Genomic DNA, 48,940 nt, shown 5'->3' on the forward strand with positions numbered 1-48,940 from the left:
TCCTATGGAAAAACATGAAATTTATTTGCAGGCAGCATAAAATCTGCCAGTAGTTTTAATCTACTGGCAGGAAAAATTTATATTTTTTTCATTGTCTACTTGACGGGGAGCAGTTCATTCCTGACGGCACAGCCCCATTTTGGACAAAATATCGTAACGGAAACGGTATTTGGAGGAATCGCTCAGTTGCTGCACAGATGCGCAGGCCGTCCACTCCCGGCAGATTCACATCCAGCAGTACCAGCTGCGGCGCTGCCTGACAGATGCACTCCGCCATGGCCTGCGCACTGCCGAACTCCTCCACACAAAATACCTCGTAGCCCTCTCCGGAGAGAAATCTCTGCAGTTCCTGCCGGATCATCCCATCATCTTCCACAATTATAATTTTCGTCATGATTCTCCCTTTCCTATCGTTGGTACGTCAGCTTATCCTTCCGGTACTCCCGGGGCGTACAGCCGTAAAACCGTTTAAACATCTTGGAAAAATGGCTGGGGCTGTCAAAACCACAGGATACCGCTGCCTCTGAGACACTTTTGGAAGGCTCATTTAACAGCAGCTCCGCTCCCTGCATGACTTTGTATTTGAGCAGATACTGCATCGGAGAAGTCTGCAAAGTTCTCTTGAAGCAGCGCAGACACTCCCTTTCGCCCAGAGCCGCCGCTCCGGCAATATTATGGAGGCTGATATTTTCCTGATAATGATGATGAATATAATCAAGCATTTCCTGAACCCGCAGGCTGTCCTGATTCATACCTCTTCGTCCGCCGGCTTTCCGCTCCGGTTTCTCCTCCATTAATTTTTCATAGAGAAACAGACAGATCTTTGATACATTTTCCCGGACAACAAATTCAAACCCCGGCGTCTCATTGGCCAGCGCCATGAAAGCTTTGTGGAAACACCGGACTTCCTCCGGACAGCTCTCCACCGGTATAGAGCATCCGGCAAAATCCGGACTGTCAATGAGCGGGGAAATATATTTGACAGCAAAAACAGAATCTGTCTCTCCTGCCACCAGCTTCGGATGAAACACCAGAGACTGCAGCTCACATTCCGGATCGGCGGAAATATAATGAAGGACATTGGCGTTGACCACAAAACAATCGCCCTTTTTCAGTCGGCAGCTCCTGCCCGGAAGCAGCAGAAGCAGCGCTCCTCTCCTGATATATATGATCTCCATCTCCTCATGCCAGTGCCAGGGAAACTCCCGTCTTGTCTGCTCCCCGTACCAGTCCCAATATCCGGCACAGGGAAATTCAAAGCTCCCATGGGGTTTCAATTCTTTTCGGCTGGGATTAATATTTACAGAACATTTATCCAGTCCCATTTTTCCACTCCTTATCACATTCCGTCATCACGACGGCACCCTTTATCATATTTCTGCCAGTCATGATGCTTCTTCTGACAGATATTTCCTGATATCCGTCAAAAATACTTAAATACACTCTGGTCGATTTTGTTATATTATATGTCCGGAATCGCCTTGTTTCAATCTTTATATGACGATATTCTTATCATAAGTTTTCACGATACCGCCGGAGACAAAAAGGAACATTCTCTTATCTTCCCGGCATTTTTATCAGGTTATCCACAGGAGGTCATCATGATTGATTTACATATGCACAGTTACTACAGCAATGATGGGGAATTCTCCCCTTCGGAACTGGTGAAAAAATGCGCCGACCAGGACATCACTATCATGTCCATCACCGACCACAACACGGTCCACGCCACCGATGAAGCGCTGAAAGCTGCCCGGACAGCCGGCATCGCTTATCTTCCCGGCATCGAAATTGACTGCACCTACGAGAATACCAACTTTCATATGCTGGGCTACGGCATCCGATGGCAGGCCCGTATTTTTGATGAAATCGAAAAAAGTGTCCGCCGGCAGGGGCAGACCACTTCTTTTTATATGCTGAAAAAGACCCGGGAACTTTGCTTTGATGTGACAGAAAACGATATGGAAAAAATAGCTGCGGACAGCTACTGGCCGGAAACCTGGACCGGGGAAATGTTTGCGGAATTCCTTCTGTCCCAGCCTCAGTATGCGGATCACCCCTTGCTGCAGCCTTACCGGGCAGGCGGCGCCCGCAGTGATAATCCATATGTGAATTTTTACTGGGACTATTATTCCCAGGGGAAACCCTGCTACGCAGAAATGTATTATCCGGCCATGGAACAGATCATTGAAATCATCCACGAAAACGGCGGTCTGGCGGTACTGGCGCATCCGCACATCAATCTGAAAGGCAGATGGGATCTTCTGGGAGACATCATCAATCTGGGAATTGACGGTATCGAAGCTTACAGCAGTTATCACTCCCAGGCCCAGATCAACGAGACCCTGACCGCCGCCAGACAGCACGGATTATTTGTCACCTGCGGCAGCGATTTCCACGGTAAGACAAAACCTTCCATCGGATTGAGGCAGCACGGCTGCACCCTGCCGGGGGAACAGATGGAGAAACAGTTGAAAAGACTTCTGGAAAAAGTACTATGAATTATTTTACAGAAATCATGCACACATAACTGTTTAAAAAATAATTTGACAAATAAAGTCTCCGGTTCTATGATGGTTACATCCTAAAAAATCATAAAAATATGAATATTCAAAAGCAGCCCGCTTCATCTGTGTCCGCTGCCAAAGGAGAAAATATGGAATACAGGAGATTTGACAATACAATCATCGCACGTATCGATAAGGGAGAAAAAATCTTAGAACAGGTAAAAGCCATCGCTCTTCAGGAGAACATCAAACTGGCCAGCGTACAGGCCCTCGGAGCCGTCAATCATTTCACCGCCGGCGTCTTCAAGACCGACGAGAAAAAATACTACTCTAACACCTTTGACGGTGCCTTCGAGATTGTGTCCCTGACCGGAACCATCAACACCATGAACGATGAATTCTACTGCCATCTGCACATGAGCGCCGGCGACGATAAAGGCCACGTATTTGGCGGTCATCTGAACGAGGCCACCGTCAGCGCCACCTGCGAGATGGTCATCCAGATCATCGACGGCAAAGTGGACCGGTATTTTGACGAGGAGATCGGATTGAATCTGTTTCGGTTTTAACATCATATGAACAATCCGGGGCACAAGCGGCGTCCTTCTTTTACGCCGCTTGTGCCCCGCTTTCGTTTTACTCATCCGCCTGCTTATTCCACAACTGCCCCAAAATATCCTTCAGCACCAGAAATGCGTCAAGTGCGTTATATCCATATTCCTTTTCCATATCAAAGAGTATCTTCTGCAATTGCTCCTCATAGCCTGCCACATCCACTTCATCCTGATACCGGGCGAGAATCGGATATTTCTCCGCCCACATCTTCGTCCAGTCCACTTTATTGACGGTCTCTTCCGTGGTTTTGTTGATCACTTCCTGTATCTCCTGCACATCAGCGTCAAACTCGATCAGCTCGTCCAAAGTCAAACCGTACAGCACCGCCAGCTTCTTTGCCTGCCGGATATCCGGCAGCGTCTCGTCCGTCTCCCACTTGAAGATGGTCTGACGGCTGACTCCCAGCTTTTCAGCCACTGCTTCCTGAGACAATCCCTTCTTTTTCCTGGCCTGAAACAAATTTTTCCCTAAATTCATCCTGATTCCTCCCTGTGTATATCCTGTCTGTTTACTGCCTGTTTTTATCTGCTTTCTGGAAATTTTCTTGCTGTATTTTAATATGGTATACTATATTTTAATACTGTACACTACATTTTCCGGTAGATATATTTATTATAATTCTTTTGAGAGAAAAATGCTGCAAAGGAAAGAAGGAAATTTTGCACGGAATAGTGACAGCTGCTTCGGAACATTCGGACAGACTGGACAGTGGGCGCCGATGGGCGGAAAAACTTCCGGCCTGTTCCGGCAGTTGGCAAAAAAGATGATTGAGTCGGCAGGGAAATAGTTGTATAGTAGAAAACACAGCATGAGGGAGGTGTTAAAATGCTATGTTTATGTCATAGACTAATCGATTTAAGCAATCGACTCTGTACAAAATCTAATAAGGCGACATTTGTACAGAGTTAATTTTCGCCTAACATTGGATTTTGTACAATTCTATTCTGAAAAATCAAGAATCAGATTGGAGAAAATTCAATGGAAAATTTTAAAAGATACATAGTTTTATGGGTAACTCAAAGCATTTCGCAGCTGGGAAGTTCCTTGACTGCATTTTCTCTCATTTTATGGACATACGAGCAAACAGGTTCAGTTCTTTCTGTTTCAATTATGTCATTTTGTGAGTATGTGCCATATATTTTAATAAGTATATTTGTCGGTGTGTTTGTTGACAGTCACCGTAAAAAAGCTGTCATGCTTGCTGCAGATAGCATTGCAGCACTGGCTTCAGTGCTTATCCTGGTGTTTTCAATGGCAGAGACCCTTTCGGAAGGGCACATTTATATTTTTAATACTGTCGTGGGAACAACTACGGCATTTCAACAGCCGGCATCTTCTGTGGCAATAACCAAAATTGTACCAAAGGATAAACTGACTAATGTAAGCGGAATGAACTCTTTTTCCAACAATTTGGTCGTTGTATTTAGTCCGATGCTGGCAGCTGTGCTTTTCTCTGCAGGTGGTCTGCCGCTGATCTTGCTGTTTGATTTGCTGAGTTTTATTGCAGCCTTTAGTGTTCTTCTATTTTTGATCCATATACCAGAACAGATCATAAGGGAGAAGTTCACATCTCCATTCGCAGGAATAATGACCGGATTTCAATTTTTGAAAAATGAAACGGGGATTTTATATATCATGCTTACCATGGCAGTGATAAACTTTTTTTCCCGGCTGACCTATGAAAATATATTATCTCCTATGATCTTATCAAGAAGTCCAGGAAATAATGTTGTATTAGGGATTGTAAATGCCTGCATGGGCGTTGGCGGCATCATTGGCGGCCTGCTTGTTTTTGTAAAAAAAGAAAGCAAGAAAAAAGCGAATGTTATTTATATTTCTGCCGCACTATCCTTTTTGCTCGGTGATTTGACAATGGCAATTGGAAGAAATGTATTTTTCTGGTCTTTTGCCGCTTTTGCCGCAAGCTTGCCAATTCCGTTTATTATGGCAGAACAGAACATAATTCTTTACAAAAAGATCCCTGAAGAAATCCAGGGAAGAGTGTTTGCCGTAAGGAATGCGATCCAATACTGTACCATTCCTTTTGGCATCCTTTTGGGCGGATACTTGGCCGATTATGTATTTGAGCCTTTTATGCGCTCTGATACAGGTATTGTATCATATTTAGAAATCCTTGTGGGAAGCGGTGCTGGCAGCGGTATGGCTGTTATGTTTATGTGTACGGGAGTCTGTGGCTTTGCCATGAGTATTTTGTCTCTTCGCAACAAAAAAATTCAGGAATTAAATGACTGTTGATATTTAAGTATAGACTAAGCATATCTGCTATATTATTTAATTTACATTATCATTTACACTGCAAAGGCATTTTGTTACAATGATCGGATAGTTTTGGCTCTCGTTTTATAACCAACGGGAGCCATATCTCTTATATGCCCTTCGCCATATTATTCACTGAAATAGTTCCCCTCATCTTGCAAGTATCTCTTTAATGGTTTCCTGCAGTTCCTTACTAAAGGATTTTCTTCCACTTCATCCGTACTTTCCCGCAACAAAATCTAACACGGCCTTTTCATCATTAAATCTTTTAAATTTGTCACCGTAGACAGAGAGGGATGATATGATTTGTGTGCGTTTTTGATTAAATTCTGCCACCCACAGAAGGTTTGCATACAGAAATCGAAGCGTCGGCCTGGAATTATAACTTTCTCTTCCAGTTCTCTGTCTTAACCATCTGCGAAATACACGAAACAATCTGGTAAATGTATTGATATCCAACAAAATAATGTAATCACAACAGGCAAAGCTTTCCTGTAAAATATCCCGGGGTGAGCCTTCCACAATCCAATGCTCCTGCGCCAATATCTGCCGGAACATTTGGTCCCTGTCTTCCGGATTTCTCCTTTTATCTCCGTCCGGCGTCCGCTCCCAGACAATATTATCTTTTTCATAAAATGGTACCCGATATTGTGCTGACAGTTTCCTGGCTAAAGTAGTTTTTCCACTGGCAACAGACCCAATGATATCTAATTTCATAAGCGATATTCCTTTTGCTACATTTGCCGACGGCTTACCCTCCATCTTTCGGAGGGCAGAAAAACACCCTCCAGACAAAAGAAAGGAGGGTGATGACAATGGTTACATATTCTGATTTGATTCAGTTTTGTATACTGATTGTTACCCTGATTGGTCTTTGCTACAAGATCTTCAAGGATAAGTGAGACAGCCGCCATTACTCGCACTAATGATGGCTGTCTATAACTAACAGTCACTTTTACTTAGAAGGGTAAGCCGCTATTTCGGTTTCCTTCTTTTATCAATATACCACACCTATTTATTCACTTCAAGAGCTTTATTGGAATGTATCGTCATATATTCATTCCGTGATTTTATGGTATCTCCACAATATCTTTCTCATATCTTTTTCAACTCTGCCATTGCCCCATAGTGCAGCACATCAAATTCTTCCGGAGCTATTTCTGCCAGCAGCCTCTTATGTTCCTTCTCCCACATGGCTATTTCTTTATCTGTGAGAGACGCACCAATGCCCCGGCAGGCTTTCATGCGCCCGTGCCAACTCTCACGGGTAAAATGTACCTTTATCGGATATTCGTCATGATAAATCAGTTGAAATTTTTTATTGTAACAGTCTGGTATGTCAATAGCATGGATGGTCTCTCCCGCACCGCTCCAATCTGGATTGTATTTTAAAACCAGTTTCTCACTGGATTCTGCTATGACGTCCTCGTATGGGAGCCATGCCATATACAACAGAAGCAGTCTTCCGTTGTCTTTTAGCATACGGGCAAGTTCCGGCATAATCCGATGAAGTTCTTCCCCAGTCAAAGGCTTTTCCGGCATCTATATTTTTATTGATGATATCCATGTCTCTTCACCCCGACTCTTCATTTCCTCGCTGCAAATTCCGCCGCTTCTTCCACCCATTCCATCAGTTCCTCATCTATTTCTGACATGTCAGATATGAGCAGATGGTGCGTCCATCGATTCGGATATGGCTCCGTGGCAATATCCACCCTGGGCGATTCCAGCTTATGGTTGAGACTGAGAGTTACAACTATAAAATTCTCCGGACAGTCTTTCTTTTTCCGTACTCTGGCAAAGGAAACGCAGGCAAACATATGCTTATTATAAAAAGATATCTGCGTTTTCTGCACTTTAATACGGACGTCACTGACAATAGTTCTCACCTTATCCTCAAATGTCTCATAAAGCGGCAAAGCATCGGGATGCTTATCAAAAAAATACAATACTTCTTCGCTCATTGTCTTTCCTCCCCAATATATTTATATATTACTATACCTCTCCTGTTGAGACAATGTATCTGGGTCTTCCTTACAGAAGCTCAAAATGATTCCTGCTGAATTTTAAGATTCCTTCGTCCCGCATCCGGCACAGCTCCCCGGACATGGCGCTTCTGTCCACCGAGAGATAATCGGCCATCTGCTGCCGGTTGAAAGGAACATCAAAAACCGGGCTTCCAGCTTTCATGGACCGCTCCGACAAATAGGACAGCAATTTCTCCCTGGTGGTCCGCTGGGACATATGTGTAATCTTTCTGGTAAGCATCAGATTCTTCTGCGCCATTATGGAAATCAGGTTCTGTATCAGACGGCTGTGAAAATCGCAGGCCGAAGGACAGGTGGTCAGCACCCGGTTAATGTCCAGAAAAAGCACGGTGCTTGGGCGTACCGCCACCGCGTTGTTCTGCATTTCTTCACCGTCAAGACAGGCATATACTTCCCCAAAAATTTCACCTTCCACGATTTCGCTCAAAATACTCAGATTGCCCCAGTAATCTTCTTTTTGAATATGGACAGCGCCCTCCAGCAGCATCGCCACGCTGGTAATCCGGCTGCCTCTCTGAAAAATGCAGTCTCCTTTCTCATAACTCCTTATAAATGAGGAGAGGCAGTCCATCATAGCTGCAATTTCTTCCTCCGTGATACCAGCAAACAATTTTGTCTTCGCCAACATTGAAATATATTGTTCCATCGTTTTTCCTTTCAGCTACACACTTTTAAGAAACAATTCGGTCATGCACCTGACAAAGCGAGAAAAGCGTACAACGTTCCTTTTCATAAACATTTTTACTCTGACAGACATAACAGATTATTGTTGTTCAGTATAGCAAATTTCTTTTAGAATTACTATCATTAAATTGGGATTTGTAAATCTCTTTGCAGTCTGCGTGTATAGAGATTTACAAAGAATCCTGGCTACCCTGGCGAAACAACAGATTGTGGCAGTTTTTGGCTGTGGTCCATCGATGATAACAAAAATACCTGATTCAAACCGATACAAGAGCTACCTGTGCGGCCTGCTCGGCAGGTGCATTCATGCCAGACGGACATGACCGTAAATTTTGGTATCCGCTGATTTCTCTGTATAACCATAACCTGCTGATTTGTCAATGTAGCACAGGATTTTTGTAAAGGTGGAACAGAGGATTTTCAACAGGCAAATGGCGTTTTGGACACGTACGGCTTTCGACCGCGAGCTGTGAAGGAGGACTGGGAAAGATATCTCACAAGGATATCCCTGGTCAGTCCGACTGAGGGCCGAGACGGGCGAATCCGTATGTGCCCTTACGCCATTGTCTGTCTGAGCAGATAGCTGTTACCATCTTTACAAATCCCCATTTATCCGTTGCAAAAACAACAGACTATTCCCCATCTATATAGTATACTGCGGTTGTCAGGAACAACTACAAACAGGGACTGTTATTTTCCCTTCCATTTATAACATGAAATCACTATAATCACTAAAGATATGACTTTACGAGGAGGCCAACGAAATGATACGAAGAATTATTCAGATTGATGAAGAGAAATGTAATGGCTGCGGGGCTTGTGCCACTGCCTGTCATGAAGGCGCCATCGGCATGGTGGACGGAAAAGCGAAGCTTCTCCGGGATGATTACTGTGATGGTCTGGGAGACTGCCTGCCGGCCTGTCCCATGGATGCCATTCATTTTGTAGAGCGGGAGGCGGCTGCCTATGATGCGGAAGCCGTAAAGGCGGCACAGGAAGCTGCCGCCCGAAAAGCCGCCGCTGCGACTGAAGCACCGCTTCCTTGCGGATGCCCGGGCAGTCAGGCAAAACGTCTGCACCGCTCTCCAATGGAGGCCAGCGAGGCTGGCAGCCAGGCTGGTGCATTTGAGGGAGCGGGCGGACTCTGCGCAGAAAGGCCGGCAGCGACCAGCCAGTTGTCTCAGTGGCCGGTGCAGATCAAACTTGTGCCGGTAAATGCTCCGTATTTTGATGGAGCCAATCTGCTTATCGCCGCCGACTGTACCGCTTACGCCTACGGGGATTTCCACAATCGTTTCATCCGAAACCGGATCACGCTGGTAGGCTGCCCGAAACTGGATGAGGGGGATTATACAGAAAAACTTACCGCCATCATCCGGGAAAATAATATCAAAAGTGTCACCATCGTCCGCATGGAAGTGCCATGCTGCGGCGGTCTGGAGCGCGCTGCCGTACAGGCACTGAAAGACAGCGGTAAGTTTATTCCGTGGCAGGTGGCGGTCATTTCTACGGATGGCAGAATTATCAGTGAGTGATCCACAGGCACATCTCCCACTATTATTCATCAAATACTCCCGCCGTTTACGCTGCCGTCCTGCAATCCATAAAAATGCATCCTGTTATTTACAAAATAGCCCTGCAGTTTATGATGCGGACGTACGGTTTACAATTTTGTAGTAAGTCCGTGAAGTCAGGGCGTACACGGCGGAATAAATAACTGCAAATACAAGGTAACATACAAGCATCACTCTGTTTAAGAGCGGCCGGTTGTCAATGACCGAATAATTCAGAAGAATATAGATGATATTCGATGTGAATACAAAATGCACACCGGCCACCAGCAGGGGCAGCGAAAATACTGTGAGCATCTGGGAACGGATGCTCTTTTTGATTTCTGTCTTGGTCATACCTATTTTCTGCATGATGGTAAAACGTGCCTGATCTTCATAACCTTCCGATATCTGCTTATAATACATGATCAACGCCGTCACAAATATAAATAATACATTCATGATAATCGCCAGAAACAGGAGACCACCCGCCAGGCCATAGAACCGTTCCCCCCGCTCCGCTTTCAGGTAGCAGACGGTATCTGAGGAATCATCCGATTGTCCCGGCAGTTTCTCAACCGCAGTGTTTATTTTCTCGTAAATGTCCTGTTTTTCCTGATCTGTGCCGTCAATATTGACACCGTACTCCCAGTGGTACGCCATATAATTTGCTTCTTCATACCGAGCGGCGCCCTCTTTTCCTCCCATGAAGGAATACAGATCCGGAACAGCCAGGTATATTTCATCGCAATCATAAACATCCAGCGCAATACCGTCCAGCCGCACGCCTGCCATTATCGGAATCTTGCGGGTCTGCTCTTTTATCTTCACTTCTTTTCCATCATATAACCACATGTGATCAGAATCATATTTGACATCTTTTGACGCCAGAAGAGTTTCATTCTGCGCCAGCGTATAAGAAGTACCGCACAGGCGGTTATAATCATCCAGAGACAGCACATGGATATAGACAATTTTCTGACTGCCCTGCTCCCAGCCGGTAAAATATCCCGGCGTGTACCAGGTATCCCTCATATCCAGGCGCAGATCCAGACAGCCATTTTCCATCACCGCCATGAAATTAGCTGAATAGTCCTCCGAAATTTCTGTTCCTTTCTTGTTTTTATAGCGTTCTGCTGCATTTTCCAGATCCGCGCGAAGCTCCTTCGTATACGATCCTGCTGTCATTTCCTCCGGTACATTTTCTGCCGGAATCTCCACGGAAACGCCGGCATCATATGGATAATGATCGTTGACCGTGCCGATGGAACCGCTGTAAAAAGCCACCGCAAAAGATAAAATAGCAAGAATCAGCGTCACCAGAATACAAATGGCCGCCAGGCTGGCACCGTTCCGTTTCATACGGAAGGACATCGTCGATACCGTAACAAAATGTGATGTCTTATAATAATACTTCTTATTATTCTGCAAGATCCGGCACAGAAAAATCGAAGCGCAGATGAACAGTAAAAATGTTCCGGCGATGAGGAGTACGCCCGCCGCCGCCACCTCGCCTGCCCCGATGGGATTTCTCATCTTTATGGCAATGCCATAGGCTGCCGCCAGAAACAAAAAACTGATAATCACCGGAATCTTCCGGCTTTGCGGCGGCTGTTCTCCCATGGAACCACCGCGAAGAAGCTCGATAGGATTATTTTTCTTAATCTGATAAAGGGAATTGATCAGGATAAGAAAATAAATGACCACAAAAAGCACCGCTGCTGTCAGCGCAGATTTTCCATCGATATAAATGCGGTAATTGACCTGTTTATCCATGATATTGACCAGACCGAGCTCCGCCACTTTGGAGAAGGCCACGCCCAGGAACAGGCCGCCGGCCAGGACAATCACGTAGGAAATCACCGTCTCCCAGAACAAAATGTGAAACAGATTTCCCTTGTTCATACCGAGTATATTATAAAGTCCCAGCTCCTTTTTCCTGCTCTTGATGAGTCCCGCGCTGGTATAAAATAAAAACGGAACAGAAAATACGCCGATTCCCCAGCCGCCCACATCAAACAGCACCGGCAGAACCTCCCTGCCTGGCAGACTGCCCACCACTTCGGAAGCACCGAGGAAACGGAAAATGTAAAACACCATGACCATGGCCATGCCGGCCACAAAGTACGGATAATATAACTGCCTGTTTTTCCGGATTCCCGTCCAGGCCAGCCGGAAATAAATGCTTCTGCCCGGCCGCTGGTCTTTGTCCCGGCTTTTTTCAGATTTTTTTAAATCCCTGCGGCTTTCTTCCTGTCCTTTTTTCATCGCACCTCACCTCCGGTCATGAGAATGGTAAGGGTGTCGGAAATTTTTTGATACAGCTGCTCATCACTGTCCTCACCCCGGTAAATCTGATGGAATACTTCTCCGTCTTTGATGAACAGCACCCGATTGGCTTTGCTGGCAGCTGCCGTGGAATGAGTCACCATCAGAATCGTCTGCCCCGAATGATTTACTGCTGAAAACAACCGCAGAAGTTCATCCGAAGAGCGGGAATCCAGGGCGCCGGTAGGCTCATCGGCCAGTATCAGTTTCGGTTCAGTGATCAGCGCCCGCGCCACCGCCGCCCGCTGCTTCTGTCCACCGGACACCTCATAAGGATACTTTTTCAGCAGATCCTTGATGCCCAGCATTTTTGCGATAGGATTTAAACGCCTGATCATCTGCTTGTACGGTACATTTGCCAGCACCAGAGGAAGATAGATGTTATCCTCCAGATTGAAGGTGTCCAGCAGATTAAAATCCTGGAACACAAATCCCAGATTGTCCCGCCGAAACTGCGCCAGCCTGCTCTCGGAAATCTGCGTGATATCCTTGCCGTTTAACAAAACCGAACCACTGGTAGGTTTATCAAGGGCCGCCAGAATGTTCAGAAGTGTCGTCTTTCCGGAGCCGGATTCGCCCATGATCGCCACAAACTCTCCCTGTTCCACGGAAAAATTCACATTTTTAAGGGCAGTCACCTGATTGGATCCAAACCGTGTGGTATACACTTTTTTCAATGCTTTTACTTCCAGAATACTCATAAATGATACCTCCTTCTGACAGCATCATACCAAAAAAGGGAAAATGCATTCCATGGAATCGGCTTACATTTTCCCCTGCACTTCTAACATTTTTGTAAGATTTGAAATTGCACATCCACCGGACTTTACGACGACAGACTACGTGCATTGGCGCTTCGAAATCACACTTTATTGCCGTCAATCTCCGCCACACCTGTCTTTATTCAAATCAATCCGCACCGTCGTCCCCTCGTCCACCACAGAGCTTATGGTAATCCGATGCCCCAGCCGCCGGCAGATTTCCCGGCAGAGATAAAGTCCGATACCGCTGGCCCGCTTATCCCCGCGGCCGTTGCCGCCGGTAAATCCTTTCTCAAAAATACGCGGAATATCCTCCGGCGCAATGCCGATGCCCGTATCGGCAATACACAGCGTTTCCAGACTTTCCATATAAATTCGGACAGAACCCTTCTTTGTATATTTAAGGGCATTGGACAGAATCTGTTCCACCACAAAGGAAAGCCACTTCTCATCGGAAAGGACTCTGTCATTCACAGGCTCGTAATCAAGCCGCAGCTTCTTTATGATAAAATCTCCCCGGAACTTACGGATATTCTCCCGGATAATTTTATCCAGACTGACCTCACGAAAAACATAATCCGTACTCTCCGAACCCATTTTCAGGTAGGTGAGCACCATCCCCACATATTGTTCAATATGCAGCAGCTCCGATCGGAGCTGTCTGGCCAGCGCAGAATCTTCTGCACCAAGCTGCAGACGCATGGATGCAATCGGCGTTTTAATCTGATGCACCCACAAAGTAAAATACTGAAAAGCGTCATTTCTGGCCTGCGCTGCCTCATCCTGCATCCGCTGCCTTTCCCGGCAGAGGTTTACAATGATACGCTGATAATCCTTATCCTTTAAGCCCCGGTTCTCCATGCAAAGTTCCCGCAGACTTTCCTCACTAATATACTGCATTTCTTCCAGACGCCTGTGCTGCCGGTACGCTTTCCAGACGCCTGTGCCGGCAAACAACAAGCCCAGCAGCCCGCAAAGCGCCGCCGGATACAGCACTGCAGGAAGCGGCAGATGATACAGATAAAAAACGCCGGCAAAAATGCCGGCAGACAGGATTTCCAGCAGAATGATATATTTATGATCCCAGAGGTATTGTGCTGTGAATCGCATTTTAGGTCCTCCCTTTAAATAATATTGACACTTACCATAAAAATGATATTATATAAATACAAAGAAATCTTCTTTCGGAGTGAAGAAGATACTATTACTAATTTAAAGCAAGAGGAACTCAGGACGGGTTCCTCTTTACTTTTTCCCTCTATTTCCCATCGTCCTTTTCTTCCTGAATATAATACCCTACTCCAAACTTTGTTCCGATAAAATTCTCCAGTCCACTGGCCTCCAGCTTCTTCCGAAGCCGGTTCACATTGACGGACAGCGTATTGTCATCCACATAGCAGTCTGACTCCCACAGAGCGTCCATGAGCCGTTCCCGGCTGACAATGGCTCCTTTGTTTTCCATGAGAAGAGACAGAATCCGGTGTTCATTTTTGGTCAGTTCAATGACCGCGTCACCGTATTGCAGCGTATTATTTTCCAGATTGAGGAAGGCACCGCGACATTCCAGTACCGGCATATGCCCGGCAAAGTCATAGGCCCGGCGCAGCAGCGCCTGGATTTTGGCGATCAGTACATCGTAATCAAAAGGTTTTGCGATAAAGTCATCCCCTCCCATGTTCATGGCCATAATCTGATTCATATTATCAGACGCTGAAGAGAGAAAAAGGATGGGCACGTTGGATATTCTGCGAATCTCACGGCACCAGTGGTATCCGTCAAAAGCCGGCAGACCGATGTCCATGATAACCAAATGCGGCTGACACTCCACAAATTCCGTGAGGATATTGCGGTAATTTTCCACACCGAACACTTCCAGTTCCCATTTTGTGCAGCGGTCTTTCACTGCATCCAGAATTCCCTTGTCATCTTCTATCATAAAAATGCGATACATTATTTCCTCCATCTATATGTCACTTTTCATCCATAAGCTATATTTCATATTTTGTTCGTAAGCCATATCCCATATTTTGTTCATAAACAGCAGCATATTGTTTCCTGCCAGATTATAATAATTCATTTGAAAAAGTATGGCAAGAAATGTATCGAAAACTTATATTTCTGTTGTTATAACAACCGAATCTTTTTATCCCTCATACTATAATCTGAATCGAAACACAAGAAAACCCTTTCATACTAACAATACGACAGGAGAAATATATTATGTCAAATCAAATGTTTTGTTTTCAATGTGAACAGACCGCCGGGTGCACCGGCTGTACCGGAGGCGCCGGCGTGTGCGGCAAAAATGCTGCCGCAGCCAATCTGCAGGATGAGCTTACCGGCGCACTGATCGGACTGGCCCGCGCGGCAGGCCGCGCCGTACCTTCTTCCGATACTCACCGGGTTATGCTGGAAGGTCTCTTTACCACCATTACCAATGTAAACTTTAATGAGGAGACACTGCGGCAGCAGATAGAAAATGTCCACCGGGCGAAACAGCTTCTGCTGGCACAAAGGAATGACAACAGCACCGCAGGAGAATCCGGCAATGCGATTTCCGGCAATACATCTTCCTCCTTCGCTGCGGACATTTCTGATAGCAACGAGGAAGTCTCCGATTATGATATGCAGAATCTCTGGAATGCCGATGAAGATATCCGCTCTTTGAAATCTCTCATTCTGTTCGGGCTTCGCGGTATGGCCGCATACGCGTATCATGCGATGGTTCTCGGATATACCGACGAGGTAGTCAACGCATTTTTCTATGAGGGACTGGCCGCAGTGGGCGAGAATCATACCATGGAACAACTCCTTCCTCTGGTCCTGAAAGTCGGAGAAGTCAATCTGAAATGTATGGCTCTTCTCGACCAGGCTAATACCGAAACCTATGGCGATCCTGTACCGACCACCGTGCCGCTCACAGTGGAAAAAGGACCGTTCATCGTCATCACCGGCCACGATTTAAAGGACCTGGAACTTCTTTTAAAACAGACAGAAGGAAAGGGCATCCATGTCTACACCCACGGCGAAATGCTTCCCGCCCACGCTTATCCGAAACTGAAAGCTTACCCACATTTAAAAGGAAACTTCGGCACCGCCTGGCATAATCAGCAGAAAGAATTTGCCAATATCCCGGCTCCGGTTCTATTTACCACCAACTGCCTGATGCCGCCAAAGGCCAGCTACGCCGACCGTGTATTTACAACCGAAGTCGTCTCCTATCCAGGCGTCACCCATATCGGAGAAGATAAAGATTTCACGCCTGTCATTGAGAAAGCGCTGGAACTGGGCGGTTACGCGGAAGACACGACATTTACCGGCATCAACGGCGGCAGCGTCGTCACCACCGGTTTCGGCCATAATGCCGTGTTATCTGTGGCCGATAAGGTGATTGACGCCGTAAAAGACGGCGCCCTTCGTCACATTTTCCTGGTGGGCGGATGCGACGGCATGAGAAAAGGCCGCAGCTACTACACAGATTTTGTCAGACAGACTCCTTCGGACACAGCCGTTCTCACCCTGGCCTGCGGCAAATATCGCTTCAACGATCTTGACCTGGGTACCATCGGCGGACTGCCACGGATCATGGATATGGGACAGTGCAACGACGCTTACAGTGCCATCAAGGTGGCCGCCGCCCTGGCTGAGGCTTTCGGATGCGGTATCAATGATCTCCCGCTGACGCTGGTACTCTCCTGGTATGAACAAAAGGCCGTCTGTATCCTGCTGACCCTCCTGCACTTGGGACTGAAAAACATTTACCTTGGACCTACCTTACCGGCTTTTCTGTCTCCGAATGTGCTGAATTTCCTCGTGGAAAATTACAATATCCATCCAACGACCACACCGGAAGCGGACATGGCGCAGATTCTCGGCAAATAAGACCATCAAGATTTCTCTTTGACCTCAAATTTGAAAAGAATAAACAAAACAAAGTTTCTCTCCTATAAAAAACAGTACAACTCCCGATCAAAAGAGAGTACAATAAAAATATCAAAATGTAACCGTTACATCAAAACAATAAAAATTCAAGAGAGAAACGCCATGCACAGCGATACATTTAACGATGCATTTATCCCGGCAGCTTCCTCCCTCCGGGAGGAAGTTCTTGCCTTTGCCGCCAGAGAATATCATACAAAACCGGAATATCCCTGGGCTAAAAGTCCCGGCTATGCCGTCCTGCGCCATACAGACAACCGCAAATGGTACGGTGTCATCATGGAGGTACCCCGGAAGCGACTGGGGATCGACACTGACAACGCAGATCTGCCGACATCTCCGGATGTGGACATTTTAAATGTAAAATGCGATCCGGTACTCTCCGGCTCCCTGCGAATGCAGCCGGGCATTCTGCCGGCCTACCATATGAATAAAGAAAACTGGATATCCATTTTGCTGGACGGCACCGTGGACGTGGAACAGATATTTACATTTCTTGACATGAGCTTTGAGCTGACTGCCAGAAAGACCAGAACAAAGACTTCCGCCGTCCATAATACCAACTGGATCATCCCCGCCAATCCAAAATATTATGACATTGAAACAGCCCTCGCCGAAAATCCGGACGAGCCCTTTTTCTGGAAGCAGAGCAATAACATTTTTATGGGCGATATCGTTTACATCTATCTCACCGCTCCGGTGTCTTCTCTGCTGTTTAAATGCCGCGCTCTGGAGGTGGACATTCCCCGGCAGTCGGAGAACAAAAACATACGAATGAAGCGGGCCATGAAACTTAAGCTTCTGGAAACCTACCCACACGGCGCCATAGGCCGGGATAAATTAAAAGAGCACGGCATCTATGCGGTCCGGGGACCGCGCAGTATGCCGCAGACATTGATAACAGAGATAGAGCACATGGCAGACGGGACGACAAGAACATAATGGCGTCCCGTCCGTCTATTTTTCTCCGATATTAATCACTCTTTGTGCCCATCCCCTGTAAAAACTCTCCTCATGAGAAACCAGAAGTACTGTGCCCGGGAAGTCTGCTAACGCCTCTTTCAATGCATTTTTAGCCTGTTCATCCAGATGATTGGTTGGTTCATCCAAAATGAGAAAATTACAAGGCCGCAGGGTAAGAAGGCACAATTTTACTTTCGCCTGCTCTCCTCCGCTCAGAGTTCCGACAGACTGCAGCGCGTGTTTTTTAGAGATTCCGCACCGTGCCAGACTTCGGCGTACCTCTTTGGATGATAGCCGTGGATAAGTATCCGATATAATTTTCACCGGTGTTTGTTCTCTGTCTGTCCACAGAAGATCCTGTGCAAAATATCCGATGACAGCCTGAGATGAAAACATAACTTCCCCCTGCATGGATAAAAGTTCTCCCACCAGCGTTTTTAACAGTGTAGATTTTCCGATACCGTTAAAACCGGTAATGACGATCTTCTGTCCGCCACGCACAGAAAAGTTCAGCCCGGCCAAGAGCGGATACTGGTATCCCACAGCCAGATGTTTCACTATGAGATGATCCGTATCTGTCAACGGCAGCGCCGGAAAACGAAAAGAAGCCTGAAGTTCTGCCTGCTCTGGCGCTTCCATTTTATCCATTCGTTCTAACTGCTTTCTTCGTCCCCTGGCCATCTTTGACTTTCTTCCGGCAATGTTTTTTCTGATGAATTCTTCGGTCTCCCTGATTTTCTTCTGCTGTGCCGCATACTGGCGAATATACTCTTCTCTCAACAGTGTTTTCTTTTTAAAAAATTCCGAATAGGTTCCATGATATTTCATGATCGTCCCATTATCAATATCGCAGATACAGTCAGAGATTCTCTCCAAAAACTCATAATCATGGGACACCACCAAAAATGCATTTTCCAGCTCCGAAAGATAGTCTGCCAACCAGGTGACATGTTCTTTATCAAGAAAATTAGTCGGCTCATCCAACAACAGTACATCCGGCTTCTGAAGCAGTAACTTCGCCAGAATAACCTTCGCCCTCTGACCTCCGCTCATCTTTGCTATCGGACGTTCCATTCCGATGGCCTTCAGACCCAGCCCTTCCGCTACCCGTTCCATGGCAGTATCTATCCCGTAAAAATCTTTGGTCTCCAATCGCTGCTGACATTCCGCCGCCAGCCGCATCCATTTTTCGCTGTCATTAGAGGATTCCGAAGCCTTCTCATAGTATTTCATCATTTTCTCTTCTGTCTGATACAAGTTTTCAAAAGCCGACCGCAAAAACTCTTTCACAGTAAGCGTCCCCTTAATCTCCGCATATTGATCCAGATAACCAATGGTGATATCCGGCTGCCACCACACCCGACCTTCATCCGGCAAAATCTGTCCGGTACATATTTTTATAAGAGTACTTTTCCCCGTGCCATTTGGCCCTACGACCCCCACATGCTCCCCTTTATTTAAGGTCAGCGCCGTATTTCTATACAATACATTTTCTCCAAAAGAATGGGTAAGTCCCTTTATTTCCAATAAACTCATTTTTCTCAAATCCTTTCCAGATTATTTTTATAAACAATATTCCTGCTTCGCGCGAGCTCGCGTCCCGCAAAACATTTTTCCTTTCATAGAAACACAGTTTTCCATGAAAAAAAGACAGAAAGCCAAATACACAAAATGTATCAGCCTTCTGTCTCCATACATCTATTCCTCAGAGCAGCATTTCTACCCTCCTGGAATCATCCCATGGGATACGATACACTAAAAAACATACCCCTCTATACAACAAAAGGCCGCAGACAAAACATTGTCCACAGCCTTAAAAATTCATTCCAGGATTCTACAACCACAAAATCACTTCTTCGGAAAACAGCGCACTCTATTATGCGCTCTCAAGGAAGTACACGGGCACACTACTCCCCTTAGTTTTCCGATGAAATCCTGCCGCGCTCTCTATACGCCATACTCTGTACAATGTTTCATCGGATGGAATTGTACAGAGTTAAGTTTCTCTTTAATCTGATCTGTATAATAAATACCCATGGCGGGTTCTCCTTTTCCCAGTAAATCTTTCCAAACTACCCCGGCTTCAACAAATTCCTGCCGCAAAATATATACGCGGATAAGAGCTTGTATGACAACCACACCGGAATGCTGCTGTTATATTTTCAAATAATACAGGAAGAAAGAGAATATGTCAATGTAGAGAAAACTTTTAATTTTATTATTTCCCGCAGTACACCTTGATCGCCTCCGCAGCAAACTGCGCGGTACCTTCCCCGCCAGCCTTATCTATGTTTGCCTTAAATTCGCCGTCGCCTGCGTACATTTCTCCGAGGCTGGAAAGGATCTCATCGGAGCATTGATAAAAATATTCCGAAATGTATTCCTTCAGTTTCTTTACCTGCTCCTGAACCTCCTGTTCCTCCGGACTATGCCCTTTCATCTCGCCAAACTCCGCAAAGAGCTGCATAAAATTCTGCGTGATTTCCTGTTCAGAATCTTTGGTCCGTTTCTCTGCTTTTGCCTCAAATTCCTTGTATTCAGGCGTTCCTCCCCACATTTCCCTGGCCTGTCTGGCATATTCGTCAATCTGTTTCGTGTCAAATACTGAAAAATCCATTGTACTCACTCCTGTAAATTTTATTCCACGGGCAAAGGCGATCAGTTTTTCCAGACGCTCTTTTTTCATGGTCAACAGCGTAATCTGCTGTTCCAAAGCCTTATTTTTATCAAAATCAGGCCTGGAAATGATCTCTTTAATCTCTTTTAAAGGAAATTCCAATTCCCGGAACAATAAAATCTGCTGCAATGTCTCAAGGGCCGCATCGTCATACAGCCGATAACCAGATTCTGTATATCCCGTCGGATGCAGCAATCCAATCTTATCGTAATATTGCAGGGTGCGTATACTCACTCCAGCCAGCCGGCTGGCCTCTTTTATTGTCATCATTTTTCTTGCCTCCTTCCGTGTGATCATAGCATAAACTATGACGCAGCGTAGGAGTCAATCCTTTTTTACTTTTTTGTTCTGATTTTCATTTTTCTGTACTGCGCTTTATTTTTCTATATTGTTTTTCATTTTTCGTATTATTTCACTATCAACGAAAGAATCGTCACCACCGCCCAGGCCAGAAACAGGAAGCTATTAAGCTTCGCCAGGATATCCAGCACCCTGTTGTGCATTTTTTCTCCCGCAAACAACATCTTGCAATTCAGAAGAGAGAATGTAAGAATCAGCAGTGAGTAGCTAGAAATGTTATTTTGATTTCCGATATAAAGCGCCCGTCCGTACCCGATCCAGAAAAGCGACAGGACAATCAATGTTATCATCTGAAATATTTTTTCACTTTTCTGCATGTTAATAGCTTCCATATTTTTATCCGTTCTTTTATCCATCATGGCTATTACTCCTCTCAGATTATCTTTTTAATAATGTTTCCCGCTGCGGTAACATTTACATTCTCCATTGTCATTGCTCCGCTCCCCGAAACAACGCCACAAATCCAGCTTCCTTCGGGCTGTCTGCCACCATGTCCGCTCCGCTTCTAAGAACCTTATACGCGATGGCAAGATCCGCGCCTGGTAATGTCAGATTCACCAATGCGGTCAGCAGCGATACCGTGCCCGGACAGGCAACCAGATAGATAAAACTTCCGCCGCCCAGCACAATGAAGGGAAGCAGAGTTCCTGTCAGGTACGCCCGTACCGGCAGCACCGCTCTGCATGTACACATGGGCATTCCATGGCGGAATATCAGGGATACCTGTCCTCTGCCAAGCCGCCCGCCCAACTTCCACCCAAGGCCATGAAGAGCCTCGTGAACCGGCAGGCTTACCGCTGCCGCCGCCAGAAGAACGATACCGGTGTGATCCAGCAGTACCGCCCGTTCCAGCAGAAAAGTGCGGTACATGCCCCCGGCCAGAAACAAAAAAGGAAGGGCAAACAGGATTCCCTGCAGATAGGTCTGCCTGCTGTTCATGGTATATGTTCGGGCCTGCCATCCGTTTTCCTCTAAATATCCTGTTTCCTGTAAATTCTTCATCTGTTTATCAGTTATCACAATCCTTCCGATTGCCATAAGCCATCCCTTTCCTTTCGCTTTATAACTTTTTCAGCTCTTCCAGCACAATGTCCAGATTAGCCCGGTGCCAGTTCTCTACTTTAAGGAATCCGGCAGCTGTCGCGCTGGTGTTTAAACCACTTATACCGGCGGCCAGGGTTCCAGAGGAACGGAACTCGCTCAGTTCTTTCTGCTGCGCCGACAGGGCGATCAGCCCATCATCAGTATCCAGCTCAATGCGGTAATTCAGCATATCTTCCCGAACTTCTACTTTGTGAATGGACTCATAAGGAATCTCCAGCGCCACTTCCTTTTTCAGCGACAGTGTCATTTTGCTAAACGGCACCAGAACCAGCGAATCCTCACACATCTGCAGAACAAAAAATTCATTGGAGAAAAAGCGGGTGATTTTCTCACTGAGGTTAGCCGGGGCGTAGGTCACGATAATCGCACGTCCCTCCATTGGGTTATATCCTGCTTCTTTTAAAATAGTATTGATTTTCTTTTCCGTTGCCATCTTTTTATGTCCCCCTTTGTTTTGTTGACCCGAGTATAACAGAACAAAGGAGGCTATGACCGATTCTTTCGCCAACGGTTTTTTTCGCTTCGCCAATGGCTGCCGCGCCTCGCCAACGGCTTTTCCTCTTCGCCAACGACTGTCCCGGCGACCATTTTTTCCGGCCGCAAAAAAAGCCGCCGCGAAAATAACTTTCGCAGGCAGCTCGCTCAATTCTTTTTCTGATATGCACTTTTCGCCTTTCGGGACAGCAGGCAGGTCTCGCCGTTGTCAAGTTCCACCAGCTGCTCTTTCAGATGCACCGCCCGGATGCGGGAGCGGTTGACCAGAAAGCTTCGGTGGCAGCGCCAGAATTTCTCTCCCAGCTCTTCAGCGAAATGGTCAAGACTGCTGTTAAATTCCAGCAGTTCTTCGTCCAGATGTAACTGGAGAATATGCCGTCGGCCCACAGCTTCAAAATAAAGGATACTGTCCACAGGAATATGCCGCACTGTGTCGAGAATCTTTATGGTACAGTAATTTCCCTGCCCGGGCCGCTGGGCTTCCATCCTCTCCCGGATGCTTTCGAGACATTTCTGCACCCGCAGTGTCATGGCCTCTGTATCGCCTTTTACAATATAGTCCAAAGCCTCCAGACGCAGGCGAAAGGTCTCAAAGGCCAGGTCTCCGTGAGCAGTGATGAACACGATAAATCCCCGCGGGTCATACTGCCGCAGTTTCTGCGCCAGCTCCAGACCGCTGATTCTGCCCGGGAAATCAATATCCAAGAAATAAATGGCAGGCACAGCGTTTTCCTTCTGCCTCTCCAGAAGAATCTCCGGATCCTCCACCGCATGAACCGGCCCCATATCATTATCAAGAATCATGATCTGCTGCGACACAATATGCGTAAGCTTCTCCCGAACCGGCTCTTCATCATCACAAATGTATACAGGTATCATTGTTTTCTCCTTACATTTCTCCAAAGCAGCCTTTACATTTTGCCGGCTGCTCAATCATCGTCTTTTCCTTCTGACTTTTCCCTTCCGTTCGCCGCAGACAAAGCCTCCCTGCTACACGGCCGGAATATGCAGCTCCTGCACAAACATATCGTCTTTCAGATACGTCCGCGTGGCACACCCTTTATATCGGCTTACAATCTTACGGTAACTGGAAAGGCCGGTGCCGTGGCCCTTGCCCTTCGTGGTATATCCTTTTCGGGTCAGTGCCGACAGATTTGGCGCCGCGTCATAATTATTGGCGATAGCAAGATACAGCTCCTTCTCTTCCTGAAGCAGCACAATCCGCACCAGACCATCCTGACCAGCGGCCGCTTCCACAGCGTTATCCAGCAGAATCCCCACGCACCGCAGCAGATCATTCACATCCATACTCTGCTCCTCATGCACGGGATGGAGTACCTCCAGCACCGCCCGTACATTTTCCTGCCGCATCTTTGCCAGCTTCGTGGTCAGAAGACTTCGCAGCGGATACAAACCAACGTTGTTGAGGCCGTCCATCTGCGCAATCTCACTGCCCAGCTTCTCGTCAAAATAACTGCTGGTCTTCTTCATAAACTCCTGGATTCCCGCCAGGTCCCCTTCCTGTGCCTGAAGGGTCAGCCCGGAAAACAGATTGGTGACATCGTGACGAAACGCCCGGATCTCCTGCTGCAGTTCTTCCAGCAGAGCCATGTGAGCCTGCTGCTGCAAAATGGTCTCTTCCTGCGCTTTGATCCTGTCCTGTCCCGCCACATACATGGCGGTAAATTGTATCAGAAACAGCCCTGCCACGATCAGCGCAAAGAAAAACATGGCGTAACCCGCATCCGGCGCCGCATCGGGTGAAATCAGACCGATCACCGGAAGCGTACACATGAGGGCGTAGCTCACCAACAACGTCAGAACCGCCCTCGCCCGGCTGCGAAACATCGCCGAAAAATAACGGTAAAACTCTGACTTGCGCAGTATCAGCGCCGCCAGGCACGCCAGCCCGAACAAAACCGTGTACGGAACATAAAAATGTATAAAAACAAGAAAATGCTGTCGGTCAAAGAGCGGGCTGTACGTCTGTACCGCATCGGTGATCACTGAACCGGCTGTCAGAATAATAAATGTACTGAGAACCGACGCCGTCAGCGTGTGAAGAAAGGGCAGACGGTACGTCCTGCACAGCAGCCCTCCCAGTATGACAGCGGTGACAGTATAACAAACCAGATCATAGATAGAATAAGAAATGATCTCCGGATTAATGCCCATGACATATAAAATCAGCTGCACTCCCAGCACAAGTCCCTGCACCACAAAAGAACAGCCCCAGAACACCGCCAGATACCCCCACCGGATTTTCCTTCCCAGAATACCCACGGCCAGCACAAACAGCGCAAAAGCAGTAAAAGAAAATGTATAGCCTACCGAAAACAGGCGAAATCCCAAACTCATAATTTTCTTCCCCTCAGAATAAAACTTACAGTCTGAACTGTATTTTCCAGTATAACAGATGTGAGAATATTGTAAAAGATGATTTTTTCCATTGAATAAAAATAATAGCTGTGTTATATTATAGATACAAAAAGGAACAACCGCCCACAAGGGGTTGACCATTTAAAAAGAATAGCGAAGCCACCCTAACCGGTCAATGATATGATACCTCTAAAGTAGACAGATTAAATATAAAAATCTGTTATTTTGGAGGTATTTTACATGTCAAGAAAAACGAAGTTCACGCCGGAGGAAAAAGAACAGGTTGTTATTGATTATCTTAAAGGAAATAAATCCAGGGCACAGATATGTGAAGAATTATGCATATCTTCAAGGACTATTCAAGATTGGGCTTTGATTTATAGGAAACATGGAATTATAGGTTTTTCGAGGAAAATGAGAAATCGCTCTTATTCGAAAGAATTTAAAATAAAAGTGGTTGAGGAATACATAAGAGGAGAAGGATCGTCCATTGATTTAGGAATAAAATATGATATCTCTTCTGGTCTTTTAAGAAGCTGGGTTAGGATGTATAATGCCAATAAGGAACTTAAGGATTATAATCCGAAACAGGAGGTCTATATGGCACAAGCACGGAGAAAAACAACTTTGGAAGAACGGAAAGAGATTGTTGATTACTGTATTAACCATGATTATAACTATAAAAACACCGCTGAAAAATTTGATGTTTCTTACAGTCAGGTTTATTCCTGGGTAAAAAAATATGACACTAATGGAACAGATGGACTAATGGATCGGAGAGGCCATCATAAAACAGATGATGAAGTCGATGAATTAGAACGCTTAAGGCGGGAAAATTTACGATTGAAACGTCAATTGGAAGAGAAAGATATGATCGTTGAATTATTAAAAAAAGTGAAAGAATTCGAAAGGATGTGAGACTTGGGAAAGTACGCCACGAATCAAAATATCTAGCCGTCCAGTATATTTATACAGAGAAAAACTGGAGCATAGGATGGATGTGCAGGCAGCTTGAAATATCAAGATCTGCTTATTATAAATGGCTTCATCGCGAAGTGCCTGATGAGGAACTGGAAAATATCAGACTCGCAGAACTCATCAAGGAGTACGATGAACGTTTTTGTCATATCTTAGGATACCGGCGGATGACATCTTGGATCAACCATTTCAATCATACACAGTACAGTAAAAACAGAGTTCACAGAATAATGAAAAAGCTGGGGTTCCATTCCGTGATCCGTCAAAAGAAGAAAAAATATATTTATGCCAAACCAGATGAAACAGCAGAAAATATACTTCAAAGAGATTTCTTTGCTTCTGTACCTAATCAGAAATGGGCTGCAGATGTAACAGAATTTAAAGTCCCTGGCGAGAAAAAGAAGCTGTATTTAAGTACCATTATAGATTTATATGACAGATATCCTGTAGCATATGTTATCAGTGCAAGAAACGACAACAGGCTTGTGTTTAAAACATTTGATAAAGCCATCACCGCAAATCCAGATGCCAGACCGATTTTTCATTCAGACCGGGGATTTCAGTATACCAGTAAGGCGTTCAGGAAGAAACTTGAAAAACAGGAAATGAAACAATCTATGTCCAGAGTTGGACACTGTATCGACAATGGACCAACGGAAGGGTTTTGGGGGATTATAAAATCCGAAATGTATCAGATGTACGAAATAAACAATGAGGATTCATTAAGATATGCAATCAAAGATTATCTGCGCTTTTACAGCGAAAAGCGTTTGCAAGATAGATATCACTGTAAGACCCCATTAGAAGTACGTCAGGAAGCATTGACATCGGATATAGCGATAGAATACCCTATTCCTGAAAACAAACGAATAAAGAAATATAAAGAGAAATGGAGTGCATAGAAAAACACCGGCACTTCCAAAGAGGAATGCCGGCATCTTCTATACTCAATTTTAGATATTTTACCTGTCTACTTGACAAGGGGCATATCATATCAGGGTGGTTTTGCTATGTATGGCTACTTACAAAATGTATTTAATCAAGTGGCTCTTTCACATCTTCTATCTCACACTGCATTTTTTCTCCTTCGCATGTGATGGAAATATCCACCGCATCACCGGACGTAAATGAAATGCTCATCAGCGCATCGCTTCCCTCGCCTTTATCTGAGATATCCACATCTATGGAATCTCCGAAAAATCCGCTGCCGGACTCCACGGTATACTCCGCAGATTCTGACAAAGAAGGAATGTAAATAAGATATTGAGTCACAGTCTCATCGTCGGTATCTATCTCATAGCGGAGCACGGCGGCCTGGTTGTCTGCGGGCTTCTTCTTGCTGAGCCATTCCCGGATCTGTGTATTTCCGGTCTCCTGTATGTAATCATCCACGGAAAGCAGCGCTGTCGCTGACGACATGGTGCTTTCGGTGGTAAAGGCAGCCACGGAAAGCAGAATGAGTACAAGAGGAACCAGTATCACCGCGGCGAGGATGACCGGCAACGTCCGGTCTTTCTTTTTTACCGGCGCCGCGATGTCGGTCTGCTGCTCTGGAAGAGGCGCCGCGCATCTCGGGCACAGTTTCCAGTCCGGCTCCACCGGGGCCGAACAGTTGGGGCAGGAAGGTCTTAATTTTGCGCCGCATCCGGGACATACCATATAGTCTTCCCGAAGCCGCTCTCCGCAGACCCGGCATTTAAGATTTGAGTAACTGCCCCGCACCAGCAGATAGATGATGAATCCAATCAGAGACGGCGCCAGCACAGCCAGCAGCGTCCACAACACGGCGTTCATTCCCCGGCTTGACGCATCCCTGTACACATACACGCCGACCAGCAGCGGCACTGCGATGATGATCACCAGCAGCGGCAGCAGCATTATTATAGTAATTCCTGACATATCTCGTCGCCTCCTTTTCCTCTATAAGAATACACAATGGCAATCACAACACTTCCCACTATAGACACAGCCGCATACACGAAACAGCACACTGCAAAATCCTGTCTGCTTTCCCAGGCCAGCAGGCCCATCAGAAAAACCGCAATTTGGGACAAAACAGCAGCCAGCGCCAGCAGAAACATCTGTCTTCTCAGTTTCCTTCTCTCAAACTCCTGTCGCAGCGTCTTTTCGCTCAGTGCCGGCGGAGCGTATTTCTCAAAATCGTAAATCTGTTTCATCGCTGAGCACCTCCTTCAATACATTTCTTGCCCTGTTCAGGCGGGACTTCACCGTGCCCGGCGGAATCCCCAGCACATTTGCCGCCGACTGAATATCCATATCCTCAAAATAAAACAGAATGACTGTCAGCCGAAGCTTCTCCGGCAGATTCCGCACCGCCTCATAAAGAAGCTCGTAATCCTTTTTCTCCGGCGCGGGAACAGAATGAAGCAGCTCCTCTTTTTCCCTCGTATCCCGGAAATGCAGCATGGGACTGCGGGCGATGCGGCGCAGCGTATTCCGGTATGTATTGACACATATCTTTGTAAGCCACGGCTCGAACTCTTTTGCAGGATCATACCTGGATATGTTTTTCACAACCTTCAGCCAGGTCTCCTGATACAGGTCCTCCGCCTCGAAAGAATCGCCGCAGAGGGTCATACAAAGCCCGAAAAGCCGTCTTCCATACTGCCTGATATACGAATCGATCACCCTGTTCCCCTCCTTTCTGCCAGTGTACTGTCTCATTCACATTTCGCAGAATGACGCAAAATGAAACAGTACTAGACATTTTTCTTTTCATATACAGATACAATCTGGCGGGGCAAAAAGTTCACGAGAAAATAAATTTTTTTAAAATATTTTAAGCAGCTTTTATTCCACTCTTCCTATTCCTTCCGTGATCTGCCTCGTTTTCCAGGATTTCAAGATTCCAAAGGAAAGAATGGCGCAGATTGCCAGCACACACGCCGCCACCAGGGCAAATTCCGCGCAGGCGAAATGAAAGCCATGACCGAACGCCCGCATGTCTGATATACGGTACAGGTATCTCAGCACCGGGTGAGAAAGCAGGAAGGCCGTCAGAACAGCCGTCACTCCCAATGTCACATTTTCAAACAGCATCATTTTTCTGGTCATTGCCACGCTCATGCCGACGGCGCGCAGCATACAGATCTCTCTTGTTCGTTTTTGCATCCGATATCTGAAGTTATTCATTACATTTATCATGACCAGTATAAATGTAAGGATTGATATACCATAAATGTATACCATCTGTTTGTGATAGAACATTTCATTCTGTTCTATCTCCGCAATGAGACTGCGGGTTGATATATTGGAATGATTATTGCCAATCCGGATGAGCTTTTGCTCCAGTATATTCTGCTGCTCCGTGGTCAGGCCTGCGTCTCCGTCGCAATACATACATTGGATCCCGCTCTCCGGCGCCATCTGCTGTATATACCGGTCATTGGTAATCAACAGGGGATATATGGTATTGTTACAATCAAACATAAAAGGAAAAGAAACAATCGCTTTTATTTTGTACGTTTTATACATGTACTCCGCGTCGTAGTCTTTGAACGCCTCATATTCGACGGAGCTTGTCTGTAAATCCTTTCTGTATTTTATAGTAATCGCATCACCTAGGTGATAGTCCATCAGCGGCGTGCCTTCTTTATAAAATCCCGGCAGCTCATTATTTTTGGTATCGTCCATGCGAAGCACTGACAGAATCACCTCATCATCCCCCAGAGTGTCCGGGGTAAACTCACCCTGGATCACATATTTTTGCAGTGCGTTGAGCGCCTCTTCATTATATCCCAGCAGCATAGACTGATAAACCTGGTCTGTTCCGTCATAACCACTTTTGCCGCAGCCGTATATCTCTTTCAATCTCTCATTATATTCGTTATAATACGCATCATTTCTTTTCACTCCATCTTCGTCTATGACTCGGATCGGGAGACCTGCACTGGTTTTCACCGACTGTATTCCTTCCAGATTTTTGATTTTTTCTGCATTTTCTCTCGATATTCCTTCTTCCACATTACTAAAATGCAGCATGGTCAGTGTGTACTCTCCATTCAAATAGTACATTTCCTTTGTATCTTCCCGATAAATCGTCAAAGTCTTTGCCCGGTAAGCCAGCCCTGTGAACAGCGTGACCCCCAGACAGATGGTCAGAACGGCAAAACCACTTGTTTTTAAATCTCTGAAAATGTACTTGCAGCTCATTCGGAATAAGGTTCCCGTTTTGCTGTCTTTCTGACGGATTGGAAACAGCCGTTTTCCATTTCCCGTTTCTTTTCCCGATATGGTATCGATGACAGAATTAGCCGTGACCTTTCTTCCGAATCGATATCCAATCATACTGATCAGGACAAATGTGATGACAACACAGATAAATATCGGCCATATCGGTATTACCAGACGGAAACGCACCGCCTCGCCCAAAAGACAGACTTCCAGGTCTCTGTCGCCCGATGCGAGCATGACCAGCCAGGCGGCAAAAATACCACACAGTATTCCCGCCGGCACGCTGATCCGGTATATATCAAACAATTCCAGCAGCAGCATTCTGCAAAGCTGTCCTTTTTTCATGCCAATGGCTCTCAATATTCCATATTGCTGTGTTCTCGACAATACGGTGATGCGGTAAACGCCGTAAAAAACAACCATACAGATCAGTAAAAGTACGCTGATCATCCCTGCGTCCATCAGATATAACTCCTGCAGATTTTCTCTTGCCGGACATTCTTTGATCTGATTTCTGCCGATCCCCAGCTCTTGTCTCAGTTCTTCAGCCTTGCTTTCGTAATCTACAGAATCCTGAAATCGTATATAGACAAGGTATGGCTCTGTGCTGCTTTCGTCCATAACAGTGTACAGATTTAGAGTTCCATATTTTTTATTTCCATAGATATCTGATAAAATTCCCGTCAGGATGAAGCTTTTTTCTTCCCCTGTTTCTTCCTCAGTGATACAAATTTCCTGATTGATGACGGGCTCGATGCCGAGATTCAGGAGCACCCACCTTTCCGCCACGATCTCTCCGGATTTCTGCGGCAGCCTGCCCTCCGTCAGCTTCGCCATCATGGTCATCGCCGTATCATCATTCCTCGTGAGAAAAACATTTTGTTCCTTACATTTGTACAGATCATAACTTCCCTGCTGCATCGCTGTCCATTGAATGTCCGGGTCTTTTTGCAGCAGATCGATCTGCTCCTGAGACAGCTCGTCCACATAACAATCCGACGGGGTAAACTCAGCTTTTAATTGTATATTTTCTATCTTATGATTGGTATGCAGCAAGGTCAGCAGCACTGTCAGAAGCATAAATGTCAATGCAAAACTGAAAAAAACGGCCAGCGTGTTTTTCTTGTAATTTCTTATAAATTGTTTATGCAGTCCGATATCTTTTCCATCCCCAAACATCACCTTCACCTACCTTGTAACAAATTTTCCGTCTTCTATTCTCAAAATCCGGTCCGCCAGCTGCGCGATTTCTTCATTGTGTGTGATCATGATGATTGTCTGATTGAATGTACTTCCGGTGATTTTCAATAGTCCCAGCACATCCTGGCTTGTCCTTGAATCAAGATTCCCCGTAGGCTCGTCGGCGAGAATCAGTGCCGGTTTTGTCGCCAGGGCCCTCGCGATGGCCACTCTTTGCTGCTGCCCTCCTGAGAGCTGATTGGGAAGACATTTTAATTTTTTATCAATTCCAAGCATCCGCACGATTTCCAATACATACTTTTCATCCACTTTTCTGCCGTCCAGCTTCAACGGCAGAATAATATTTTCCCAGACGCTGAGCATCTGAATCAAATTATACTGCTGAAAAATAAATCCTATCTTTCTGCGTCGGAAAACCGTCAGCGCATCATCGGACAATTCCTGGATTTTTTTCTGATCGACGATAATCTCCCCGTCGGTGGGAACATCCAGCCCTCCGACCATATTCAGAAACGTCGTTTTTCCGCTTCCTGACGAACCGACGACCGCCACAAACTCTCCCCGTTCCACCGTGAGATTGATGCCATTGAGTGCCTGCACCTGGGTTTCGCCGGCACCGTATGTCTTCCTCAGTTCTTTTATCTCTAAAATATTCATCGCATTTCCCCCCTTAACAAAAAAATATAGCCTGTATGTTTTCTATACAGACTATACCATATGATCATCACAAACCAGTCTCCACAATCTCTCACTTTTGAGACATTTCCTCCTTCATGAAGAACAGGGAAAATGTACTGCCCTCATCCATCTTTGAAGAAAGTTTGATATATCCATTTTGCGCTCTCATAACCTCTCTTGCCAGATAGAGTCCAATGCCGACGCCGGGGCTGTCGCTGACCGTCTCAGAACGATAAAATCTTAAAAACACATTTGCCTGTTCCTCCTCCGGTATTCCCGGCCCGTTATCCGAGATATCCATTCTGACCAGCGATGGATACGACTGCACACGCACTGTCACCCTTCCTCCCCGGGGCGTATATTTTATAGCGTTATCCACAATATTAGCCACCGCCTCGATGGTCCATTTTCTGTCAAAGGCAGCCTGTTCATCGGTATCGGCTGCTTCAAACCGTATCTCTTTCCGGGCCGCTATGGCCTGGAACTGGTTCCTGACCGCCTCAAGAACGGTTTGCAGCGGCTGTCTTCTGGCATGGACCCGAATGATTCCTGTCTCCAGCCGGGACAGTTTCACTAACGATTCCATTAAAAAATTCAGCGTTTCTGCCTGCTCTTCGATGGCATTGAGCGCGTCCCGGATATTCTGCCTGTCTTCCGGATTCCGCATCTTCGTCCACTCTTCCAGAAGCTGTGAATACAGTACGATATTAGAAATAGGAATGACCGCCTGATGGGATATATCAGAAATCTGTTCCTGCATCTGCTCCCGTTCCTTTGCCAGCCTGCTGACCTTCCGCTCATGGTCGCAAAGGTAACGCCACATATCACTTTCGATCACAGACATACGGGATTCATCCAGGCGCTTTTCCTGAAATTCTCCCGAAACCGCATCTTCCAGCATATCCTCCATATTTCCGGCAAATCTCTTTTCTCTCCTCGTAAAATAAAGGATCGCTCCCGCCAGGGCACACAGTAAAAACAAAACTATGACTGCCAGTACAGCAATTACAATTTCTTCATTCATACCTTCTCCGATTCTCCTGATTATTCTGGATGATTCTGAAAATCAGTTTCTCACCCATTTGTATCCCACTCCGTACACCGTCTTGATACATTCGTGCTGACTGCCCAGCTTATTCCGCAGACGGTTTACCACAACGGTCAGGGCATGCTCCTCCACATATTCCGTATCGCCCTGCCAGACGTAATCAATCAGCTGGCTGCGGCTCAGATTCCTCCCTTTGTTTTCCAGCAGACATCTGAGCAGCCTCTGTTCCGTTTTACTGAGCTCCAGGATATCCTTTCCTCTCATGAATTCCATTTTGCTAAAATCAAAACAAAAATCATCGATTCTGTATACATCTGGCGAAGGATTTCTGTCTCTTAACTGTACGCTGACCCTGGCCCGCAGAACCATCAGACTGAATGGTTTCGTGATATAGTCATTGGCCCCCAGTTCCAGACCCGATACAATATCCATCTCCATCTTATTAGCAGTGAGAAGTATGACCGGCACGTTGTCCGTCTTGCGAATCCCAGTCAGAAAGTCCATACCATTTCCATCCGGCAGGTTCACATCCAGTATGATAAGATCCACAGGCTGCTCTTCATATATATCGGAAGCTGACCGGAGCGAAAAAGCCTGAAGGCAGAGAAACTCCTTCCGCAAAGCCAGCCTGATCCCGTCATTCAGTTTCTTATCGTCTTCCACAATGAGGATTGTTTTCATACCATCTGCCCCATGACGTAAGCCTTCTCCGGCAATGCCGTCTTTGCGACCTTTCCTGCCTCCATGACATTTTCCGCATATAATTTTCCTTTTATCTCATACTCCTCGAGATGCTCCACAAAGCCATCCAGATCCCCGAGAGACCGTTCTATGATCTCCCTTTGCAATCCTGCCGACACAATATAATATACTTCTTTTTTTCCGAGATGCTGCCAGATTGGATATGTACGGTCAATAAAGGTCTTCATCTGGGCGCTGATCCCGTAAAAGTAAACGGGCGTGGAAAGAACCAGCACATCTGCCTCTTTATATTTTTCCAATATCTCTCTCATATCATCCTGCAGAACACAGATTCCCCCGTTTTTCATACAGGCATCGCAGGCGTGGCAGAATCCGATATTCTTTTCCGCCAGACGAATCAGACAGACCTCATTTCCCTGTGATTCTGCGCCTTCTTTGAATTTCTCACACAACAACTGGGAATTTCCGTTTTTCCTCGGACTGGACGATATTATTAATACTTTCTTCATTTTTAATGCTCCTTTAAGGATAAAACTTACAGACTAAACTACATTTTCCAGTATACCAGATGTGTGAATTTTGTAAAAGATGATTTTGACCTTTAGCGCCTGTCTGGATCATACCCTGTTTAACTGCTCCACACAGCCTGACTGGATGGCCGTGATATTTTCTCTTATCATTTCTTCCGGCCAGTCCCACCACCGAAGGCGCAGCAGTTCCTCCACGGTATCTTCGTCGAATCTTCTGCGGATGATCTTTGCAGGAACACCTCCCACAATGGTATAGGGCGGCACGTCCTTTGTGACCACCGCCCGGCTGCCGATCACCGCGCCGTCTCCGATGGTCACTCCCGCGAGGATGACCGCCTCATAACCAATCCATACATCGTTTCCGATGACGATATCTCCCTTATGATCCCAGGCCTCTTTCATCTTGTCCCACGGGAGCCCCCATTCCTCAAAAAACAGAGGAAATGTATAGGTGGATAAAGAATCCAGCGTATGGTTGGCGCTGTTAAACAGAAACTTTGCTCCACAGGCAATGGAGCTGAACTTTCCGATGATGAGTTTATCCCCATTGATCGGATAGTGATACAACACATTATTCTGCTGAAACTCTTTTGGATCGTGGACAAAGTCATTGTATACTGTATAATCGCCCACCTGAATATTGGGATTTGTGATAACATTTTTCAGATAAATGGTCTGTGTGTCCCCGGTTCTCGGGTAAATTTTGTTTGGTGCAGCCATGTTTCATCATTCCTTTCTTTCCTGGTGCTGAATTATTTTACTTGTAATCACTGGCACAAATTTTCTTTGCAGCAATTTCTGTTACAGGACTATTTTATTGGTCATCCAGAATACATGGCTATTTTACTTTTCAGAAAATGTACTTTCAATCCACAGAACGCTACCGTATCATTCTGTGGAAAATACCATGGAAACAGACACACTTCCCGGCAGAGGAACTCCCGCTGCCATATTCGTATGGGCAGCGCTTTTGCTTTTCCCCTACTGCACTGTCTCGATCCATTTTTCCATAGCCTGGACGAGCAGCATCTGCTGCTGCAGTACAGCCCAGCCGGTTTCCGGAATATCCGGGTTATCTTTCTTTGCCGCTGCATTTTCTTCCAGATATCCCTTCAAAATACGGATATTATCAGAAATATTTTCCAGACACTTTTTCCGTTCCTCTGCCGGCAGGCCGTCCAGATTGACGATTACGGCGTTAAAATCCAAAAAGAACCGGATGGGTTGATTGGATATCTCAAGCATCAGCCTCTGAAATTCTTCCTCTCCGGTTTCCGTCAGAGAATACACTGCTTTTTCCGGCATTTTCCCTTCGCGGACAGTGTTTCCCGTAATAAATCCCTTCTTTTCCAGCTGAATTACTTTCTTATAGATAGATGGGGTGCTGATTTTCACCCACTTTGAAATGTTTCGATATTCCACCAGTTTCTGAATGTCATAAGCGCTCAGTGGCTCTTTTTTCAGCATACCAAGCACGATCAAATCTATGGCCGCCATTCTATTCTCCTTTCTCTCTTGACAGATACTATAATTTATAGTAGTATGTGTTTCCGCAGTTTTACTATAAATTATAGTAGTCTATTTTATATCAAAAGTCAAGAGAAAGGAGTACACGTATGAACACTCAAAACAACAAAATGAATCTTCTGGGTAGTGTGCCAGTTCCCAGAGCTTTACTTTCCATGGGGCTTCCGACCATGGCGGGAATGTTGATCAATGCCCTTTACAGTCTGGCCGATACCTACTTTGTGGGCGGACTCGGCACGGTGCAGATGGCTGCCGTAACCGTAGCCTATCCTCTGGGACAAATCGTTGTGGGGCTGGGACTGCTGTTTGGAAATGGAGCTGCCGCCTATCTATCCAGGCTTCTGGGTCAGGACAACCGAAAGACGGCAAATGCAGTGGCAAGCACCGCTTTATACAGCAGTATCGGAATCGGCGCCATTGCCATCCTCCTCTCCCTGTTTTTCCTGCAGCCAATCCTACGGCAGTTTGGAGCGCTTGCTGACATTATGCCCTATGCATTATCTTACAGCCGCATTTACATTACATTTTCTATATTCAATGTCTTCAATGTGGCTATGAACAACATCGTTTCCAGCGAGGGAGCCGCCAGAACTGCCATGCTCGCTCTGATGTCCGGCGCTGTATTAAATGTAATCCTGGATCCGATTTTCATTTATACATTGGGACTGGGCGTTTCCGGCGCGGCCATCGCCACCGCACTCTCGCAGATGGTATCTTCCGCCATCTATATCACTTATATTCTCCGCAAAAAAAGCGTATTTACCTTCCACATCAGAGAATGCCGCTTTTCCGGAGACATTTTATCGGAGATACTGAAAATAGGCGTTCCAACCCTGCTGTTTCAATTACTCACCAGCATTTCCATTGCCATGATCAATGATGCCGCCAAGGAGTACGGTGGTTCCGCCCTTGCAGCCATGGGACCGGTCACGAAAATCCTGTCGATGGGAACCCTGATCGTATACGGTTTTCTGAAGGGCTTCCAGCCCATCGCCGGTTACAGCTATGGGGCAAAAAAATATGAACGCTTACTGGAAGCCATCCGGACAGCGACCCTATGGTCCACCATCTTCTGCATCATCTTCGGCCTCGCCACTGCCATTTTTTCCGGTCCGATCATGACACAATTTACATCCGGAGACGCACAAATGATACAGACTGGCCAGCGGGCATTACAGATCAACGGCCTGTCCTTTATGCTTTTCGGCGTCTACACCGTTTACTCTTTTCTATTCCTCGTCATGGGAAAAGCCAGAGAAGGCTGTCTTCTCGGGGCCTGCCGACAGGGCATCTGCTTTCTCCCTGCGATTTTGCTGCTGCCGCACATCCTTGGACTGAACGGCGTTATTCTGGCACAGCCCGTGGCCGATGTTCTCTCGTTTGTCATCACCATAATCATGGCGGTAAGGCTGCACCGGGAGCTCAACGCTGCCCGGAACAGAAAGCCTCTGACCGAACATGACAGCAACAGACAGCCATAATTTCATTGGTATACTTTCCAGAGAACATTTTTTATAACAGCCAGATCCTCAAAACCATTATTTCAGATCAAAAGAAAGGAGAGCCTCCCGGCGGAAGCTCTCCCACTTATCTTTCATCCATTCTTATTATGATTTCATTTCTTCGATTCCGTTTTCGCCATCTCATTTTCATCATTACGTTATTTGCCTTTCTTTCGTTTCCTCTGATAAATAATCTTTCTGATGGCAGAAATCGAAAGGCTGTACCGGTCAGCCAGCTCTTCCACCGAACTTCCCTGACGGTATTCTGATATAATCTTTCCGTTGCGTTTCTCAAGTTCCTCCCGATAACCGGACAGCTCGCCCCAGGCTTTGTGCTGCTCTTCCTTGGCAGGTACATAAATGTATCCCGCCTGAACATATTTCTGCAGCTCCTCGACCAGCTCATCGGGAAGAATTACATTTGCATTGATGTATTTCATATGCAGGCTCCTTCCCTAATTGATCGTCCAGGAAGCAAAGCCAGTCATATGCAAGCGACTATTTGTATTCTCTCCACGCAAATGTCGCTCTTTTCACTGGCTTTGCGTGGAGCCATACATCATTTTTTCGTTTTTTATTTCGGCACATTTTTATCACCTTTTTCTATCTATCTGCGTTTTATCTCCGTCATTTATAAATGTATTCTACCATCTGTACTGTCAAAATGCCCAAGACATTTTAAATATAACGTCTCACTCTCTTCTTATATTCCTCATACGCCGTTCCGAATCTTTCTATACATTCTCTTTCCTCTGCCAGAATAATCCAGTGAGCAGAAATCTGAAAGATCATTATAATCCCCATCAGGACCAAAGACTGTGTCAAAAAAGCCATCCCCATAAAGCAAATAAAATATGCCACATACATGGGATTGCGGGAAAATCGGTATATCCCATTGATATTTAATCCTGTGTCATCAGGAGAAGAAAAATTTACCATAGAAGCAGCGCATAAACAAAGCCCCGTAAGGTAAAGGACTGTCCCCACATAAAACTGCCAGGAAAAATCCGGTTTTTTGTCCAAAGCTGAAAGCAGCAGAAATCTTACTGCTAAAAATGGAACTAATAATAAAATGCTGTTCATATATTTATCCGTACCCACAAGTTTTATTCAAAGACGATATTTATTAAATATTTACTTTTGATTTCCAGCATCACGTTTTCATCGGGAGAAAATGTTTTGCCGATTACACGGTACACAGGCAAACCTGTTTCACTTTGTTTTTCCTAAGAAAGTCCGGATTCACAGATATCTACTTGGCGAGGATTTCGTCATTGCCGTAAAAAGTTTCCAGCAACTCCGGTTTTATGGACTGTAGAGAACCCAACCAAAAGATGAGCGGAATGATTTTTCAGTTTGAAAGGCTCTAAAGCGGATAATTCAAATATACCGTGTGGAAGAACATTAGCCAATAAACTTTTCCATGCCTTCTTTCAGTCTGTAAATTCAAATAACTCCTCCACCGTCGTATGAAAAACTTTTGCAATATCCATTGCCATTTTCAGAGATGGATTATAGCGCCCGTTTTCTAAATGGACAATTGTTTCTCTACGAACACCAATCAAAGCTGCCAACTCACTTTGTTTCATATTTTCTTTTTCCCTGTATTCTTTAATCTTTGTTTTCAACATCGTTATTCCATCCCATTTTTATCAATCCAGTAAAATACAATGGCTCGAATCAGCACTAAAATAAAAATACCGCCTGTTACAAGATAGCCTGTTAAATATGGAGAAGTGCCGTCTAACAGTAAAAAAGGAAAGGTGATAATTCCCATAAAGACGATGGCAACCTTGAAGCAGATAGCATCTGCGATTTGTACGGTCTTTTTCGCGTATTCGTCCATAACATCAGCATTTTTCTTCAACCAACTTACGACAGCCAATAGAATAATCGCAATCCATACCGGCGCATTGGAATTTAACTTATAAATCACCATCAGATGATAGTATGCCGGAATACAAAAGGCAACAATGGCTTGGACAAACATAAGCATTCTTAGACTAATTCTTTTCATAGCAACCTCCAAGTGATATATTTATAACTTCTTGTTGTTATAAATATATCACTTCTGATTTCCTGTGTCAATAGATTATGTGAAATATTTTTAACTTCTCAATGCGGAACAGTGGTCTGCTGTCTATCAAATTCTTCAAGTGACCTTCCGGGCATCTGCCGCCATACCGAAAACAGGAGTATGGCTCTGACTACTTGATTCGACAGAAAGTGAAATCCGGGGAATTGTTTCAAGTGGGAAAAGCTGTTTACTCAGAGGAAAGGCATGTGCCGGAGCTGGCAGTTCTGGCATTTAAATATCCCCATGCAATCATTACCATGTACAGCGCATTTTTATACATTCATTTTAGCTGCTCCCATAAAGATTGCCTGACATTTGCTCCGGATGAAATAATGGTTTTCTCTATTTCATCTCCGCTTTTATACACCCTGTACTCCACCTGAAAATACGGCTCTTCCCCGTATACCGGCACCAGCACCTCGCTGCTGCTGTACTGAGCCTGGCGGAACTCGTAGCCACAGCATTGGAAGGCAGCCTCCACGGTGATTCCCGCTTCCGAAAATGTAAAGTTCTGAAATGTGTCGGCGCTTTCTTTGATTCGCCTGTAAAGCAGAGATGGCGGGGCAGCGGTCAGATTATAGCTATCCTGCGCGCAGATAAAAGACAGCGCTGTCAGGGCCATCAAATCTCCGTAAGATGCAATTTCTATGTTTTCATTCTTATATTCTGCAGAAAAGGAAACTCCTGTCAGCAGCAGCATGAGAAGGGCCGCACCGACTGCCTTTGCCGGCGCATACCGGCGGTTCAGCCAGAGTACATTTTCTTCTTCCCATTCCAGATTTTCTCCTGCCCTGCAATCCCGGTAGGATTTATATTCCCGGATGAGCCGGTACACCGGAATATGGAAACCGGAACCTTTGCCAAGCACTATCCACGTTCTTTTCCTTATATCAGCTTTCTCCGGCAGAACAGGATATTATGAGGGGATTTTCCTTTGCCCCGACAGGCGGGATCAGCGGCAGGCTATATGCACACTGGCTAAAGCTGTCTAATATGAATATTATCAATGGCCTGATTGAGAAAGGGTTCATACAGACACAAACCGGACGGCATATTGCACTTCACCCAATGATACAGGAAATTACTGTTAACGAAACAACTCCATCTGTAGAGAACGTATTCCCGTACATGGAGAAATACCACTATACAGCCGGAATGGAATTACTCATCAGTAAATTACATTATTAAAGGATAAAACTTCCGGTTCTGAATCAGACCGGGCGCTGCTCCTAGATTATCAGGCATCCTCCGCCAGAGAATGGATTTCTATGATCACACCGGTTTTGAAGAAATACAAAGCTATTACAAAGGCGATTCGGACAAAGCCGTTAGAAAAGGAATCTCTTCAGTCACAGAAAAAGAAATATGACAACTTATCTGATCAGCTGACAGAGATCAGGTTTATCAGAAGTTATATGCCACGATGGGACAGAGATTCGATGCCTCCCTGTTTCATGAATCTGTCAGTGATATAGATGACCGGCTTGGTGAAAATCTGGAAACTTTCTATGAACAGGCTTATCAAAAGCGTGCTTTATGGAAAATGGAACTCAGAAAAAACAGCCTGTCCAACTGAAGAAAAAAGTGCATGATCATAAATGGTAACAGGCGGCACTAAGTACCGCCTGTTACCATTTAGTTAGACTTTTATCGAGGGCTTACACCTGTCTAGCAGCCCTGTCAGGAATAAAGCTTCTGTTCTCTACTCCTCTTCAAAGATCTCTTTCCCGTTTGTCTCAATGACTTTTTTGTACCAGTAGAAGCTGTCCTTTTTGAAGCGCTCAAGTGTGCCTCCCTCCTCTTCTTCCCGGTCCACATAAATGAAGCCATATCGCTTCTGATATCCGTTCAGCCAGCTCAGAAGGTCGGTGAAGGACCAGGTGCAATAGGCCAGTACCTGGCAGCCCTCTTCCACAGCTTCTCCCAGCGCCTTGATATGCTCCTTCAGGTAGCAGATCCTGTACTCGTCATGTATCTGACCGTCCTCAGTCTTTTTGTCAAACGCTCCCAGTCCGTTCTCAGAGATGACTATGGGCAGCGCATAGCGGCTTGTAATCTCTCTACAACAGAACTGAAGTCCCGAAGGATCGATACTCCAGTCCCAGTCTGTGGTCATCAGATACGGATTGGCCGGATTTTTGTAAATCCCCGGCATCCCCAGCTCCTGGGCAGAGCCCTTAATACCGGTCGTGTTCATCGTCCCATAGGGAGTGGCTCCGTCCATGGGATTGTACTCGCACACACAACTCTGGTAATAGTTCACACCCATAAACGTGATTTGTGATGCCGCCTGTCTGAGAATCTCCTCGTCTCCATCAGCCATGTCCGGTGCAATCTTTTTTTTCTTCAAATATGTCATCGCTGCAACAGGATAGCGCCCGTATGCATAGACATCCATCCACCAGTAGTTTTTCAGATCATCGTAGTTGGCTTTTGCCATAGCGTTGATAGGCCTGCAGTCCAGGGCATAGGAGGGGGTGTAGGCAAAGCTTGCCCCTATCTGTCCCTTCCCTCCCATCTGCCGGTAAGCCAACACCGCCTTTGCATGAGCCATAAACGCATGATGATTGACCTGGTAAAACATCTTCTGGTTATCAAATTTACCCGGCGGATGCTGGGCTGTCAGCCATCCCAGCGAAGTAAATATATTCTGCTCGTTCAGAGTGATCCAATACTTTACCTTGCCGTCAAACCTAGAAAACAGCGTTTTTGCATAATGTACATAATCATCGATGATGCGGGGGCTCTCCCACCCCTGATACTCATCGACAAGGGCCTGGGGCAGATCCCAGTGGTAAATGGTCACCATGGGCTCTATGTTGTATTTCAGGCACTCGTCAATGATATTCTGGTAAAAGGCTATTCCCTCCTCGTTGACCTCCCCAGTCCCCTCAGGGAAGATCCTGGCCCAGGAGACAGAAAAGCGGTATGTATTCAGCCCCATCTCTGCCATCAGTGCGATATCTTCTTTGTACCTGTGATAGTGATCCACTGCCACATCCCCTGTAGTGGCTTTGTAAGTCTTGCCCGGAATGCGCACAAACGCATCCCAGTTCGTCATCCCTTTTCCGCCTTCTTTCCATCCGCCTTCAATCTGATATGCGGCAGAAGCACTTCCCCAGAGAAATCCCTCCGGAAATCCTGCTGCTCTCATCTGTTCCATGTCTCTTCCTCCTTTTATTTTCGATTAACGTACTATCAGTATATCATCCAGCTCCTTCACCGGTCCGGAGGCGGTGGAAGAAACATCCGCAAATGCATCCATGTTGGATACAATAACCGGAGTCGTAATGTCATATCCCGCCTTCACAATCTCATCTTTGTCAAACTCCAGAATAACTTCTCCCTTCTTAACTGTATCTCCGGAAGCCTTTTTCGGATGGAAATATTTTCCTTCCAGATTTACCGTGTCCATACCTACATGTATCAGTAATTCCACACCATCCTTGCTGGTCATTCCGACTGCATGACCGGTCTCAAACATTATATCTATTTTTCCGTCAAATGGGGCTGCCACTTCTCCCTTCTCCGGGATGACAGCGGCGCCTTTTCCCAGAATTCCCTGTGAAAATGTAGCGTCCTTCACCTGCTCCAGCGGGATGCACTCTCCCTGGATAGGGCTCGAAATACGGATTTCTCTTCCCTCCGGAAGGGGAGCGACTGCAGGCTTGGCTTCTTCTTCCAGAATATCCTCATCGTCCTCGTCCACAATGTCTTCAAAACCGATCAACATAGTAGCGATAAATGCCACAATGATTGTTATGACAATGGTAAGGGCTGCTATCAAAAGGCTGGCCGCTCTGTCCTCCTCCACATACTGAACAATCGTCACGATTGCCGGTGTTGCGATACCAAAGCATTTCATCTGGAAAAATCCACCGAAGAGTCCACCTGCGACAGCTCCGATGCAGGCTCCCAGCATTGGCCTTTTCAGTCTCAATGTCACACCGTAGAGAGCGGGCTCTGTAATACCTGCCACAAGTGCGGAGAATGCGGAGGAGCCTGCCACCTGTTTAAAATCTTTATTTTTGCTCTTTACGGATACGGCAAGAGAAGCAGCACCCTGCGCCATGTTGGAGCAGAGCTCACCGATACAGATAAAGTTCTCATACCCGGTTGTAGCAATCATACCAAGCTTTATCGGGGTAAATGCATGGTGCATGCCAGCCATGACAACAAACGGATAAATACCGGCCACCAGTCCGATAGCGATAAAACCGAGCTGGTCATGGATAAAGTATACGACATCTGACAGGATATTGCCGAGGATTGCCCCCAGAGGTCCCAGTACGATCAGAGCAATCGGTGCCTCGATCAGCACCACCAGCATGGGGCGCAAAAAGTTCTTGGTCACCACGGGCGTAATCTTATCTGCCAGCTTCTCCACATACTTTAGGGACCATACTGCCAGGATGATCGGGATGACCGAGTAGGAATAGGAAGCATAGGTAACCGGAATAAAGCCGAGGAATTTTACCACCTCCCCTGCCTCATTTGCATTGCTCATCAGAGAAATAAAATTAGGATGGAGCATGATAAGCGCAATGCTGGCCGCATAGTACATATTTGTCCCGAATTTCTTTGATGCAGAAATGGCAATCAAAACAGGCATAAAGAAAAAAGCTCCGTCTCCCATAACGCTTAACAGGTTATAGGTATTCCCTTCTGTATCAAGCACACCTATCATGGGCAGTAGCGTCAAAAGCACCTTGATCATGGCTGCGCCGATGATTGCTGGAATAACCGGCGCCATAATGCCGGAAATCGTATCCATCAGCATAGAGACGATTCCCTTCTTTTCCTGCTTCTGTGGTGCTTTCTTCGGAGCCTCGTTTGAGAAGTTGCCAAGCTTATTCAGCTCTGCAAAGACATTGGCCACGTCATTTCCTATGATGATCTGGTACTGTCCTGCCTTCTTCATCACTCCCATAACACCTTTTGTCTTTTTCACTGCCTCGTCGTCCACAATGGACTCGTCTTTCAGCGTGAATCTTAGCCTGGTCATACAATGTACAAGGCTGATTACATTTTCTTTTCCTCCTACACGCTGCAGGATTTTCTTTGCAACATTTGCGTAATCCATATCTTCACCTCATTAGAATTAATATATGTATCCCGGAAGTATCCGGAAAAAGAAAGACCTAGCCTTAAAGAGCACATTTTCCCGGGAAATGTACCCTTCAGGGCCAGGTCTTGCTTAACTGAATAATAACAAACCTGCGAACTAGCGATGCTGTTCGTCCAGTATTCTCTTTATATGAATCAGCAGATACAGCTCCTCATCTATGCTGATCCGGTATCCGTACTGCTTTTCAATGAACCGGGCCACCTTTTCCACCCCCGTATAGGCATGCCCGTTTTGTGCCACCATTGCCTGGTATATCTCCCCCATGCTGTCTTGATAGACCTCACCGTCCAGGACTCTGGCTGAGAAAAATTTTAAATGCGTCAGAAACCTCTGATAGGACACAGAATCCTCGTCAAATTCAATCCTGAAATGTATTTTTACAATCTTGATAATGGCATTAATTAGCTCTGTCATCTTCTGCACATCTGAAACCTCGCTGCTCTCAAGCTCTGAGGATATAATGTGCATGGCGATAAATCCCGCCTCGTCTTCTCCCAGATCAATATCTGTCATCTTCCGTATCCACTCAATGGCCTCCTTGGCCACCCTGTATTCCTGTGGATAAAATTTTCGAATTTCGTGTCGCATCAGATTCTTAAGGCTGATTCCGCTCTGGTATCTCTCCACAGCGGAATTGATGTGATCAGTCAATGTCACATAGAGGGTATCTCTCACCTTCAGTCCTGCTTCTCTAGAAGCATTGACTACCTTGCCGGCAATCTCCAGATATTTCTCCGAGATTTCTCTCACCACCTGCTGGAGCCTGTAATTATCCTCCGCACTCTTCAGACAATAAATCTTCTCCACGCGGGACTTGTCCAGCTCTTCGCCCTTTTTCTTTTTAAAACCAATCCCAGCGCCGGTAATGATAATTTCCTGGCTGCACGAATCCATCGATACAACTGCATTTGTATTCAGAACTCTGATGATTTTCACCTGTTCCTACCCCCTCCAGCAAGCATCCAAAACGGCTTTACAATAAAAAAACTGCCCATAATACTATTATCCCAATCAGTATTATAAACAGTCTTGCTTACCATCACGTAATAACAAACTTAATTTATGCGTATATATTAACAGTTCTCAGTTCATTTGTCCATAGCTATATTTATTTTCATCATATATCATAATTCCTTCTTTGATTTTTATGCAATATTACCAAAATTATTTTCTCCGCTTCAGACAACATGTGGCGCTATACCGCTCATCTCAATTCCATAAAATGTATGGATCTTCACTATGTCAGTACAGAAATTCGTCCAAGAATACGGACGAAATTTGTTGATGAAAGAGTCTTTTTGACCTATGTTAATTTCACTTTTTGAAAGTTGTCCATACTTTGCTTTTATATACATATGTGTCTATATTACCGTTTACTCATTTGATACTATATGATATAATAGTTTATATTATATATCATATAATGAAGCGAAACGCAATGAAAGAAAATGAGTGGAACGTGAAACTATAGCTGAGCGTATCCGGGATAATATGCACGAACTGGCAAAAACCGGACGGTGGCTTGGAGGCACAACTCCCACTGGATATTCTTCTGAATCAGTCCAGAAGGTCACCACAGACGGAAAGGCAAAGAAAGCCTGCAAATTGAAACTGATACCGGAAGAGGCAGAGATTATCAAATTGATCTTCGATCTATATATTGAATATGACTCATTGACAGCCCCAGAATCGGAATTAATGAAACTGGGGATCAAAACAAAGAATAATAAACACTTCACCCGTTTTTCCATAAAATCCATTTTACAGAATCCAGTCTATATGACCGCAGATGAAACCGCCTACAATTACCTTGTAAAAGAAAATACAGATCTGAACTCTGATAAGAAAGATTTTGATGATATCTATGCCATTATGGCATATAATCGTACCCGTCAAGAAAAAGGAAAGGCAGTCACCTATCTTCCGCCCGATAAGTGGATCGTAGCAGTATGCCTGCATCCGGGGATTATTCCAAGCAAGATATGGATTTCCGTCCAGGATTCCCTCAACCGGAATAAAAGTAAAGCCTACCGTAAACCCCGAAATAATAAAGCATTACTCACCGGCTTGTTATACTGTACCTGCGGTAACCGTATGTACCCGAAGATCAGCAAACAGAAAACTGCGAATGGTAAACCGATCTATATTTATGTATGCAAGCTGAAAGAACGCAGCAAACGCACGCTTTGCAACAGCAAAAATGCCAATGGAAATACCCTGGATGTGGCTGTTATCGAGCAAATCAAACTGCTTGAGGATGACAAAGGCTCTTTTATCGATCAGCTGGAGCAAAGCAGGAAATTCTATACCAGGAACCGGGTAGCCTATGAAGACCAGATTGCTTCTATGCAGAAAAATAAATCCGATATTGATGTTATGCGTCAGTTATTATCAGTTTTCAAAGACAGTATTGATGAAATGACCGTGGAACAGAAACGCTCTGCAATCCGTACTCTGGTCCGTAAAGTCGTGTGGGACGGCGTCAAAGCTCATATTATCTTATTTGGCGCACAGGATGATGACATTGAGTATCCGCCGCTCTCCCAGTTCAGCAATGAAACAAACGCTGCGGAGGATGACGATATCCTCACAAAAACCCATCGGGGAGAAGATATCAAAAGGGACTTTACAGTCAATAGATTAATATAAAATTGTTGTTTCCCTCTCCAAACCGCATTTCTTACTCTTTCTTTTTGGTGTATGCAATGTATTTTTGTCCCCACTCCTGCAGCGCCTCCATTACGGGATGAAATTCTTTCCCCAGCGCTGTTAAAGAATACTCGACTTTCACAGGGACAGAGTCATACTGCTTTCGCTCCACCAATTCGTTTTCGATGAGTTTTTTCAGTTGAACCGACAGGGTGGCATGGGTCATTTTGGGCATGAGGCGCTGAAGCTCATTGAAACGAACAGGACCGTCCTCCAGATAATGCAGGATCAAAACCGCCCATTTTCCTGAAATCAGACTCTGGGCCGTGGCGTAAGGACATTTTCCAAACCTCTCTTCGATGGTTGTATCCGTTTCAATTAATCGCTTCATCATTATTACCTCTTAATTATTATCTGTTCTTAATTATTATCTGTTAAGTATCTCTTCTTAAATTAACGCTTCCTAACTGTTGTCTCTTATACATCAAATTCTTCTTTCAGATCCAGCATGCCGCGAATCTCCACATGGCCGTTTTCCAGATAAAACATACCCATTTCCCAGCCATTCTTGTCATACAAACTCATGATCTGCGGCATTGCTTCTCGTACCTTCTCTAAAAGGTTCTCGTCTTTTACGATTTTCACAACGCCGTCGTAACGCATAAATTCCTGACCGGATACTGCCAGCACTTCCACCTTCGGATTTTTTGTGAGCTGGGAATATACATTTTTAAATGTTCCGCATCCAAAGTAGAGGCGGTCTCCATCCAGTAAATGAAATCCGAAAGGGCGTCCTTTTGGCTGATCACCATCTGTGGTCAGAAAATAAAATGTCTTTGCATCATCTAAAAACTTGTTTACTTTTTCAATATTAGTCATTTGCGTATCCTCCTTAAATATAAGTCACTTTTTTGAACCGCTTTAATTATATGACCAATATTAAAATCCCACAAGTACGATTATTTTTGATACCTGGTATCATAAAGGATACCTTGGCTATCGCATGGCATTACCGTCATGCAGCCTCTACTTCTCCGCGATCTTCCTTGCCACATAGACGCCGCTGGCTGATGCATGGGACAGGGAGTGTGTCACACCGCTTCCGTCTCCGATCACATAGAACCCTTTGTGCGTCGTCTCCAGATTCTCATCCAGCTGCACTTCCATATTGTAGAACTTCACTTCCACACCATAGAGCAGCGTATCATCGTTTGCCGTTCCCGGCGCGATCTTATCGAGTGCATACACCATCTCAATGATACCGTCAAGGATACGTTTCGGCAGTACCAGACTCAGATCTCCGGGCTCCGCTGAAAGTGTAGGGCGCACAAATCCTTCTTCAATCCTCTTTGCCGTACTTCTTCTGCCGCGAATCAGATCGCCAAATCTCTGAACAAGCACTCCGCCACCCAGCATATTGGAAAGCCGTGCAATGCTTTCGCCGTATCCGTTACTGTCTTTAAAAGGCTCGGAGAAATGCTTTTCCACCAGAAGGGCGAAGTTTGTATTCTCCGTCTGCTTTGCAGGATCCTCGTAGCTGTGTCCGTTTACCGTCACGATCCCATTGGTATTCTCATTTACGACGATACCGTAAGGATTCATACAAAACGTCCTTACCTTATCCTCAAACTTTTCCGTGCGGTACACGATCTTGCTCTCATAGAGCTCATCGGTCAGGTGGGAGAAGATCACGGCAGGAAGTTCAACTCTCACGCCGAGATCCACCCGATTTGATTTTGTCGAGATGTCCAGCCTTTCACAGATTTTCTCCATCCATTTGCTTCCGCTCCTGCCTACTGAGACGATACACTGGTCACACTCATAACCCGTATCCCCGCATATCACCCGGTAACCGTCGCTGCTGGCCTCCAGATCATCCACAGAGCTGTTAAAATGAAACTCAACCTTCTCTTTCAGTTCCGCGTACATATTTTCCAGCACGACATAATTGATGTCCGTACCCAGATGACGTACCGATGCATCCAGCAGTTTCAGTTTATTTTGCATACACAGCTTTTTGAACTTCGTACCCGCAGTGGA

Annotated in this window: 50 protein-coding genes; 11 read left to right on the plus strand and 39 right to left on the minus strand. The window is 45.7% G+C overall.

Annotated features, from left to right (window positions below; translation table 11 throughout):
* Positions 1-88: 88 nt before the first annotated feature.
* Both B5E53_RS14770 and B5E53_RS14775 read right to left on the minus strand, forming a co-directional pair.
* On the minus strand, positions 89-394 hold the full coding sequence (locus B5E53_RS14770) for a response regulator (RefSeq protein WP_087316400.1): 306 nt from the start codon (positions 392-394) through the stop codon (positions 89-91).
* 13 nt (positions 395-407) lie between these two features.
* Positions 408-1,325, minus strand: a complete 918-nt coding sequence (locus tag B5E53_RS14775) for an AraC family transcriptional regulator (protein WP_087316402.1) — start codon at positions 1,323-1,325, stop codon at positions 408-410.
* Between the two features lie 276 nt (positions 1,326-1,601).
* Here B5E53_RS14775 and B5E53_RS14780 point away from each other — a divergent pair, with 276 nt between their 5' ends.
* Positions 1,602-2,501, plus strand: a complete 900-nt coding sequence (locus B5E53_RS14780; protein ID WP_087316404.1) for a PHP domain-containing protein — start codon at positions 1,602-1,604, stop codon at positions 2,499-2,501.
* Positions 2,502-2,656: 155 nt separating this feature from the next.
* Entirely contained in the window at positions 2,657-3,076 is a 420-nt protein-coding gene (locus B5E53_RS14785; RefSeq protein WP_087316405.1) for a PPC domain-containing DNA-binding protein, read from the plus strand.
* A gap of 67 nt (positions 3,077-3,143) precedes the next feature.
* Here the strand turns inward: B5E53_RS14785 and B5E53_RS14790 are convergent, their stop codons facing one another.
* Complete coding sequence (locus B5E53_RS14790) at positions 3,144-3,599, minus strand: helix-turn-helix transcriptional regulator (RefSeq protein WP_087316407.1); 456 nt, start codon at positions 3,597-3,599, stop codon at positions 3,144-3,146.
* A 501-nt stretch (positions 3,600-4,100) separates the two neighbouring features.
* Between B5E53_RS14790 and B5E53_RS14800 the strand changes: the two genes are divergently transcribed.
* A complete protein-coding gene (locus tag B5E53_RS14800; protein WP_087316411.1) occupies positions 4,101-5,378 on the plus strand; it encodes an MFS transporter in 1,278 nt (425 codons plus the stop codon).
* Between the two features lie 234 nt (positions 5,379-5,612).
* Here B5E53_RS14800 and B5E53_RS14805 read toward each other — a convergent pair whose 3' ends face one another.
* The 4 genes from B5E53_RS14805 to B5E53_RS14820 form a co-directional block, all read right to left on the minus strand.
* Positions 5,613-6,116, minus strand: a complete 504-nt coding sequence (locus B5E53_RS14805) for a DNA topology modulation protein FlaR (RefSeq protein WP_087316413.1) — start codon at positions 6,114-6,116, stop codon at positions 5,613-5,615.
* Positions 6,117-6,494: 378 nt separating this feature from the next.
* The gene (locus tag B5E53_RS14810; protein WP_204245531.1) at positions 6,495-6,941 is read right to left on the minus strand and encodes an SAM-dependent methyltransferase; all 447 of its coding nucleotides are present in this window, start codon (positions 6,939-6,941) and stop codon (positions 6,495-6,497) included.
* A 44-nt stretch (positions 6,942-6,985) separates the two neighbouring features.
* Positions 6,986-7,363 carry a DUF5655 domain-containing protein gene (locus B5E53_RS14815; protein ID WP_087316415.1) on the minus strand — a complete coding sequence of 126 codons (378 nt, stop codon included), beginning with the start codon at positions 7,361-7,363 and terminating at the stop codon, positions 6,986-6,988.
* A gap of 70 nt (positions 7,364-7,433) precedes the next feature.
* Positions 7,434-8,075 carry a Crp/Fnr family transcriptional regulator gene (locus B5E53_RS14820; RefSeq protein WP_242963761.1) on the minus strand — a complete coding sequence of 214 codons (642 nt, stop codon included), beginning with the start codon at positions 8,073-8,075 and terminating at the stop codon, positions 7,434-7,436.
* Between the two features lie 820 nt (positions 8,076-8,895).
* Here B5E53_RS14820 and B5E53_RS14825 point away from each other — a divergent pair.
* A complete protein-coding gene (locus tag B5E53_RS14825; RefSeq protein WP_087316419.1) occupies positions 8,896-9,666 on the plus strand; it encodes a 4Fe-4S binding protein in 771 nt (256 codons plus the stop codon).
* A gap of 108 nt (positions 9,667-9,774) precedes the next feature.
* On the opposite strand, the gene B5E53_RS14830 is transcribed toward B5E53_RS14825, so the two are convergent.
* From B5E53_RS14830 to B5E53_RS14845, 4 genes are all read right to left on the minus strand, one after another.
* The gene (locus B5E53_RS14830; protein ID WP_087316421.1) at positions 9,775-11,949 is read right to left on the minus strand and encodes an ABC transporter permease; all 2,175 of its coding nucleotides are present in this window, start codon (positions 11,947-11,949) and stop codon (positions 9,775-9,777) included.
* Positions 11,946-12,710, minus strand: coding sequence for an ABC transporter ATP-binding protein (locus tag B5E53_RS14835; RefSeq protein WP_087316423.1), 765 nt, complete (start codon positions 12,708-12,710; stop codon positions 11,946-11,948). The genes B5E53_RS14830 and B5E53_RS14835 overlap by 4 nt, the downstream gene beginning before the upstream one ends.
* 177 nt (positions 12,711-12,887) lie before the next feature.
* Positions 12,888-13,880 carry a sensor histidine kinase gene (locus tag B5E53_RS14840; protein ID WP_087316425.1) on the minus strand — a complete coding sequence of 331 codons (993 nt, stop codon included), beginning with the start codon at positions 13,878-13,880 and terminating at the stop codon, positions 12,888-12,890.
* Positions 13,881-14,028: 148 nt separating this feature from the next.
* A complete protein-coding gene (locus tag B5E53_RS14845) occupies positions 14,029-14,721 on the minus strand; it encodes a response regulator transcription factor (protein WP_087316427.1) in 693 nt (230 codons plus the stop codon).
* Between the two features lie 269 nt (positions 14,722-14,990).
* On the opposite strand from B5E53_RS14845, the gene hcp reads away from it, so the two are divergent.
* A complete protein-coding gene (gene hcp, locus B5E53_RS14850) occupies positions 14,991-16,652 on the plus strand; it encodes a hydroxylamine reductase (RefSeq protein ID WP_191531588.1) in 1,662 nt (553 codons plus the stop codon).
* A 162-nt stretch (positions 16,653-16,814) separates the two neighbouring features.
* Positions 16,815-17,651: an MmcQ/YjbR family DNA-binding protein gene (locus tag B5E53_RS14855; RefSeq protein ID WP_087316429.1), complete on the plus strand. Its 837-nt coding sequence runs from the start codon at positions 16,815-16,817 to the stop codon at positions 17,649-17,651.
* A 15-nt stretch (positions 17,652-17,666) separates the two neighbouring features.
* Here the strand turns inward: B5E53_RS14855 and B5E53_RS14860 are convergent, their stop codons facing one another.
* From B5E53_RS14860 to B5E53_RS14895, 7 genes are all read right to left on the minus strand, one after another.
* Positions 17,667-19,208 (minus strand): ABC-F family ATP-binding cassette domain-containing protein, encoded by a 1,542-nt coding sequence (locus tag B5E53_RS14860; RefSeq protein ID WP_087316431.1) that lies wholly within the window; start codon positions 19,206-19,208, stop codon positions 17,667-17,669.
* Between the two features lie 682 nt (positions 19,209-19,890).
* Positions 19,891-20,619 (minus strand): MerR family transcriptional regulator, encoded by a 729-nt coding sequence (locus B5E53_RS14870; RefSeq protein ID WP_087316436.1) that lies wholly within the window; start codon positions 20,617-20,619, stop codon positions 19,891-19,893.
* A gap of 137 nt (positions 20,620-20,756) precedes the next feature.
* Positions 20,757-21,068, minus strand: coding sequence for a hypothetical protein (locus B5E53_RS14875; RefSeq protein WP_087316438.1), 312 nt, complete (start codon positions 21,066-21,068; stop codon positions 20,757-20,759).
* 70 nt (positions 21,069-21,138) lie between these two features.
* Positions 21,139-21,729: a DUF3267 domain-containing protein gene (locus tag B5E53_RS14880; RefSeq protein ID WP_162611932.1), complete on the minus strand. Its 591-nt coding sequence runs from the start codon at positions 21,727-21,729 to the stop codon at positions 21,139-21,141.
* A gap of 40 nt (positions 21,730-21,769) precedes the next feature.
* Positions 21,770-22,246, minus strand: a complete 477-nt coding sequence (locus tag B5E53_RS14885; RefSeq protein WP_087316499.1) for a hypothetical protein — start codon at positions 22,244-22,246, stop codon at positions 21,770-21,772.
* Between the two features lie 209 nt (positions 22,247-22,455).
* A complete protein-coding gene (locus B5E53_RS14890) occupies positions 22,456-23,187 on the minus strand; it encodes a LytTR family DNA-binding domain-containing protein (protein ID WP_087316442.1) in 732 nt (243 codons plus the stop codon).
* Between the two features lie 111 nt (positions 23,188-23,298).
* On the minus strand, positions 23,299-24,666 hold the full coding sequence (locus B5E53_RS14895) for a GHKL domain-containing protein (protein WP_087316444.1): 1,368 nt from the start codon (positions 24,664-24,666) through the stop codon (positions 23,299-23,301).
* 261 nt (positions 24,667-24,927) lie between these two features.
* Here B5E53_RS14895 and B5E53_RS14900 point away from each other — a divergent pair, with 261 nt between their 5' ends.
* On the plus strand, positions 24,928-25,605 hold the full coding sequence (locus B5E53_RS14900; RefSeq protein ID WP_087316446.1) for a helix-turn-helix domain-containing protein: 678 nt from the start codon (positions 24,928-24,930) through the stop codon (positions 25,603-25,605).
* A complete protein-coding gene (locus B5E53_RS14905) occupies positions 25,602-26,567 on the plus strand; it encodes an IS3 family transposase (RefSeq protein WP_087316448.1) in 966 nt (321 codons plus the stop codon). The genes B5E53_RS14900 and B5E53_RS14905 overlap by 4 nt, the downstream gene beginning before the upstream one ends.
* 133 nt (positions 26,568-26,700) lie before the next feature.
* Here B5E53_RS14905 and B5E53_RS14910 read toward each other — a convergent pair whose 3' ends face one another.
* The 10 genes from B5E53_RS14910 to B5E53_RS14955 all read right to left on the minus strand — a co-directional run bounded on the left by B5E53_RS14910 (position 26,701) and on the right by B5E53_RS14955 (position 35,514).
* Positions 26,701-27,564 (minus strand): zinc ribbon domain-containing protein, encoded by an 864-nt coding sequence (locus tag B5E53_RS14910; protein ID WP_087316450.1) that lies wholly within the window; start codon positions 27,562-27,564, stop codon positions 26,701-26,703.
* The gene (locus B5E53_RS14915; protein ID WP_087316452.1) at positions 27,546-27,842 is read right to left on the minus strand and encodes a hypothetical protein; all 297 of its coding nucleotides are present in this window, start codon (positions 27,840-27,842) and stop codon (positions 27,546-27,548) included. The genes B5E53_RS14910 and B5E53_RS14915 overlap by 19 nt, the downstream gene beginning before the upstream one ends.
* Entirely contained in the window at positions 27,820-28,314 is a 495-nt protein-coding gene (locus B5E53_RS14920) for a sigma-70 family RNA polymerase sigma factor (RefSeq protein ID WP_087316454.1), read from the minus strand. The genes B5E53_RS14915 and B5E53_RS14920 overlap by 23 nt, the downstream gene beginning before the upstream one ends.
* Positions 28,315-28,476: 162 nt before the next feature.
* Positions 28,477-31,038: an ABC transporter permease gene (locus B5E53_RS14925; RefSeq protein ID WP_087316456.1), complete on the minus strand. Its 2,562-nt coding sequence runs from the start codon at positions 31,036-31,038 to the stop codon at positions 28,477-28,479.
* Between the two features lie 9 nt (positions 31,039-31,047).
* Complete coding sequence (locus B5E53_RS14930; protein ID WP_087316458.1) at positions 31,048-31,716, minus strand: ABC transporter ATP-binding protein; 669 nt, start codon at positions 31,714-31,716, stop codon at positions 31,048-31,050.
* Positions 31,717-31,807: 91 nt separating this feature from the next.
* A complete protein-coding gene (locus B5E53_RS14935; RefSeq protein ID WP_087316460.1) occupies positions 31,808-32,761 on the minus strand; it encodes a HAMP domain-containing sensor histidine kinase in 954 nt (317 codons plus the stop codon).
* A 42-nt stretch (positions 32,762-32,803) separates the two neighbouring features.
* The gene (locus B5E53_RS14940) at positions 32,804-33,466 is read right to left on the minus strand and encodes a response regulator transcription factor (RefSeq protein WP_087316462.1); all 663 of its coding nucleotides are present in this window, start codon (positions 33,464-33,466) and stop codon (positions 32,804-32,806) included.
* The gene (locus B5E53_RS14945) at positions 33,463-33,996 is read right to left on the minus strand and encodes a flavodoxin family protein (RefSeq protein WP_087316465.1); all 534 of its coding nucleotides are present in this window, start codon (positions 33,994-33,996) and stop codon (positions 33,463-33,465) included. The genes B5E53_RS14940 and B5E53_RS14945 overlap by 4 nt, the downstream gene beginning before the upstream one ends.
* 108 nt (positions 33,997-34,104) lie before the next feature.
* Positions 34,105-34,737 carry a CatB-related O-acetyltransferase gene (locus tag B5E53_RS14950; protein WP_087316468.1) on the minus strand — a complete coding sequence of 211 codons (633 nt, stop codon included), beginning with the start codon at positions 34,735-34,737 and terminating at the stop codon, positions 34,105-34,107.
* Between the two features lie 261 nt (positions 34,738-34,998).
* Entirely contained in the window at positions 34,999-35,514 is a 516-nt protein-coding gene (locus tag B5E53_RS14955) for a PadR family transcriptional regulator (RefSeq protein ID WP_087316470.1), read from the minus strand.
* 119 nt (positions 35,515-35,633) lie between these two features.
* Between B5E53_RS14955 and B5E53_RS14960 the strand changes: the two genes are divergently transcribed.
* A complete protein-coding gene (locus tag B5E53_RS14960) occupies positions 35,634-37,025 on the plus strand; it encodes an MATE family efflux transporter (RefSeq protein ID WP_087316472.1) in 1,392 nt (463 codons plus the stop codon).
* A 179-nt stretch (positions 37,026-37,204) separates the two neighbouring features.
* Here B5E53_RS14960 and B5E53_RS14965 read toward each other — a convergent pair whose 3' ends face one another.
* The 5 genes from B5E53_RS14965 to B5E53_RS14985 all read right to left on the minus strand — a co-directional run bounded on the left by B5E53_RS14965 (position 37,205) and on the right by B5E53_RS14985 (position 39,991).
* Positions 37,205-37,486 carry a CD3324 family protein gene (locus B5E53_RS14965; protein ID WP_087316475.1) on the minus strand — a complete coding sequence of 94 codons (282 nt, stop codon included), beginning with the start codon at positions 37,484-37,486 and terminating at the stop codon, positions 37,205-37,207.
* Positions 37,487-37,724: 238 nt separating this feature from the next.
* Positions 37,725-38,129, minus strand: coding sequence for an isoprenylcysteine carboxylmethyltransferase family protein (locus B5E53_RS14970; RefSeq protein ID WP_087316477.1), 405 nt, complete (start codon positions 38,127-38,129; stop codon positions 37,725-37,727).
* Positions 38,130-38,479: 350 nt separating this feature from the next.
* A complete protein-coding gene (locus B5E53_RS14975; RefSeq protein ID WP_087316479.1) occupies positions 38,480-38,683 on the minus strand; it encodes a helix-turn-helix transcriptional regulator in 204 nt (67 codons plus the stop codon).
* Positions 38,680-39,063, minus strand: coding sequence for a hypothetical protein (locus B5E53_RS14980; protein WP_087316481.1), 384 nt, complete (start codon positions 39,061-39,063; stop codon positions 38,680-38,682). The genes B5E53_RS14975 and B5E53_RS14980 overlap by 4 nt, the downstream gene beginning before the upstream one ends.
* 340 nt (positions 39,064-39,403) lie before the next feature.
* Positions 39,404-39,991 carry a hypothetical protein gene (locus B5E53_RS14985; protein ID WP_087316483.1) on the minus strand — a complete coding sequence of 196 codons (588 nt, stop codon included), beginning with the start codon at positions 39,989-39,991 and terminating at the stop codon, positions 39,404-39,406.
* 555 nt (positions 39,992-40,546) lie between these two features.
* Here B5E53_RS14985 and B5E53_RS19345 point away from each other — a divergent pair.
* Positions 40,547-40,699: a hypothetical protein gene (locus B5E53_RS19345; RefSeq protein ID WP_162611933.1), complete on the plus strand. Its 153-nt coding sequence runs from the start codon at positions 40,547-40,549 to the stop codon at positions 40,697-40,699.
* A 126-nt stretch (positions 40,700-40,825) separates the two neighbouring features.
* On the opposite strand, the gene B5E53_RS14995 is transcribed toward B5E53_RS19345, so the two are convergent.
* From B5E53_RS14995 to B5E53_RS15005, 3 genes are all read right to left on the minus strand, one after another.
* Positions 40,826-42,286, minus strand: a complete 1,461-nt coding sequence (locus B5E53_RS14995; protein WP_087316487.1) for a glycoside hydrolase family 1 protein — start codon at positions 42,284-42,286, stop codon at positions 40,826-40,828.
* 24 nt (positions 42,287-42,310) lie between these two features.
* A complete protein-coding gene (locus B5E53_RS15000; RefSeq protein WP_087316489.1) occupies positions 42,311-44,206 on the minus strand; it encodes a beta-glucoside-specific PTS transporter subunit IIABC in 1,896 nt (631 codons plus the stop codon).
* Between the two features lie 141 nt (positions 44,207-44,347).
* The gene (locus tag B5E53_RS15005) at positions 44,348-45,187 is read right to left on the minus strand and encodes a PRD domain-containing protein (RefSeq protein ID WP_087316491.1); all 840 of its coding nucleotides are present in this window, start codon (positions 45,185-45,187) and stop codon (positions 44,348-44,350) included.
* 516 nt (positions 45,188-45,703) lie between these two features.
* Here B5E53_RS15005 and B5E53_RS15010 point away from each other — a divergent pair.
* Complete coding sequence (locus tag B5E53_RS15010) at positions 45,704-46,900, plus strand: recombinase family protein (protein ID WP_242963763.1); 1,197 nt, start codon at positions 45,704-45,706, stop codon at positions 46,898-46,900.
* 31 nt (positions 46,901-46,931) lie between these two features.
* On the opposite strand, the gene B5E53_RS15015 is transcribed toward B5E53_RS15010, so the two are convergent.
* The 3 genes from B5E53_RS15015 to B5E53_RS15025 form a co-directional block, all read right to left on the minus strand.
* Positions 46,932-47,294 (minus strand): helix-turn-helix domain-containing protein, encoded by a 363-nt coding sequence (locus B5E53_RS15015; RefSeq protein ID WP_343215667.1) that lies wholly within the window; start codon positions 47,292-47,294, stop codon positions 46,932-46,934.
* 83 nt (positions 47,295-47,377) lie between these two features.
* Complete coding sequence (locus B5E53_RS15020; RefSeq protein ID WP_087316495.1) at positions 47,378-47,779, minus strand: pyridoxamine 5'-phosphate oxidase family protein; 402 nt, start codon at positions 47,777-47,779, stop codon at positions 47,378-47,380.
* 147 nt (positions 47,780-47,926) lie between these two features.
* On the minus strand, positions 47,927-48,940 hold a 1,014-nt coding region (locus tag B5E53_RS15025), incomplete at its 5' end, for an FAD-dependent protein (protein ID WP_087316503.1).

Origin of the sequence: Eubacterium sp. An11 (genome assembly GCF_002161065.1) — a bacterium.
Classification (GTDB): domain Bacteria; phylum Bacillota; class Clostridia; order Lachnospirales; family Lachnospiraceae; genus Anaerobutyricum; species Anaerobutyricum faecale.

What these genes read in the sequence shown, in the direction of transcription:
- B5E53_RS14770 (WP_087316400.1), bottom strand. Translation starts at nt 394, where the DNA reads ATGACGAAAATTATAATTGTGGAAGATGATGGGATGATCCGGCAGGAA.
- B5E53_RS14775 (WP_087316402.1), bottom strand. Translation starts at nt 1,325, where the DNA reads ATGGGACTGGATAAATGTTCTGTAAATATTAATCCCAGCCGAAAAGAA.
- B5E53_RS14780 (WP_087316404.1), top strand. Translation starts at nt 1,602, where the DNA reads ATGATTGATTTACATATGCACAGTTACTACAGCAATGATGGGGAATTC.
- B5E53_RS14785 (WP_087316405.1), top strand. Translation starts at nt 2,657, where the DNA reads ATGGAATACAGGAGATTTGACAATACAATCATCGCACGTATCGATAAG.
- B5E53_RS14790 (WP_087316407.1), bottom strand. Translation starts at nt 3,599, where the DNA reads ATGAATTTAGGGAAAAATTTGTTTCAGGCCAGGAAAAAGAAGGGATTG.
- B5E53_RS14800 (WP_087316411.1), top strand. Translation starts at nt 4,101, where the DNA reads ATGGAAAATTTTAAAAGATACATAGTTTTATGGGTAACTCAAAGCATT.
- B5E53_RS14805 (WP_087316413.1), bottom strand. Translation starts at nt 6,116, where the DNA reads ATGAAATTAGATATCATTGGGTCTGTTGCCAGTGGAAAAACTACTTTA.
- B5E53_RS14810 (WP_204245531.1), bottom strand. Translation starts at nt 6,941, where the DNA reads ATGCCGGAAAAGCCTTTGACTGGGGAAGAACTTCATCGGATTATGCCG.
- B5E53_RS14815 (WP_087316415.1), bottom strand. Translation starts at nt 7,363, where the DNA reads ATGAGCGAAGAAGTATTGTATTTTTTTGATAAGCATCCCGATGCTTTG.
- B5E53_RS14820 (WP_242963761.1), bottom strand. Translation starts at nt 8,075, where the DNA reads ATGTTGGCGAAGACAAAATTGTTTGCTGGTATCACGGAGGAAGAAATT.
- B5E53_RS14825 (WP_087316419.1), top strand. Translation starts at nt 8,896, where the DNA reads ATGATACGAAGAATTATTCAGATTGATGAAGAGAAATGTAATGGCTGC.
- B5E53_RS14830 (WP_087316421.1), bottom strand. Translation starts at nt 11,949, where the DNA reads ATGAAAAAAGGACAGGAAGAAAGCCGCAGGGATTTAAAAAAATCTGAA.
- B5E53_RS14835 (WP_087316423.1), bottom strand. Translation starts at nt 12,710, where the DNA reads ATGAGTATTCTGGAAGTAAAAGCATTGAAAAAAGTGTATACCACACGG.
- B5E53_RS14840 (WP_087316425.1), bottom strand. Translation starts at nt 13,880, where the DNA reads ATGCGATTCACAGCACAATACCTCTGGGATCATAAATATATCATTCTG.
- B5E53_RS14845 (WP_087316427.1), bottom strand. Translation starts at nt 14,721, where the DNA reads ATGTATCGCATTTTTATGATAGAAGATGACAAGGGAATTCTGGATGCA.
- hcp (WP_191531588.1), top strand. Translation starts at nt 14,991, where the DNA reads ATGTCAAATCAAATGTTTTGTTTTCAATGTGAACAGACCGCCGGGTGC.
- B5E53_RS14855 (WP_087316429.1), top strand. Translation starts at nt 16,815, where the DNA reads ATGCACAGCGATACATTTAACGATGCATTTATCCCGGCAGCTTCCTCC.
- B5E53_RS14860 (WP_087316431.1), bottom strand. Translation starts at nt 19,208, where the DNA reads ATGAGTTTATTGGAAATAAAGGGACTTACCCATTCTTTTGGAGAAAAT.
- B5E53_RS14870 (WP_087316436.1), bottom strand. Translation starts at nt 20,619, where the DNA reads ATGATGACAATAAAAGAGGCCAGCCGGCTGGCTGGAGTGAGTATACGC.
- B5E53_RS14875 (WP_087316438.1), bottom strand. Translation starts at nt 21,068, where the DNA reads ATGATGGATAAAAGAACGGATAAAAATATGGAAGCTATTAACATGCAG.
- B5E53_RS14885 (WP_087316499.1), bottom strand. Translation starts at nt 22,246, where the DNA reads ATGGCAACGGAAAAGAAAATCAATACTATTTTAAAAGAAGCAGGATAT.
- B5E53_RS14890 (WP_087316442.1), bottom strand. Translation starts at nt 23,187, where the DNA reads ATGATACCTGTATACATTTGTGATGATGAAGAGCCGGTTCGGGAGAAG.
- B5E53_RS14895 (WP_087316444.1), bottom strand. Translation starts at nt 24,666, where the DNA reads ATGAGTTTGGGATTTCGCCTGTTTTCGGTAGGCTATACATTTTCTTTT.
- B5E53_RS14900 (WP_087316446.1), top strand. Translation starts at nt 24,928, where the DNA reads ATGTCAAGAAAAACGAAGTTCACGCCGGAGGAAAAAGAACAGGTTGTT.
- B5E53_RS14910 (WP_087316450.1), bottom strand. Translation starts at nt 27,564, where the DNA reads ATGTCAGGAATTACTATAATAATGCTGCTGCCGCTGCTGGTGATCATC.
- B5E53_RS14915 (WP_087316452.1), bottom strand. Translation starts at nt 27,842, where the DNA reads ATGAAACAGATTTACGATTTTGAGAAATACGCTCCGCCGGCACTGAGC.
- B5E53_RS14925 (WP_087316456.1), bottom strand. Translation starts at nt 31,038, where the DNA reads ATGTTTGGGGATGGAAAAGATATCGGACTGCATAAACAATTTATAAGA.
- B5E53_RS14930 (WP_087316458.1), bottom strand. Translation starts at nt 31,716, where the DNA reads ATGAATATTTTAGAGATAAAAGAACTGAGGAAGACATACGGTGCCGGC.
- B5E53_RS14935 (WP_087316460.1), bottom strand. Translation starts at nt 32,761, where the DNA reads ATGAATGAAGAAATTGTAATTGCTGTACTGGCAGTCATAGTTTTGTTT.
- B5E53_RS14940 (WP_087316462.1), bottom strand. Translation starts at nt 33,466, where the DNA reads ATGAAAACAATCCTCATTGTGGAAGACGATAAGAAACTGAATGACGGG.
- B5E53_RS14945 (WP_087316465.1), bottom strand. Translation starts at nt 33,996, where the DNA reads ATGAAGAAAGTATTAATAATATCGTCCAGTCCGAGGAAAAACGGAAAT.
- B5E53_RS14950 (WP_087316468.1), bottom strand. Translation starts at nt 34,737, where the DNA reads ATGGCTGCACCAAACAAAATTTACCCGAGAACCGGGGACACACAGACC.
- B5E53_RS14955 (WP_087316470.1), bottom strand. Translation starts at nt 35,514, where the DNA reads ATGGCGGCCATAGATTTGATCGTGCTTGGTATGCTGAAAAAAGAGCCA.
- B5E53_RS14960 (WP_087316472.1), top strand. Translation starts at nt 35,634, where the DNA reads ATGAACACTCAAAACAACAAAATGAATCTTCTGGGTAGTGTGCCAGTT.
- B5E53_RS14965 (WP_087316475.1), bottom strand. Translation starts at nt 37,486, where the DNA reads ATGAAATACATCAATGCAAATGTAATTCTTCCCGATGAGCTGGTCGAG.
- B5E53_RS14970 (WP_087316477.1), bottom strand. Translation starts at nt 38,129, where the DNA reads ATGAACAGCATTTTATTATTAGTTCCATTTTTAGCAGTAAGATTTCTG.
- B5E53_RS14980 (WP_087316481.1), bottom strand. Translation starts at nt 39,063, where the DNA reads ATGAAAAGAATTAGTCTAAGAATGCTTATGTTTGTCCAAGCCATTGTT.
- B5E53_RS19345 (WP_162611933.1), top strand. Translation starts at nt 40,547, where the DNA reads ATGGGACAGAGATTCGATGCCTCCCTGTTTCATGAATCTGTCAGTGAT.
- B5E53_RS14995 (WP_087316487.1), bottom strand. Translation starts at nt 42,286, where the DNA reads ATGGAACAGATGAGAGCAGCAGGATTTCCGGAGGGATTTCTCTGGGGA.
- B5E53_RS15000 (WP_087316489.1), bottom strand. Translation starts at nt 44,206, where the DNA reads ATGGATTACGCAAATGTTGCAAAGAAAATCCTGCAGCGTGTAGGAGGA.
- B5E53_RS15015 (WP_343215667.1), bottom strand. Translation starts at nt 47,294, where the DNA reads ATGATGAAGCGATTAATTGAAACGGATACAACCATCGAAGAGAGGTTT.
- B5E53_RS15020 (WP_087316495.1), bottom strand. Translation starts at nt 47,779, where the DNA reads ATGACTAATATTGAAAAAGTAAACAAGTTTTTAGATGATGCAAAGACA.